Raw genomic sequence first — 56101 nt, 5'->3', positions numbered from 1 at the left:
TAGAAATGTTTGGTGGCAGGCTCTATGGCTGGGTTAAGCGGGAAAGCGTTTATCATCAGGTTTCCTCACATAATGGGTTCGTCGCCGGAAATAAAAGTTATTTCTATCATATGACCGTACGTGGTTTCTGTGATGGTATGGTGTTGATGGGCGAATCTGTTGCCTTCGATGTGAATATTGATGAATGCCGTGATAATTTACTCGTCGTAAAAAATAATGACAATGTGGTCAGTAATATTACCGGCGGCTATTGTCTTGGTGATGGTATTTTGGTGAAGGGCAGTAAAAATATTGTCACTAAAGTCACTATTGCCGGCGCCGGGATCCCCGCAAGTACCTTCGAACCAGGCTATGTTTCCGGTTCCATTATCGCAGTAGGCCAGGATCAAGAGTTAGATGGAACAACCAGTGATTGTTATGTCATTGATGTAAAATGCGGGGTGTGGGGCGGCGGCGGTGTTATCGTCGCCGGCGTAAATAATTTTTGTGAAGATATTGAAGCCGGCGACTGTTATTACCTTGAACAAACCAATGCTTCCGCGATCTTGAATGGGGCACCGGCAGTGTATACTGGCGGCAAAAAACATCGGGTCAATAATGTTACTGTGGGCCACTGTATTCGAGGGATTGAGGTACATTCCGGTTCAGAAGGTACTCTCATTGATAACATTTCCATTGCGTCATGCCGTGTTCATCCGGGGTTAAGCGCATCGGGCGTGCAGTCGGATAGCCGTGTCGGCAAAGTAACCTTTGGGCGTCTGATCGGTAATAAGGCTCTAGATATTGATATGAGCGGGCTGGCTATCGATAAAATTACGGTTAATGAATATGCCAGTGCTTTTGGCAACGGTGGAAGCCTCTGCTCCATTGCAAAACCAGTGACAATCGGCAGCTTGGTGTTTAACAGCCCGTTGGCAAACAATATTTTGCCGGTAGTGCTGATGAGTGCTAACGCCTCGATTGAAAATTTGGAGGTGAATAACAGCAAGGCCGTTTGTTTGCAAACTACAGCTGCCGTTACCCTGCTGCCGCAGAATCTGACTATTCAACAAACCTCGGATGCCATCGATTCTGCAGTTAAATTATTTGGTGAGGGAAAATCTCACGTTAAAACCTGGCGTATTAAAGGAAATGCAACGGTTCTGCCGAGTATTCGAGGAACGGACGCACAATTAACCCTCGATCACTACCCTGCGGACAGCCTGCCGTGGAACGTGAAGTATCCGGATAAGTCGAAAGTCATTATTCTCGACTCAACATTGATCTCATAATAAGACAAGCCGGGGGAACCCGGCTTGATTCGTTAATGCGCTTGCTGCGACAGGGCACGGATCACCAGAGTGACGCCCTCGACGGCGATCACTTCCACTTCGGTCCCTATCGCCAGATCTTCACTGGCCTGCGCGCGCCAACTGCTGTCGCCGATGTTAATGCGGCCCATGCCGTTGTGCATGGCTTCGGTCAGCGTTGCGCGGGTGCCGATCAACTGGCGGTTGCGCTGGTTCAGCACCTGCGAACCGCTGGTTGCCGCCGCCGGCCGCTGGCGCAGCCAGTACCACCACAGATAGGCCACGACAATGGTCAGGACGGCAAAAATCACCCCCTGCCACTCCCAGGCCAGTTGCGGCAGCAGCCAGACCATCGCGCCGACCACCACCGCCGACACGCCGCTCCACAACAGGTAACCGCTGGCGCCGAGCATCTCGGCCGCCAGCAGCAGCCCGCCGAGTGAAAGCCAGAACCAGTGCGGGTTTGCTGCAATTTGTTCGAGCATGATTACTTGCCTTTGGTGTCTTTCAACAGCTCGGCAATGCCACCGATTGAACCGAGCAGGCTGCTGGCGTCCAGCGGCATCATAATGACTTTACTGTTGTTGGCGGAACCGATCTTCTGCAATGCATCGGTGTATTTCTGCGCCACAAAATAGTTCACCGCCTGGATATTGCCGCTGGCGATAGCGTCGGAAACCAACTGAGTGGCCCGCGCCTCCGCTTCTGCGGCACGTTCACGCGCTTCCGCCTGCAAGAATGCCGATTGGCGCTCGCCCTCGGCCTTCAGGATCTGCGATTGCTTATCCCCTTCGGCGCGCAGGATGGCCGCCTGGCGCACACCTTCGGCCTCAAGGATGTCCGCACGCTTGGTACGTTCGGCTTTCATCTGGGCATTCATTGAGGCGATCAGTTCGGCCGGCGGGCGCACGTCGCGGATCTCGATACGGGTAATCTTGACGCCCCACGGGTTGGTGGCTTCGTCGACGATATGCAGCAGGCGGCTGTTGATGCTGTCGCGCTGCGACAGGATTTCGTCCAGCTCCATTGAGCCGAGCACGGTACGGAAGTTGGTCATGGTCAGGTTGACGATCGCCCGCTCAAGGTTGCTGACCTCGTAAGCGGCGCGCGCCGGATCGACCACCTGGATAAAGCACACCGCATCGATGGCCACGTTGGCGTTATCGCGCGAGATGATTTCCTGCGAAGGAATATCCAGCACCTGTTCCATCATATTGATTTTTCTGCCGATGCGATCCATAAAGGGCACAACCAGATTTAAACCGGGCATCAGCGTTTTGGTGTAGCGGCCGAAGCGTTCCACCGTCCATTGGAACCCTTGCGGTACAATTTTGACGCCGGCGAAGACGATGATCAGCGCGACGACAATCACGATGGGAATAAGGGTAAACATGGCAAACCTCCTGTCAGACATATGTAAGAAGATTTTACGCCAGAGCGGGGGGAAAGCCTAATATCCCCGTCGTTTCAGGAGATAAATCAGCATAAGGGATCGATAACATTCCAAATTGGCATGTTTCCAATAATTTTAATTCATTTCATGACGTTGTCTGCCTTGGCTAGAGTGGAACCTGTCGCTGCGCTTATCTTCGAACTTTTGTCATTTCTATTTGCGACTATGCTTTTTGAAGTGACATTTTGCGCCAAGGATCGTTATGGACTCAATCAGTGTCGATGAACTCGCCCAGAAAAAAGATCGCTGGTATCTCATCGTGGAAGAAATGCTGGCTGCGGCCGGCATTACCATCAACGGGAATAATGCATTTGATCTTCAGGTTCACAATCCGGGCTTATTTAAACGCATTCTGCAGGAAGGCTCGCTCGGGTTTGGCGAAAGCTATATGGACGGCTGGTGGGATTGCGAAAGACTGGATGCGCTGTTTACCCGCATCCTGCATTTCGGCGTTGATGAACGCCTGCCCAAAAGCCTGGCGGACATTACGCGGATCGCCTATGCGCGGCTGTTTAACCGGCAATCGCGCAAACGCGCCTGGCAGGTGGGGAAAGAGCATTACGACATCGGCAACGATCTGTTTCGTGCGATGCTCGATCCCTATATGCAATATTCCTGCGGTTACTGGAAGGACGCACAAACGCTGGAGCAGGCGCAACTGGCCAAGCTGAAAATGATCTGCGAGAAGCTGCAACTGAAACCGGGCATGTCGCTGCTGGACATCGGCTGCGGTTGGGGCGGGCTGGCGCAATATGCGGCGGAAAACTACGGCGTATCGGTGTACGGCGTGACCATTTCCGCCGAGCAGCAAAAGCTGGCGCAGGAGCGCTGCCAGGGGTTGGACGTGGAGATCCTGCTGCAGGATTACCGCGATTTGAACCGCCAGTTTGACCGCATTGTTTCCGTCGGCATGTTTGAACATGTCGGGCCGAAAAACTACGACACCTATTTCAGTGTCGCGGCGCGCAATCTGAAGCCCGATGGCCTGTTCCTGCTGCACACCATCGGCGCCAACCAAACCAATCTCCATGTCGATGCCTGGATTGATAAATACATCTTCCCCAACGGCTGTCTGCCCTCGGTGCGCCACATCGCGGAAGCCAGCGAAAAGCGTTTTGTGATGGAGGATTGGCACAATATCGGCGCCGATTACGATCGCACGCTGATGGCCTGGTACGAGAATTTCAAACGGGCGTGGCCGGCGTTGTCAGAAAATTACTCTGAGCGCTTCGAGCGGATGTTCACTTATTACCTGAATGCCTGCGCCGGCGCGTTCCGTTCACGCGATATTCAGCTGTGGCAAGTGTTGTTCAGCCCGAAAGGCGTCGAAGGTGGGGTACGGGTTTACCGCTAATATCCTCGTCATATTTCAAGCTGCCTCGGCGTTGGCTGCGTTTGCTCACCCCAGTCACTTACTTGAGTAAGCTCCTGGGGACTTACAAACTTGCCGCCTGGATGCAACTCGAACTATTTAGAGGATATTTCCTCAATTATTTACTTTGGGATAGAGGCCCAATGGATTTCCAGTTGTATCTAGGCGGCAAACGCGAGAAACCCCAGGAGCTTAGATAACTAAGTGACTGGGGTTCGAACGTGAAGCCAACAACGATGCGGCTGGAAAGACGAAGGGTATATCAGTAGAGCAGAGAGTACAGCTGACGCCGATACTTGGCGGCCAGCGCGTCACCGGTGCCCAGTGCGGCCAGAATATCCATCAGCGTCTTGCGCGCGCTGCCGTTGGCGGCAGCCAGATCTTTCTTCAAATGCCCCATCAGCAGTTCCAGCGCTTCTTCGTTGCGCCCAACCTGATGCAGTTGCAGCGCCAGTTGCACGGCCAGCTCGACGTTCTCCGGCTGCTGTTGCACCTGTTGCTGCAACAACTGGATTTCCGGCGTGTCGGCCGCCTGCTTCAGCAACTCAATTTGCGCTACCAGGCCCTGATAACGGGTATCGCGGTCCTGCAATGGGATGGTCGCCAGCACCGCCTCGGCGTCTTCGCTGCGGTTCAGCGCAATCTGGGTTTCTGCCAGTGTCAGGCCGATATCGCTGCGTTGCTGGCTGGCTTGCCAGGCGTCTTTCAACAGCGGCAGCGCTTCAGCCGCGTTGCCTTCGGCCAGCAGATCGGTTGCCTGCGCCAGTTTCAGATCTTCTGCCTTCGGCAGGAAGCGCTGCAGGAATTCGCGGATGACGTCTTCCGGCTGCGGGCCCTGGAAGCCGTCGACCGGTTGGCCGTCTTTGAACAGGTAAACCGTAGGGAGGGAGCGCAGCCCGAACTGGGCGGCGATCGCTTGTTCTACGTCGCAGTCCACTTTGGCCAATATGAACTGACCGGCATATTCCGCCGCCAGCTTATCCAGGATCGGGGTGAGCTGCAGACAGTGTTGGCTGCGATCTGACCAGAAGTAGAACAGCACCGGCAGGGACATCGATTGTTCCAGCGTTTGGTGCAGGTTTGTTTCGTTAATATCAACAACAGCTTGAGCTAGCATGTGATTCTCTCTCTGATCTTGCGGAGCCATTGGCTCTTAGATGGGGGCGGGGCGGCATTCTTCAACCCCGACGCCCAAATTAACCGTTGCTGCGCAGCAGCCAGTCCAGGCAGCGGCCGGGCAGAATGCGGCGCAATACGCTCAGCGCGTGCGCCAGCAGGGTCACCGGATAGCGCAGCCTGGCGCGCGGGTTTTCCAGCGCGTGGCGCAGCTTGGGCAAAATGGCCTCCGGCGGCAGCGTCAAGCGTTTGGCGATGCCGGGGTTATGCACCGGATTATCGCTCTGCGCCTGGTTCACGTTCTGGGTAAAGTGGGTCGAAATCGGGCCGGGTTCAATCAGGCTGACCTGAATGCCGGTGCCGTGCAGCTCCATGCGCAGCGCGTCGGACCAGGCTTCCAGCGCAAACTTGCTGGCGGCATAGGCGCCGCGTCCGGCGCTGGAGACCAGCCCCATCACCGAACTGGTTTGAATAATGCGCCCTTCGCCGTGCGGCAGCATCGCCGGCAACAGCAACTGGGTCAACTGGTGGGTGCCAAACAGGTTGGTGGAGAATTGCCGCTCCAGCTGTTGACGGGAAATGCTGCTCAGCGGGCCGTACACACCGAAACCGCCATTGTTGAACAGGCCATACAGCCGGCCGCCGGTCAGCGCGATCACCTGCGCCGCGGCGCGTTCGACGCTGTCGCTGTCGTCCAGATCCAGCTCAATGCCTTCCAGTCCCAGTTGACGCATGTTCTCCACGTCCTGCGGCTTGCGACAGGCGGCCAGCACCCGGTAGCCGCGATTACGCAGATCTTGTGCTGCAATCAGTCCTATCCCGCTGGAACAGCCAGTTATCAATACCGCTTTTTGCATAACTTTACCTAGTGTACAACCCTATTTAGTTAGACTCATGTTTTACTAGAGGTTCCAGGCGTTCCGCCATCCAGGTGGCGATAAACGGTTGGGCGTCCTTATTGGGGTGCAATCCGTCATCCTGCATCCATTCCGCTTTGATCACCACCTGTTCCATGTAGAACGGCAGCAGCGGAATGTTGAACTGCCCGGCAAGCTGCGGGTAAATCGCGCTGAAAGCCTCGGTATAGCGGCGGCCATAGTTGGGCGGAATGTGGATTTGCATCAGCAGCGGCTGCGCACCGGCTTGCTGCACCAGAGTAATGATCTGGCTGAGATCGCGTTGCACGTCCTGCGCCGGGAAACCGCGCAGGCCGTCGTTGGCGCCCAGTTCGATCAGCACCCAGCGCGGTTGGTGTTGTTTCAGCAGGGCGGGCAGGCGCGCCAGCCCTTGTGCGGCGGTGTCGCCGCTGATGCTGGCGTTCACCAACTGCGGATCGCCCGGTTTTTTCTGCCATTGGTCGGCCAGCAGCGTCGGCCAGGCCTGCGCCACCGGCAAGCGGTAACCGGCGCTTAAACTGTCGCCTAAAATCAATAAGGTATCGGCGGCGACAGCGCGTAAACTGAATAATCCCAACAGCAAAAGGAAGGGAAGATGCCAGCGGAAAACGTTCTTGAAGTTCATCATCTTAGTAAACACGTTGGTCAGGGTGAGCATCAGCTCTCCATCCTTACCGGAGTCGAGCTGGTTGTCAAACCCGCACAGACAATTGCCCTGATTGGTGAATCCGGCTCAGGCAAATCGACGCTGCTGGGGATCCTCGCCGGCTTGGACGACGGCAGTGAAGGCGACGTGCATTTGTTGGGTGAATCGCTGACCGCTCTGGACGAAGAAGGGCGCGCGGCCCTGCGTGCCAAAAACGTCGGCTTTGTATTTCAGTCATTCATGCTGGTGCCGACGCTCAACGCGCTGGAGAACGTGCAATTGCCGGCGCTGCTGCGCGGTGAGAGCGACAGGCAGAGCCGCGAGCAGGCGGTTCAGTTGCTGGAGCAGTTGGGGCTGGGCAAAAGGCTCGATCACCTGCCGGCGCAACTTTCCGGCGGCGAGCAGCAGCGGGTCGCGTTGGCGCGTGCGTTCAGCGGCCGGCCGCGGGTGCTGTTTGCCGATGAGCCTACCGGCAACCTCGATCGCCAGACCGGCGAACGCATCGCCGATTTGCTGTTCTCCCTCAACCGCGATTTTTCCACCACCCTGATCCTGGTCACTCATGACGAAACCCTGGCGGCGCGCTGCCAGCGGCGGTTGCGCCTGCGTGAAGGCAAGCTGTGGGAGGAAGCATGATCTGGCGTTGGTTTTGGCGGGAATGGCGTTCGCCGTCACTGCTGATCGTTTGGCTGGCGCTGACGCTGTCGATGGCCTGCGTGCTGGCGCTGGGCAGCATCAGCGATCGCATGGACAAGGGGCTGAGCCAGCAAAGCCGTGATTTTATCGCCGGTGACCGGGTGCTGCGCAGCGCGCGGCCAGTACCGGAAGGCTGGCTGCTGGATGCGCAACAAGAAGGGCTGAAAGTGAGCCGCCAGTTGTCGTTCACCACTATGACCTACGCCGGTGACCGGCCGCAGTTGGCGGACGTGAAGGCCACCGATCTGGCCTATCCGCTGTACGGCAAGCTGGAGACGCGCCCGGCCAACGTCAAGCTTGCTCCGGGGTCGGTGCTGGTGGCGCCGCGTTTGCTGGCGTTGCTGAATGTGAAAGTGGGGGACTCGCTGGACGTGGGCGACACCCGCCTGCGCATTGCCGGTGAAATCCTTCAGGAGCCGGACTCCGGCTTCAATCCGTTCCAGACTGCGCCGCGCATCATGATCAACCTGGCGGATGTGGATAAAACCGGGGCGGTGCAACCGGGGAGCCGCCTGAGTTACCGCTATATGTTCGCCGGCTCGCCGGAGGACATTCAGCGTTACGAAACGCGCCTGACGCCGCAGCTCCAGCCCGACCAGCGTTGGTTTGGGTTGCAGGAGTCCGGCAGCGCGCTGGGCAAATCGCTGCAACGATCGCAACAGTTCCTGCTGTTGTCGGCGCTGCTGACCCTGCTGCTGTCGATTGCCGCCGTGGCGGTGGCCATGAGCCACTATTGCCGCAGCCGTTATGATCTGATCGCGGTGCTGAAAACGCTGGGGGCCGGCCGCAGCGCCTTGCGCAAGTTGATTGTCGGCCAGTGGTTGGCGGTCATTTCGCTGGCGGCAGCGTGCGGCGGCATTATCGGCCTGGGGTTTGAAGCGGTGCTGATTCGGCTGCTGGCGCCGGTGCTGCCGGCGGAACTGCCGGCTGCCGGGGCCTGGCCGTGGTTGTGGGCGGTCGGCGCGTTGCTGATGATTTCGCTGCTGGTGGGGCTGCGGCCGTACCGGCAACTGTTGGCGACCCAACCGCTGCGGGTATTGCGCCGCGACGTGGTGGCCAACGTTTGGCCGCTGCGCTATTTCCTGCCGGTAACGGCGGTGATTGTGGTGGCGCTGCTGACGGCCTTGATGGGAGCCAGCACGCTGCTGTGGTCGATCCTCGCCGGTATTCTGGTGTTGGCGCTGTTGTTGGGGGCTATCGGCTGGGGCAGCCTGCTGTTGTTGCGCCGCATTACGCTGAAGAATCTGGCGCTGCGGCTGGCAGTCAATCGTCTGCTGCATCAGCCCTGGGTAACGGTCAGCCAACTGGCGGCGTTTTCGCTGTCGTTTATGTTGCTGGCGTTGTTGCTGGTGCTGCGTGGCGATCTGCTCGACCGCTGGCAACAGCAACTGCCGCCGGACAGCCCGAACTACTTCCTGCTGAACCTGACTGAAGCGCAGGTGCCGCAGGTGAAAACCTTCCTGCAACAGCATCAGGTCAAGCCGGAAACTTATTACCCGATTGTACGCGTGCGCCTGACCGAGATTAATCAGCAGGTGGCGACCGAGCGGGTGCATGAGGACGATCCGGGCGGTGAGGCGGTTAACCGCGAGCTGAACCTGACCTGGCTGGCGGATCTGCCGGCGCACAATCCGCTACTGGCGGGCAGTTGGCCGCCGAAGGCCGGTGAGGTGTCGATGGATCAGGGCATTGCCGGGCGGCTCAAGGTTAAGCTGGGCGACACGCTGACCTTCAGCGGCGATACCCAGTCGTTCAGCGCCAGGGTCACCAGCCTGCGGCAGGTGGACTGGGAAAGCCTGAAGCCGAACTTTTACTTCATCTTCCCGCCGGGTGCGCTGGACGGTCAACCGCAGACCTGGCTTACCAGCTTCCGCTATGACGGGGACGGCCAGATGCTGACCCAGCTCAACCGGCAATTCCCGACGCTTAGCCTGCTGGACATCGGGTCAATCCTCAAACAGGTCGGCGGGGTGCTGCAACAGGTCAGCCGCGCACTGGAGGTGATGGTGGTGCTGGTGGTGCTCTGCGGTGGCTTGTTGCTGATGGCGCAGGTGCAGGTGGGCATGCGGCAACGGCGCCAGGAACTGGTGGTGTACCGTACTCTGGGGGCCGGCAAGCGCTTGTTGCGCAGCACGCTGTGGTGCGAGTTTGCGTTGCTTGGGCTGGTGGCGGGCATCGCGGCGGCGGTGGGGGCGGAAGCGGCGCTATGGTTGCTGCAAAGCCAGGTATTCGACTTCCCGTGGGCGCCCACGCCGGTGCTGTGGTGGGCGTTGCCGTTGCTCAGTGCGCTGCTGTTGTCGCTGTGCGGCGGCTGGCTGGGCGTACGGCTGTTGCGTGGCCAGGCATTGTTCCGCAGTTACGACGGTTAAACCGCTGCAAAGTCGGCCCGGCCCCCTGTTATCGGGAGCCGGGTCGATACCTTTATTATTGAAAATCCAAAGATTTCCTTTCCAGACTCTCTGTCTAAAAAGCGCCTTTTCCCGTCTACCTTGATCCTTCGTTGCGGATGTCACTCAAGTGAAATCGATTACAAATAAATGGCTGCTATTCGAGGTTGATATTGAAGTCTGACAAGCGGTGTTTTTTAACTTGAGAGTTATAACAAACGACATAAAGTTATTTTTAAATATAATCAATGTCATATGTTTAATTTTTCACGTCGATACGTAGGGGATCCAAAATGGAAATAATGTAATCGTTTCCACTAATGTGATCTCACTCACTTACCGCCTGCGGATTGCCTCCTATCATGACGGCTAACTGATTCAACGTTATCTATTGGAGGCTGTATGAGTGTTGCCGTCAAAATTGCGTCGGCTGAGAAAAGCCAGACGAATGCCGGTATGACTTTTTTCGTCTGTTTTCTGGCTGCGTTAGCCGGGCTGCTGTTTGGTCTGGATATCGGCGTGATTGCGGGCGCTTTGCCGTTTATTGCCGACTCTTTTCACATCACCAGTTCCCAGCAGGAGTGGGTGGTCAGCTCAATGATGTTCGGCGCGGCGGTCGGCGCCGTGGGCAGCGGTTGGATGAATTTCCGCATCGGGCGCAAATACAGCCTGATGATCGGCGCGATCCTGTTCGTGGCGGGGTCGTTGTGTTCCGCAGCGGCGCCCAATGTGGACATATTGATACTCTCGCGCATTTTGCTGGGGCTGGCGGTGGGCATCGCTTCCTATACCGCACCGATTTATCTGTCTGAAATCGCGCCGGAGAAAATTCGCGGCAGCATGATCTCGATGTATCAATTGATGATCACCATCGGGATTTTGGCCGCCTACCTGTCTGATACCGCGTTCAGTTACACAGGTGCCTGGCGCTGGATGCTGGGGGTTATCACCATTCCAGCCGGCTTGCTGCTGGTTGGCGTGTTCTTCCTGCCGGACAGCCCGCGCTGGCTGGCCTCGCGCAATCGCCATGAACAGGCGCGTCAGGTGCTGGAAAAGCTGCGCGACAGCAGCGCCCAGGCGCAGCATGAACTGAACGAAATCCGTGAAAGCCTCAAGCTGAAGCAGAGTGGCTGGGCGCTGTTCAAGGATAATAAAAATTTCCGCCGCGCCGTATTCCTCGGCATTCTGTTGCAGGTTATGCAGCAGTTTACCGGCATGAACGTCACCATGTATTACGCGCCGAAGATTTTCGGCCTGGCGGGCTTTGCCAGTACCGAACAGCAGATGTGGGGAACGGTGATCGTCGGGCTGGTTAACGTGCTGGCCACCTTTATCGCCATTGGGCTGGTGGATCGCTGGGGCCGCAAACCGACGCTGATCCTCGGTTTTATCGTGATGGCAGTGGGCATGGGCGCACTGGGAACAATGATGGGTATCGGCATGAGTACGCCGGCGACGCAATATTTCGCCGTCATTATGTTGTTGATGTTTATTGTCGGTTTCGCCATGAGCGCCGGCCCGTTGATTTGGGTGCTGTGTTCGGAGATCCAACCGCTTAAGGGCCGTGATTTTGGCATCACCTGTTCCACCGCCACCAACTGGATCGCCAACATGATCGTCGGCGCGACTTTCCTGACTATGCTCAATTCGCTGGGCAGCGCCTATACCTTTTGGGTCTACGCGGCGCTCAACGTAGTGTTTATCTTTATTACGCTGGCGTTGATCCCAGAGACCAAAAATATCTCTCTGGAACATATCGAACGCAATCTGATGGCCGGCAAGCCATTACGCAACATAGGTACGCGCTAGTCGGCTGGCTGCGCGCATGAAACAGGCTTATGCATCGGGTGTTAGCGCCCGATGCTGATGAAAGGGGAGCATGATGGCGATTTTAGTGACCGGCGGCGCCGGATACATAGGTTCACATACGGTACTGGCGCTGTTGGAGCGCGGTGAAGAGGTGGTGGTGTTGGATAATTTGATCAACGCCTCCGAAGAGTCCTTACGCCGTGCAGAGCAACTGACCGGTAAAGCGGCGGTGTTCTGCCAGGGGGATGTGCGGGACGCGGAGTGCCTGAGCCGGATCTTCGCCGAGCACAAGATCGCTTCGGTGATCCATTTCGCCGGCCTGAAAGCGGTGGGAGAATCCACCCGCAAGCCGCTGGAGTACTACCAGAACAATGTAGCGGGCACGCTGGTATTGCTGGAAGCCATGCGCGACGCCGGGGTTCATCAGTTTATCTTCAGCTCTTCGGCGACGGTGTACGGCGAAGATGCGCCGGTGCCTTACCGGGAAGACATGCCGATCGGCGGCACGACCAGCCCTTACGGCACCTCCAAGTGGATGGTGGAGCAGATCCTGCAGGATTTCGCCAAAGCTGAACCGGCCTTTTCCATTGTCTCTCTGCGCTACTTCAACCCGGTGGGCGCCCATGAGTCTGGACTGATGGGGGAAGACCCCAGCGGGATCCCGAATAATCTGCTGCCTTATATTGCTCAGGTGGCCGTCGGCAAGCGGGATCACCTGAGCGTGTTCGGCGGGGACTATCCCACCAAAGATGGAACCGGCGTGCGCGATTACATTCACGTGATGGATCTGGCACAGGGTCACCTGGCGGCGATGGACCACCTAAAGCAGATCGCCGGTTTTAAAGCTTATAACCTGGGGTCCGGGGTCGGGCATTCGGTGCTGGAGATGGTGCATGCGTTTGAGAAAGCCGCCGGCGTTGCCGTGCCTTATCAGATTTTACCGCGCCGTGCCGGGGATTTGCCCGCTTTCTGGGCCGATGTCAGCCTGGCTAAACGCGAACTGGGCTGGGAAGTGCAGCGCGGGCTCGATGCAATGATGCGCGATACCTGGAACTGGCAAAGCAAAAATCCGCGGGGCTATGCCCGGTAGTTTTTCATTGGCAGTAAAAAAGGGTTCAGCTTGGCTGAACCCTTTGATTTTGTTGCGGAGTAAACCTTAAGCCAGCTTCTGTTGCGCCCAGGCCAGGCCGCTTTGGTATTCGGCCGGCAGCAGCGGTGCCAGAGCCTGCAATGCCTGTTGCAGCACGGTGGCGCTAGGATCGTTCAGGTTGAGGTGGCCGACCTTGCGGCCTTCGCGCACCTCTTTCTCATACCAGTGCAAATGCACCAACGGCAGCGCCAGCCATTGTTGATTCACGGCGGTGCCTATCAGGTTGACCATCACCGACGGCGTGCTTACCACAGGTTTCGGCAGCGGCAGGGCGAGAATGGCGCGCAGGTGCAGTTCGAACTGGCTGATGGAGGCGCCGTTCTGCGTCCAGTGACCGCTGTTGTGCACCCGTGGTGCCAGCTCGTTAATCAGCAGGCTGTCGCCAACGATAAAGCACTCCATCGCCATGACGCCGACGTAGTTCAACTCGTCGAGGATCGCCGCCAGCATCTGTTCAGCCTGCCGTTGCAGAGCGGGGGCAGGCTGCGGCAGCGCCACGCTGGTGCGCAGAATGCCTTCTTCATGCAGGTTATGGGTCAGCGGATAGAACACCGACTTGCCGTCGTGCCCACGCGCGCCCACCAGCGAAACCTCGCCGGAGAAGTTAATCCCCTGCTCGACGATGCACTCGCCGTAGGCATCCGCCGGCAGTTCCGCTTCCTGGCCCGGGCGCAAGCGCCATTGACCGCGGCCGTCGTAACCGCCAACGCGGCGTTTGACGATCGCCAGTTCACCGAGAGTGGCGAACACCTGCGGCCACTCGGCGGCATCGGCCAACAATTGCCACGGCGCGGTGGCCAGGCCGAGCTGATCGAGCAGCTGTTTTTGCGTCAGGCGGTCGGCCAGACGGGGGAAAATATCGCGATTGACGAAGCTGTTGTGGGTCGCCAGTTCACGCGTCAGCGCGGTTTCCGGCCAGCGTTCGATTTCGGCGGTGATCACGCTGTTTTGATAGGGCACCGCTTCCGGTTCGGCGTCGATGCCGACCGGGTAAACGGCGATGCCCAGCGGTTCACCGGCCTGGCGCAGCATGCGCCCCAGTTGGCCGTTGCCCAGTACGCAAACCGGCTTCATGCTTCCTCCCGCGGATCCGGGTTGTTCAGCACCTCTTCGGTCTGTGCCTGGCGCCAGTCGGCCAGACGTTGCGCCAGCGCGGTGTCGTGCAGCGCCAGAATTTGCGCCGCCAGCAGCGCGGCGTTGGCCGCACCGGCTTTGCCGATCGCCAGGGTGCCGACCGGAATGCCGCGTGGCATTTGCACGATAGAATACAGGCTGTCTACACCGCTCAGCGCGGCGCTTTGTACCGGAACACCCAGCACCGGAACCAGCGTTTTCGCCGCCAGCATACCCGGCAGGTGCGCAGCACCGCCCGCACCGGCAATGATCACGTCAAAGCCGTTGGCGCCGGCCTGTTCGGCGAAACTGAACAGCTTGTCTGGCGTGCGATGAGCGGAAACGACTTCGACATGGAACGGGACATCGAGTTGGGTCAGGATTTCGGCCGCGAACTGCATGGTGGCCCAGTCACTTTTCGATCCCATTACAATTGCGATTTTAACCCCAGCGTTGGTGGCTGAAGCGGCGTTGGCTCCCATGGGTGTAAGGCTCCTGTAAGTGTACAAACGACGGCCGGTTGCCTGCGGCGGGAGGCCGAATGAGGGCGCAGATCATACCATGAGCGCACGGCGAGGAAAACGGTTGCGTCGCCGGTTTTCACCGTCGAAAACGCGAATTTTTTCACTCGCGTGGCAAGTCAGGGGGTTAGAAAGGGAATTGGATCAGTTCGACGGCGTCGGCGCTGACTTTGATCATCGAACCTTCAGCGTGCCAGGCGCCCAGCACCACGCGGTGAGCCTTGCCGTTGCTCAATTCCAGCTCATGCACCGCCGGGCGGTGGGTGTGACCGTGGATCATCCAATGCACGTTATGGCTCAGCATCGCCTGCTCAACTGCCTGCGGGTTGACGTCCATAATGGCTTGAGATTTGCCCTGATTGCTCTGCCGGCTGCGAGCGCGCATCTTGGCGGCGATCTTCAGGCGCCAGCGAAGGGGCATGGCCAAAAACAGCTTCTGGATTAACGGATTGTGCACCTTGCGGCGGAACTGCTGGTAAGCCTGATCGTCGGTACACAGCGTGTCGCCGTGCAGGATCAGGATTTTGCGGCCGTACAGCTCCAGCACTTTTTCTTCCGGCAGCAGATGCATGCCGCTGGCGCGGGCAAAGCGCTTGCCGAGCAGGAAATCGCGGTTGCCGTGGATAAAGTAGCAAGGCACGCCGGCTTGTTGCAGCGTCTTCAGCTCGGCGGCAATCTCCGCGTGCAAGGGTTCGGGATCGTCATCGCCGATCCAGGCTTCGAACAGATCGCCAAGAATGTACAGGGCTTCGGCGTGAATCGCATCGTGCCGCAAAAAACGCAGAAAACCGGCAGTGATTGCCGGTTCCTGTGCGCATAAGTGCAGATCCGCGATGAACAGCGTGTTCATGCAGCCGCGATTACTCGCCGACGGTAACGCTGGTGACGATCACGTCTTCTACCGGAACGTCCTGGTGCATGCCGCTGCGGCCAGTTTTCACGGCTTTGATCGTGTTGACCACGTCCATGCCTTCAACCACTTCGGCAAATACGCAGTAACCCCAACCTTGCGCGTTCTCGGCGCGGAAGTTCAGGAAGTCGTTGTCAGCCACGTTGATGAAGAACTGAGCGGTAGCGGAGTGCGGATCGTTGGTACGCGCCATCGCCAGGGTGCCCACGGTGTTTTTCAGACCGTTGTTGGCTTCGTTCTTGATGGTCGCTTTGGTGTCTTTCTGGTTCATGCCAGGCTCAAAACCGCCGCCCTGAATCATGAAACCGTTGATAACACGGTGGAAGATAGTGTTGTCGTAGAAACCTGCACGGCAGTAGCTCAGGAAGTTTTCAACGGTAACCGGCGCTTTGTCAGCAAAGGTGTTGATAACGATGTCGCCGTGATTAGTGTGGAAAGTAACCATAGTTTTAGTCCTAACAAGATGAAGTGAGACGTCACGTAGAGCGAGTGAACATTCAGACCGACCTTATAACATATCTCTATTAACGAGTCAGCAGCGGCTAAACCGCGCAGGCTCTGTGGTAAATTGGGTGTTGTTATATTATAACAATTGCGGCGGCATTGATTTATACCCTGCGGCTTGCAAGATGACGGGTATATCACCGATTTGCGCAACCCGGTGCAGCAAAGCGCGGGCTTAACCTTGCATTAGATCAGGCTTCGGGTTTCAATACGTTGCTGGATGAACAGCCTAATTATCATTTTTGTTATCACGCACACCACGGAATGTCCCGATGCTAAAGATTTTTAATACCCTGAGTCGTCAAAAAGAGGAATTCAAACCCATTCATGCCGGTAAAGTGGGCATGTACGTGTGCGGGGTAACCATCTATGACCTGTGTCATATCGGCCACGGGCGTACCTTTGTCGCTTTCGACGTGGTGGCGCGTTACCTGCGTTATCTCGGCTATTCCCTGAACTATGTGCGCAATGTGACCGACGTTGACGACAAAATTATCCGCCGCGCGACGGAAAACGGCGAAAGCTGCGATCAACTGACCGCACGCATGCTGGCGGAGATGCACGCGGACTTCGATTCGCTGCTGATCGAACGCCCGGATCAAGAGCCGCGCGCCACCCAGCATATCGCCGAGATCATCGAAATCACCCAACGCCTGATCGATCGCGATCACGCCTATGTAGCCAGCAATGGCGACGTGATGTTCTCGATTGATAGCGATCCGCAATACGGCCTGCTGTCACGTCAGGATCTGGATCAGTTGCAGGCCGGCGCGCGCGTTGAGATTGACGACGTGAAGCGCAACCCGATGGACTTCGTCCTGTGGAAGATGTCCAAACCGGGCGAACCGAGCTGGCAATCGCCGTGGGGCGCAGGCCGCCCAGGCTGGCACATTGAATGTTCCGCCATGAACTGCAAGCAGCTCGGCACCCATTTCGACATCCACGGCGGCGGTTCGGATCTGATGTTCCCGCATCACGAGAACGAGATTGCCCAGTCCAGCTGCGCCCACGACGGCCCGTACGTCAACTACTGGATGCACTCCGGCATGGTGATGATCGACCGCGAGAAGATGTCAAAATCGCTGGATAACTTCTTCACTATCCGTGACGTGCTCGGCCATTACGATGCCGAGACGGTGCGTTACTTCCTGATGTCCGGCCACTATCGCAGCCAGCTGAACTACAGCGAAGAAAACCTCAAGCAGGCGCGCACTGCGCTGGAGCGTTTGTACACCGCACTGCGCGGCACCGACGCCAATGCGCAACCGGCCGGCGGCGAAGCCTTCGAAGCCCGCTTCCGCGAAGCGATGGACGACGATTTCAACACCCCGGAAGCCTACTCGGCGCTGTTCGATCTGGCGCGTGACGTTAACCGCCTGAAAGGCGAAGACATGGCGGCGGCCAACGGGCTGGCGGCGGAACTGCGCAAGCTGGCGAAGGTGCTGGGCCTGCTGCAACAGGAGCCGGAACAGTTCCTGCAAAGCGGCGCACAGGCTGACGACGGTGAAGTGGCGGAGATCGAGGCGTTAATCAAACAGCGTAACGACGCGCGCAAAGCCAAAGACTGGGCGCTGGCGGATGCCGCTCGCGATCGGTTGAACGAGATGAATATCGTGCTGGAAGACGGCCCGCAGGGGACCACCTGGCGCCGTAAGTAACAGGCGTAACCGCAAACAAAAAAGGCGCTGATTATCAGCGCCTTTTTCTATGGAGCGGGGCTTACGGCTTAACTACAACCTGGCCACCGTTAAACTCCACCACCTGATCGGCGACGATTTTGCAGCGTTTGCGCGTTTCGACTTTGCCGTTCACTTTCACCAACCCTTCGGCGATGACTTCTTTGGCGGCACCGCCGCTTTCACACCAGCCCTGGAACTTGAGCAGGTCGCACAGTTCGACGTGCGGGTGACTATCCAGATTAAAAGTTTCCATACTGCCTTACTTATTTAGGTTGAACGTCGTGATATTCCTCGCAGGCCTGCAAGGTATTTTGGATCAGTGTAGCAACGGTCATCGGGCCAACGCCACCCGGAACCGGGGTAATGTAGGCTGCACGCTCACTGGCGGCATCGAAATCCACGTCACCGACCACTTTACCACTTTCCAGACGGTTAATGCCGACATCGACCACGATCGCGCCCGGTTTGATCCAATCGCCCGGAATAAAGCCCGGTTTACCGACCGCCACCACCAGCAGATCCGCGTTTTCGATATGATGACGCAGGTTCTTGGTGAAACGGTGGGTCACGGTGGTGGTGCAACCGGCCAGCAGCAGCTCCATGCTCATCGGGCGGCCAACGATGTTGGATGCGCCAACCACCACGGCATTCAGGCCGTAAGTGTCGATGTTATAACGCTCGAGCAGGGTGACGATGCCGCGCGGGGTGCAGGGGCGCAGCTTCGGCGCGCGCTGGCACAGGCGACCGACGTTGTACGGGTGGAAACCGTCGACGTCTTTATCCGGATGGATACGTTCCAGCACTTTGACGTTATCGATGCCGGCCGGCAGCGGCAACTGCACCAGAATGCCGTCGATTTCGCCGTCGGCGTTCAGCTTGTCGATCAGTGCCAGCAGCTCGGCCTCACTGGTGGTGGCAGGCAGATCGTAAGAGCGGGAAAGGAAGCCCACTTCATCACAGGCGCGGCGCTTGCTGGCGACGTAAATCTGTGACGCCGGGTTCACGCCAACCAGCACGACTGCCAGGCCCGGGGCGCGTTTTCCGGCCGCCAGACGTTGTTTAACTTGCTCAGCCACTTCGTTTCTAACCTGCTGCGCAATCGTTTTACCATCAATAATCTTTGCTGCCATCAGTGAGGAAATCCATCAATTAAGAAAAGCGGGGGATGGCGCTATTTTGTCAGAAGCTGAGCGCGCTGTCAGGCGTTGAATCGCGATCGTCGGCGTTTGCCGGTGGGGATTTACGTTTTTTTTATGCCAACGGAATGATCCTCTACGCCTTTTTTACCGGCTGCTGCGTAAGCTGGCATTATTCATACTGCGGTACGGGAGTAAATATCATGATGGTCATCGCCCGGTTGCACTCATTGCACCACCCGATTGATAGCCAACCGAAACACGTCGGTGAAACGGTGTTCGACTCTTCTTTGCACCCGGCGGATGTGGCGCAGCTGATTGCGTTGCACCAACTCGCCGTACACAAGGCTCAGCCTTCATGGAGAGCGCGGCTGCACGCGTTGTACCGGAGGATGCGAGCATGAGAAAACTCGTGTGCATAGGTTTTATGCTGCTGGCGTGGATGCCCTTGGGCCACGCCTCGTTAAATGCTGCACCGGTCAGCGCAGCGCTCAGCCAACAGCTAACGGCGGCCTGCAACCTGCTGACGGCGCAACACGCCGACTGGGGGAATATCAACGCGGTGGTGCGTTCGGCCCGCGTTTGCCTGCAACGCCCGGCAGGGCAGGAGCAATCCGAACGCCTTCCCGCCACAGCCGATCGTGGCCTGGCCCAGCGCAGCAGCAGCCTGCTGCCGGATCTCACCCAAGATAAATGAAGGCGTTGGCCCAATGGGCGGCACGGGTGATGGGCGAAAAATCGCCATAAAGCACGGCAGCCGCCGTAACGTCATGAAAAGGCATTGACTCAGTGACCTCTGACCGTATAATCCCAACCCGCAACCCCCGGTTGCCGCATCCCAATGCGCCCTTAGCTCAGTTGGATAGAGCAACGGCCTTCTAAGCCGTAGGTCACAGGTTCGAGCCCTGTAGGGCGTACCATTTTCACTTCTCCCAACGTCTACTAAAGTCCACTCATCCTCAGTAATCCTAGTGCTCCCCAAGAATCTCGCTCTACCAATGTCTCCTAACGTCTATTGAAATCTACACTCAAGTGGGGGTACATTTGGGGGTATTCCCAGGTTCAATAAAGTGAGATACCCCCAGATGAAGCTCAATGCCCGGCAAGTCGATACTGCCAAGCCGAAGGATAAGCCTTACAAGCTCTCTGATGGCGGTGGCCTCTATTTATTGGTTAACCCTACCGGTGCCCGCTATTGGCGCTTGAAATACCGTGTTGCTGGCAAAGAGAAGCTTTTAGCCGTGGGGGTATACCCAGACGTATCTCTCGCTGATGCCAGGGCCAAACGAGATGAAGCGAAACGTCTCCTGGCCGCTGGTGGAGATCCGGGGGAAGAAAAGAAAACCGAGAGACAGGCAAAGAAGGTTAGCGTTGAAAACACCTTCGAAGCGCTGGCCAGAGAATGGCATGCCTATAAAGAGCCTAACTGGTCCAAAGGTTATGCCGAAGACCTGATGGAGTCTTTCGAGAAAGATATCTTCCCTTACATCGGCAGACGGCCAGTCGCTGATATTAAACCTCTCGAAGTTCTGGAGGCGCTACGCAAATTAGAAAAGCGCGGCGTTCTCGATAAGATGCGCAAGATCCGGCAGGCCTGCAGTCAGACTTTCCGCTATGCCATCGTTACCGGAAGAGCGGAGAATAACCCTGCCAGCGAATTAGCCGGTGCGCTGGCTATCCAGAAGCATAAACACTATCCCCACCTGGTCGCCTCAGAGTTCCCTGAGTTTCTACAGAGCCTCAATGATTACACCGGTAGTTCTGTCACCAAAATAGCGACACTCTTACTTCTGCTAACAGGCGTACGCACGATTGAACTCCGTGCTGCTGAGTGGGCTGAGTTCGATTTGGATAAAGGGCTCTGGGAAGTGCCTAAAAGCAGAATGAAAATGCGTAGACCGCACTTGGTGCCGCTTTCAGAGCAGGTTCTGGCGCTTCTCCACCAGCTTCAAGAAATAACTGGTCGCTTCAAATTAGTCTTCCCAGGGAGGAACGACAGCACCAAGCCAATGAGCGAAGCAAGTATTAACCAGGTGATAAAACGTATTGGCTACCACGGACGTGCCACCGGTCACGGCTTCCGCCACACGATGAGCACTATTTTGCATGAGCAGGGTTATAACACCGCTTGGATTGAAACTCAGCTGGCGCACGTTGATAAAAACTCTATCCGCGGCACCTACAACCATGCTCAGTATTTGGATGGCCGCCGGGACATGCTCCAGTGGTATGCCGACTATATGGATAGCCTGGAACGTGGCGATAATGTGGTTCACGGCACATTCGGTAAGAGTGCGTAACTGTACAAATAGACAGTGCCTATGGACGGTAGTAGACTTTGGTATACAGTAAAAGAATAAGGCTATGTCTAGGCTGATCCCCGAAACCCCGTACACCTCTACGGGCTGACATAGCCCACTAATTTAGAGGGCGTGAGGTGGCGTATGATCCGCAGTAAATTATTAAAAGTAAAAAAGTGGGTTGATTTAAATGAAGCTGCCATGAGGTTGTCAATCGCGCTTGATGAACCGGTTAATGCTTTAGACTTAATGGAACTAGCTCTGGATGACGAGTTGGTTTTATCTGTAAAACTACCTTTTGATAAAAAATATGTAGCAAAGAAAATGTGGAGAAAATACATCCCGATGGGTGAAAAGTTAAGGAAGTCTTTTCAATTTGAGAGTTTTTTTTCAGGAGGCAGAGAAAATAAAGAGGATGAGGATTATATAAAAAAAGAAAATGAATACTTGATGAGTAAGTATATCGATTTTTTGGAGATAAACGCCAATAGCGAGTTATCAGAAGAACAGAAAACGTTTGATTTTTACTGTAATTCTATAAAATCGGCTGAGTGGGAGTATGGTGAGGTTGATTATTTGGAAGGGAGTATTTATGAGCTATCAATGTTAGGCTCTGAGCATATTGATGTAATGTGGTTGATCCGGCAGAACAAAGAAATGGAAATGGATGAACTTACGAACCTTGATGGGGTTATTCTAAGGGATAGTGATGGGGAGTTTTATAACCTACAAGAAAAATTTGATGAGGATTATATTAACAGTCGAAAAGATAAAGAAGATGAGAGTTTTTTCCATCAAAGTAAGGCACTTAAACGGTTTAGATTGAACCCTCGCCATTATTTTCCTGCAGGAGGGCTACCAGCTGGATGCGAACTCGGAATGTCGCCAGCCAATATGTCAAAGTTTGAAGCGAAGTTATCTGATAGCGATAGTAACACCCATATTTCTGAGAGCCAACTTTTGGTGGTGATGGGAGCAGTCCTCAATGAGATAACTACATCAGGAGCTAAAAAGTGGACTCAGGGTGATCTTGCCGCCCGTATCGGTGATAAAAAGATTTTAAACCTTGGTGAAAGAGTGGTTAACGGTATTTTTTCTTGTGCAAATAAAACTATAAAATCAATGGGTTAATATTGCATGCAAAACTTTAGACTTTGCATGCAATGACTATTTCGCTCTTTCATAATTATATTTCCCCTGAATCTAGAGATGTCCATTAATGGTTACAAACAGAAACAGGGGGCTACATGTCGAAAACTCTTATTAGAATGCCTGAAACAATGCGCCGTACAGGGTACGGCAAAGCATGGCTATACAAACTCATCGCACAAGGGCGCTTCCCAAAACCAGTAAAAATTGGATCTCGTTCCATTGCCTTCATCGAAAGTGAGGTAGATGCCTGGATTAATCAGCGTATCGCTGAATCTCGCGGGGAGGCTGCGTAATGGAAATGAAAAACCGCCCAGGTCAGCAGGCGGCTAGTCAGAAGGTTGGCACCTCTGATAATAGCGCCATACCTACCATCAAGCTGGCACCGAAGAAGCACCGCGCCCGTGTATACATGCTGAAAACTGGCGTTAATGGCTGGACAGAAAATGACATTCTCAAGTATTGCCGCCTCTCATCTGGCCGCAACTACGCAAGTGAGCTGGAGCGCAGTCTTGATATTCAACTGGAGCGTATCGATGAGAAGAACCCGGACGGCATCGGCAGCCATTTCCGATATCGCTTTGTGAGCTGTGCTGACGTTCTGCGCGTGATCCAGTTGGTCAACCATAACGCCGCTGCTGGTGGCTATCACGGCCTATCCCAGAGCGACATAGCCAACATCCTGACCTTGTACCCGGACGCCTTCACCGCCGCCTAACGGAGCCTGACAATATGACTATGAAAAATACGGCCAACACTGGCCGGGGCCAAACTCACCCCAAAGAAAGTCACGGTGATATTAACAGTAATGACTTTGCCGCCTTGGTGCCGGTTATTTCCGGTCAGATCGGCGGGCGTGAAAGCAATATTGTTAGCGCCAAGGCATTGCATAAATCGCTGGGAGTGGGGCGTGTCTTTTCCAGCTGGTTTAATGCGCGAGTGGAAGAATACGACTTCAAAAGCGCGGTTGATTACGTTGAGTCTGATACACCCATTTCGGTGTTTCAAAGTTCAAATATCGATCAAGTAATGTCAGCGCGAGTGCAAACATCTCGAGGCGGCGACAGACGCAGCAAAGATTACGCTATCACTCTGAGCATGGCTAAAGAGCTGGCGATGGTTGAGCGTAACGACCAGGGCCGCGCCATTCGCCGTTACTTCATCCAGTGTGAGGAGAAGTTATACCGCAGCGTTCCAGAGATAGCCGCACGTTTACGCCACCAGCTTAAGACACGTATTGGGGCTGCCAATATGTTTAAAGCGATGTGTACAGCCTTAGAGGCTGCCCGCGCCGAACAGGGTAAGCAAACCTCTCAGAATCACTACACCAACGAAAGCAACATGATTGCCCGTATCGTCCTAGGAGGCATTACTGCCAAGCAGTGGGCGTTGGCTAACGATATAGATGGTGATCCTCGGGACAAAATGAGTGCCGAACAGCTAGAACACTTCTTCTACCTGGAAACTACCAACATCACTCTGATTGATATGGGTATGGACTACGATCCGCGTAAAACTGAACTGATGCGCCTATCACTACGTTGGTTAACCAAGCGCTTGGGGAGCGAAAATGATGACAAATGATGATGTTCTCAGCGCTATGAACCTCACAAAACCTGACATTGGGAAATATATTGCTGGCACTGCAGGAGGTTTTTCGGCGGTCATTTCGTTAGTTGAATTGAGTTTCGCGACCAGTACACGTGCAGAGTTTTCGGAGGCCATAAAAAAGGGCAGCAATGTGAATGCTGCTCGTTGGAAGTGTGGGCGGGCAAATTACTCTTTAGGCTTCTTTCGCTGTTCGTTCTTGAGCTTACGCCCACATGCATCTAGTACCCAAGAGGAGAAACTAGCGCCAGGGTTTTCTTCTTTCTCGCGTTCTACGCTGGCCTCTATGTCAGCGATAAGTTCATGCGGGAAGCGTATAGCCTTTTTGTCTGACTTGTTATTGGTGTTTCCTGTAGCCATTGCTAGTGCTCATATTTTTGTTTGTGGTGGTAGCACACCATACAACAAAAAAAGACATAGTAAAACTCTTGACGTGGGAGCACACCAAAATGTAAGGTGGGTGCACACCTTATCCACAGGTAAGGCACAAGAAATACATAAAATAACGAAGCCCGGCAGTGCGTCAACACTAACCGGGCCTCTTACTACCAACGATAGAGAAAGTATCGAGGCAGCTATGTTAAATCATACCACACACCCGCAAGGGCGGAATACGCACACCCAAACGCAGCCAGCATTTACCTATGTTTTCGTGGCCATTCGCCGCACCTCCCCACAACTTAAGCACGAACAACGTCGCGTTACCGCTTGCACTGAACGTGAGGCCCGCAAAATTCTTGTACGTGATTTCATCCTCGTGCTGGCTAGCCGCATTGCGGCGCAGGTGGTGAGCCATGGCTGATATCACTTTAGAACAGGCGAAGGAGAGCGCTTCTGTAAAGGACATTACCAATTTTGGCTTAAAGAATGCGGCTGAGAGTTCTCTTGGTTTTTCACGTTCAGCACATGAAGTCCTTTTCCTATGGCTGGAAAATCTTCCTCGCAGTGAAGAGGGGGAACGTAGTGCCAGGCTGGTAAACGCAGTCCTCACGCTTATTGAGGCGTCAGTATCTGAGCTGGAAGAAGAACTCTATGGCAAGCAGCTTGTGAATTTGGAGGAGCAATAATGAGAAACGCTCCGAACCTCAAGCACATTCCAGTGGATGCCTTTACTGAGGTGGTCATCTTCGCAGGCTCAGATGCGTGGATCCATGCCAAGCATTGGAAGGCGGGGAATCCAGCTCGTGATACGACTCCTCCTGTTGTTCTGTCTGATAAGGAGCTGTCTTCCCTCGGCTCTATCCGTATCGTTGATGAAGGGCGTCGCTTTGTGCGTGTCTATCGTGCAGGGAGGCTAAGTGAGCTGCAGGTTACGGCCATTGCGACATGTTTGGCATTAGCCGGCGTGACTCAGGCGCATCTCTATTCCGAAAGCTATGAACTACTGGAGGATTGGACGAATCAACTTCCTCGACTTAAAGCAGAGGCTGAGCGTGGAGAAGGGGTTGCCGTACAGCTAAAAGTGATTAACGGAGGTAACGATGCCTACAAGGATGAAGACCCGTTAAAACCCCGTGTAGTCAGCCGAGAAGATGGCGTGTTCTACGTCACCTCGAAGGTAGATAACGACAGCGGTAAAATCACCAGTAACGAACGTTGGTTATGCTCGCCATTGGATGTGGTTGGCATAGGCCGTGATGATAAAGACCAATACATGATCCTCCACTGGCTGGCTCAGGGTTCTGAGACTGAAACGACCCAAGCTATTCCCCTGGCTGATATTGGTGAGCGTGAGGGCTGGAGAGCCCTCAAAGCTGGTGGCGTAAACGTCGTTACTACGGGTTCACTACGCGCCATCCTGGCTGACTGGCTACAGCGTAGTGGCTCTCGAGAGGTTTGGCGTGTAGCGCATGCGACTGGTTGGCAGTGCGGGGCATACATCATGCCAGATGGCGAAATCATCGGCGTACCGACAATGCCAGTGCTATTCAATGGCCGAAGTTCAGCCGCTGCGGGTTATACCATCAAAGGTTCTGCAGATAGCTGGCGTAATAACGTGGCTAGCCTGGCTTTTGGCAATTACTCCATGATGACGAGTATCGCAGCCTCACTGGCCGCCCCGCTTATTGGTTTGTCTGGTACCGATGGGTTTGGCATCCATTTCTACGAGCAGTCGAGTGCCGGGAAAACCACTACTGCCAACGTAGCTAGTAGCCTCTACGGTAATCCGGATTTACTCCGCCTGACCTGGTACGGAACTGCTCTTGGTTTAGCCAATGAAGCTGCGGCTCACAATGATGCGTTGATGCCACTGGATGAGGTCGGACAGGGCGCAGATCCTGCAGGTGTGGCTCAGTCAGCCTATGCCCTGTTTAACGGTGTAGGGAAGCTCCAGGGAGCCAAAGAAGGCGGTAACCGTGATTTGAAACGCTGGCGCACGGTGGCGATCAGTACCGGTGAAATGGATATGGAGACTTTCATTGCGTCTGCAGGGCGGCGGATCAAAGCTGGCCAGTTGGTACGCTTGCTGAATATTCCATTAAGCAAGGCCGTACGCTTCCATGGATACCACACTGGCAAACAACATGCCGATGCGCTCAAAGATGCCTATCAGAGCCACTACGGAGCGGTAGGGCGCGAATGGATTAAATATCTGGCCAACCACCAGCAAGAAGCCATCGAAGCTGTAAGGGCTGCTGAGGAGCGCTGGCGGTTATTAGTCCCAAGTGATTATGGTGAGCAAGTTCATCGTGTAGCGGCGAGGTTCGCCGTACTTGAGGCAGCTTTGATCTTTGGGCACGTTATCACTGGATGGGATGACAAGACTTGCCAGGATGCTATCCAGTACAGCTTTAACGCGTGGGTGAAGGAATTCGGCACGGGTAACAAGGAGCATCAACAAATCGTTGATCAGGCGGAGGCGTTCTTGAACGCCTTTGGCATGAGTCGGTTTGCACCGCTGCCTTATGATCCCCAGAGTTTGATGATTCGCGATATGGCTGGCTACAGGGAGCGGGGTAAACACGACACAGATAAGATGGTGTTCCATACCTTCAAATCTGCGTTTGAGAAGGAGATTGCGGCCGGGTTCAATGCGAAGCACTTTGCCAAGGTTTTACTGGAGTCCGGCATGCTCACACCGCCAAGCAGTGGCCGTGGTTACCAGAGGAAGTCTCCAAGAGTGAATGGTCAACAGGTTAACGTCTATGTTCTGCACTACATGCCCGAGGAGAAACAAGCAAAAGAGTAATATCTCACGTACATAGTAAGTGTGTTGGTTCAGTCAGTTCAGTTGGTTCAATATATAAAATCTGTTGTTTTATAAGAGATTTATTTTCCGTATTGAACCAACGTTGAACCAACAAATGTCGATTTTGAACCAACGTTTTCATGATTCCCTCCCTCAGATTATGATTTTGACCTCTGTTTCTATCGTTTTTTTCTGGTGAGATCCCGCCTGATTTGACAACTAATCACTGTTGAGAGGTGGATATGAAAGCTGAAGAAATGTTAACGAGTAAAGATGTGCGTTCGTTGCTGAAAATATCACCGGCATCATTACATCGCTTACGCCATCGGGATGTAAACCCGTTTCCAGACCCAGACTTTTACGGTCCGGGCGCTGAAAACAAGTGGTTTACTTCGAAGGTGGCTAAGTGGCAGCTGGCAGAGAGTCAGCGAGCAAAAATCAAGCCAGCCGAACATTTGCACGAAAGTACTAAGCGATTTTCCCGTCGATCCGCTTGAGATCAAAGGCATCTAAGAGTCTCTTCATCTCTATAGTTCGGGTGATGGAAGGGGGGGGCTATTCACGGAGGTAGCCAGGAGCCTACAAAGAGGTTGTGGAGTTCTTTGAGCAGATAGTAATAATAGATGAATATTGAATCATATAACTTGATTAATATTAGCTAACTATATGATGAAGCCTGTGTTCTAGCGGGCTTCTCTATGTAATTGATCAAATGGCGAGTAATTTGGTATAGCTATAAGTGTAGCGGCCCGCAATCAGCACATATTTTGGCTCACAATAACTGCAAATACACATCGTCATATCGCTAGCACTTTTCCTTCGCATAACTCAGTTGTGCGAGGCGGCGGTCAGGGGAAACCCATAGGGCTAGTTTAAATAGGCAGAATAACAAACTATGCACTACACTTATTTTGCTTTTTATATTTTCTTCCTATAGACAAGTGTTTAAATCTAAAAGAGGCCTATCATGATTGATGCAGATAAATCTCAACCTACAGGTGATAAAAATATAGGGTATCCACAAATATGTATACGTACAAACCGAACAGCGGAACGTACAGATATGAAGCCGATAATAGAAGAAGCTATGTCTATAGGTAAAAAATACCCATGGAGTGAAAAGTACACAATTATTAGAGAGATTTTTAAAGCCCTTGGGAGTGAATTTGGTAACGGGGAATTTGGTCACGCCTGGATTATCTATTTTAATAGCGCTACTCCTGGAGATAATACTTCATATGCTTTTCATGAAAATCATGGATTTGTAAAAAACTCAGAGCACGGAAATACAAATGACTCAGCAAATCGAAAGTACCACCTTCAACGTTGTGTAAAGGTGGATGGCAGTTCAATTACCCCTCAATTAATAGAAGAGAAAATAATTCAAAAATTAATAGATGAAAGCAATAACTTGTCAAGACTGATGAAAATCACAGATCATGATTTACCGAAAGGAGTATATACGCCGATAACAAATTGCTCCTGGTTTGCAGGTAATTTATGGAATGATATTATGATGTTATCATATGAGCAGTCCATTGAAAATGATGTTAATATAAATGAGTTGGCTGATAAAATGGGACTTCCATTTATAAAAAACATTAGAGGGATTGGTGATCCCGGCATGCTTGCTGAAAGCATCGAAAAAGGTTTGAATATATTAAAAGTATAATCACGTATTAGTGATTGTTGAGGGTTGAAAACATAGCAGTGTATAGCTGAAGATTTGTTTAAAATAAGTAAACCCAAATCAGATAATCCGATGAGACAGTTTTTTCTGTCTCATTTTGGTTGTTTTTATCCTAACTTTTTTTCGGGATTTCATCGCAAATCTAATGCTGTAAACCCTTGAGCCCTGAGGCACGTTCTAACCCGCCGCGTACTCCATGTATAATTGCCCCAGTATCCATAATACGGTCATAAAGTTTTACGGCCAATGGCGACTCTAGACTTTTGAGGGCCGGGTATAAAGCTTCGCGCCATGCCTTACGTATGAAATCTATGTGGATACATGCCACATTGGCGTTATGAACGTACATCTGGAAATCAAACTTTGGGGTCATAGCTACTTTAGATTCCAGCTTGCTGATAAATGCTCCATTAATCACTTTGGCCAACAGATAATCTACAGCTTCAGCATTCTGACGCTCGGTTAGCTCGTTGAGATTCTTAGTACCAAAATGGCGATGAATCAGTTTGTATACCGATTGGTACGGCAGCCCATATTTACTCATTATGCGGTTCACAGCTTTTTGTAGTGGGGTAAGTTCTTCTGTAGTGTTTGACTGAATTTTATTTAACTCCCAACGCTCACATAGGAATTCGCTACATTCATACTGATACTGGACTACCCGGGCTCTGATTTTAGGTTTTACTCTGCCGGGGTAAATTGTTTGCATCCAATCAGCCAACTGATTGAGAGAAAGGCAAATTAATGGTGTCGGTTTATTGTCGCCAGGAGGCTGAATGGAAAATATCTTGATGTGAGAACCAAGCCGACCTTTTAGTTTTGTACGCACCCCCTGCCAATTCATTCCCATACCGTCCACGATAGGCTTCATCGGAACGTATGGCTTCCCTTGGTGTTTGACGATATAGAGAGTCGAGCCGTGGAATGGAACGCTTATCACTGAATGAGCCATGGTAAAACCTCCGTTGTGAATATCTCCTTTTAGCCTGGATAGGATTAGCTTCACGTACCCAAGCGAGCACAATACTGAATCCGATAGCTCATGAAGTGAACGAATTTTAAAAGGAAGATGTTCAAAAAGTGATCTCGATCTCTTTTTGACACTGAATATGTCGATGTCCCTGTCATCTAGGCAGTTGCTTCTATATCCACCAGCAATCTCGATCGTTACGATCGAAAAATATCATTTCAAAAAATGCAATATAAATTGTAATCATCCCAATATATGAAATAATAATTGCTGTATAAATAATCAGTAAGGTGGTGGCTGTGACAACTAAAAATAATATGAAGCCAGTACTACTCAGTACCGAGCAGATAGCGATCCTACGTGAAATCCAAGAGCGGGAACGGAAGAGCTCGCCACTTGGGTTGGCTCCAAGCATCCATGCCATAGCCCGTGAGCTGATGAACAAGGCGCTGGTTCTGGAGGCTAGTTAATGGCGACCATTATCGACGCTTTAGTCGTCACGCTTGGGCTTGATGCTTCTGAGTTTAAGAAGGGGCAAGAGCAGGCTCGGGAAAGTCTTGATAAGACCAAAAAGGACGCAGACAAAACCGGTAAGGATATGGAGATTGCCGGTAAACGTGCTGCCAACTTCTTCGGTTCTATCCGTAATGAAATCTTGGCTCTTGCAGGCGTTGCGTTAACTGCTCAGGGAGTGAAAAACTTCATTACCGGCACAGCAGATTCGCTCAGCAAGCTCGGTTATGCATCCCAGACCTTAGGGATGAGTTCGAAAGAACTGGATGGTTGGCAGAAATCGTTTTCCCGCTTTGGTGCCTCGGCAGAACAGGTTCGTGGCTCAATGCTGAGTCTGCAGAACGATCTGGCATTGTTCCGCAACAAAGGCCAGCTGAGCGAAGGGTTGGTCAGTCTGACAGGGCGTCTTGGCATCAACTTGCAGAATGCCAAGGGAGAGTTCAAAAACGTCCAGGACATCTACCTGGAGCTGGCGGAGCGTTTTAAAAACATGGATGCGGCAACACGCACCATGTATGGCCGTGATATCGGTTTATCCCCAGAAATGGTGAACATGCTGTCGCAAGGCGGTCAGTCTGTTTCTCAGCAGGTAAAGCATTACACCAACCTTTCCAACGCTACTGAAGAGTCGACGAAGAAAACGCAAAAGTACGAGCAGCAGCTGGCTGACTTGGCTGCGCGTTTTGATGCGACTAAGCAGAAAATCCTCATCGGTTTAATGCCTGTACTGGAATCCCTGAACAAGCTGTTGGGGAAATTTAGCGACTGGGTTAACGCACACCAGGCGGAGATCACCACGTTCTTTAATGAGCTTGAAAAAGATATCGAGAAAGCCGTCGAGGCTGTGGGCGGATGGGGCAACGCGATAAAAATTCTGATTGGCTTCTCTCTGGCCAGTTGGGCGTCAGGGCTCATTTCTAGCATCGTGGGTGTTGGTGTGGCGCTGACGGGGATGGTGAACAGTATTGCCCTCAGGGCTGGTGGCGGGATTATCGGTAAAGCTGGGGTTGCTGGCGCGGCAGCTTACCTAAGCGAACCTTACATTGATAAAGCCATGAATGCGGCCTTTGGTAAGAATCAGTGGTTCCAGAATGTCCGTACGGCAAAAGACTGGGGGGAGTTCTGGGATTCTCTTAACGGTGAAAATCATCTTTCTAAAGATGCCCAGGGTAACTGGCAGCGTCTTCCAGACAAAGCATTGCCGCGCGGTGTGCGTAATAACAACCCGGGTAATCTCAATTATGCAAAGCAGCGTGGAGCTACGAAAGAAGAGGGCCCGAATGGTCGGTTTGCTGTATTCCAGTCGATGACGGAAGGGGTTGCCGCGCTCTATCGCCAACTCATGATGTATTTCCAGCGTGGCACGGACACCATTGACGAGATCGTCAGAAAGTATGCGCCGGAGGGTGACAACAATAACGTTGCTGCCTATATCCAGTCACTTGTTAAAGCCACCGGCAAGGGAGCTAACGAATTACTGAGCTCTGACGACATGACCACAATCTTTAGCCTCATGAAGGGCATCATCAACCATGAGAATGGGAAGGGGTATGTCAGTGACAATGATATCGCCGGCGGTATTCAGTTAGGCGCTGGCGCAGCCTGGGGTGGTACTAATACGCGAGGTTTGGGCAATGTTCAAACCGAAACCAATATCGGCAATCTGAATATCTACACGCAGGCTACAGACGCCCAAGGGATTGTTAACGATGCGCGTCGGGAGCTGGGTAAGAACTCACTTATTGGCGCGATGAACGGGGGGCAGTCATGAGTGATCAGGAAAGCTTTCAGGGGGAGTTGAGTGTCGAAGACATGGCTACTGAAGAGAACGTGCTCTTTGCCATGATGCGACGTTTCATCGGCCAGAAGTGCTTCTCTGGGCTGGTAGTTGTGGAGTCCATTACCGTGCCAGACGCCCTGTCGCCTGTCGGTATGGTGACAGTTAAACCGATGGTTCATCAGGTCCAAGCGGATGGGGCAGTGATGCCTCATAACAAAATCTACAACCTTCCATATTTTCGCCTGCAGGGTGGAGTTAATGCCGTGGTGATTGATCCGGTTGTCGGTGATATCGGCGTGGCGATATTCGCCGATCGAGATATCTCGGTTGTGAAAGAAACTCGTCAATCTGGTGCGCCTGGTTCAAAGCGCCGTAATCACTTCTCTGATGGGCTGTATGTTGGCGGCTTCCTCAATGGTACGCCGTCTCAATACCTATGGTTCAAAAATGGGGGGATCGTCATTCACTCTCCATCAAAAGTCACCATTGAGGCTCCTGAGGTCGAGCTGGTGGGCAATTTAAGTGTGAGTGGTGATATTACCGCTATTGGCGAAGTGACGGGTAATGGGATCCCACTGTCTGACCATGAACATGGTGGTGTGGAGTCTGGTGGTTCTAATACTGGGAAGCCGGTGGCTTAAGAGGAATGGTAATGAACACATACTCTGAAAAGCTGATCACCGTCGAGTTTAAACTCTATAACCAGAAGGAGCCGGTTCGTCTTTCTGATTATCGTTGTGCCCTGTCAATGAGTAATGCTGGCGGTAGGAGTCAAAGCCAAATCGACCTTTCTATTTTCAACGTTAACCAGGATCTGACTCAGATGATAGTCGGTCAGGGGTTCAGTACGCCACGGATTACCAATGCTGTTGTTTCTGTATTAGCGGGGGCAGCGAACGAGCAAACTCAGATTTACCAAGGGACAATTTACGATGCCTTTGTCGATTACAACCAGATGCCAGACGTGCCTTTACGCATCAAATCCACCAGCACTTATTTTTACCGGGTCAAGCCTGCGGCTCCCAACAGCTATATCAACGGTGTTGACGTTGCTGAGGTGATCAAGGGGCTGGCTAAGGCATGTAACTACACATTCGTGAATCATGGGGTAAGTGTGATTTTGAAGGATATGTACCTGTGTGGTAGCGCCATCGAGCAGATTATGGATTGCGTCGATGCCGCTGATATCGGCTGTACCATCCATAACGGGGTGGTAGAGATATCCAGGAAAGGTGACTTTCTCAGTGATGTCGTAACCGAGATCTCTCCAGAGACAGGTCTTATTGGATACCCCACGGTAACTAATTCGGGAGTGTTGGTGAACATGGTGTTCAGCCCAAAATTGCGTCGATTGAATCGCGTCAATATTAAGAGCGGTAACAAGGCTGCCAACGGTCTTTTCTCCATCAGAACGATGGAACATAACATTTCAACTAAAACGCCTGGGGGGGCATGGTTAACATCCATGCTCGTCTTCCCTGTCGGCGAGCAGAGGAGCTAAGAACCTTATGGCCATATCGTTAAACGAAACAACGTTACTCAACGCTATCAATGGTGGCGGGCTTCTATCCGTTATTAACAGCTCCGTATCCCCGAGTTATGGCATCTACTACAGCCCGTTGACGAAGACTAAAGGCAAGGCAAGTTCTTATGCTCTGGAGCCAACCAGTTTTATCAACGTCTCACGCGTGAAAGAAGCGTCCATAACGACGGCTCCGCTTGAGAAAGGGGATTATGAGAGCTACAACAAGGTCCAACGGCCTGCTGAGATTAATGCCATTGTTGTGTTTGAAGGTTGGACGGGGTTCAGTGGTTCAGTCCCCAACCTCACCAATTTCACTACCGGCAGCCGGACTGAGTTTTTAGCGACTTTGGATAAGATGATATCCAGCACTGAAATCTATGACATAGAGACTCCGGATACCACTTACGAGAGCTACGACTTGTCGCGATACGACTACAAGGTCAACTCTCACGATGGCATTACGCTATTGACAGTGAACTTGGTTTTTCAGGCTGTTCAGGTCACTGCGAAGTCAAATAAGGTTGATCCGAGTCAGGATACCAAATCCCCCAATCTCATTACGCAGGATGGTGGCCGCGCAGGGACGTCAGATGCCACTCTCGATGAAGTGAACGCGGCAATTGCCTCTATCAAGAAGCAAATCCCGGCAGCGGCCACCAAGGTTGCGACAACTGTCGAGAAAGCTGTATTGGGGCAGGGCGGTAAAGCTCAGTTAGATGCTGCGGTGAAAGAGTTGGTGGGGTTATTACAATGAAAAAGCCACTTTTCGTATTCATGTTAACTCTCCCTGCCTTGGCTTATGCCGGGCCGGTTGAAATTCAGCAGGATTGCATGTCGCATGCGCGGGCATTCCACATCATTGCTAACACTGCGGCAGGTTTTTACCCCAATAAGGAAATGTCAGAGCAGCAATTGTTGCCCTATGCGCCAGAGACTAACCCACCTGAAGCGGGTAAACGCTTTGCTCAAAGCGTTATTGACCGAGTCTACAAGGATAAGAATTTCCGCCGCCTTTTCAGAGATACAGGTGACGTTGATTTCATCATGCCTTACTACAGGAATTGCCTGGAAGAGCCAGAGAACTACCTGAGCGATTACAACAGCGTCAAATAGACAACAATAAAGCTGATTACGGAGAGACGACAACATGGCACGCAAAGAATTGTTCTACACCATTAGTGGTACGAAGGGGCGCGATGAAGGCAAGGTGTTCTATATCCAGGAGATGACTTCCTCTCAGGGCGAGTGGTGGGCTGTCCGGGTGTTTATGGGTATGTCAAAAAGTGGTTTTGAGGTGCCTGATAATCTGAAGGATATGGGGCTGGTGGGGTTAGCCACATTTGGTTTCTCTCTACTATCCAAAATGAACCCAGAGGATGCCAAGCCGCTGATGGAAGAATTGATGTCCTGTATTCAGTATGTACCAGACCCGAGTAACAGGAAGGTGGCACGTCCGCTCATTGAGTCGGATATCGAAGAAGTGGCCACGCGTCTGAAGCTCAAAGCTGAAACGCTGAAGTTGCATGTCGATTTTTTTTTAGCAGACGCCGCTTAGACATTCCGCCAATGATGAATGATGGTCCGTCTGGTTTGATTGAGTGTGTTAACGTCCCCAAGACGATCAGCGCCATCCTTGAGCACAAACTCAAGCTCGCCACAAAGCACGAACTCGACACCATCTACGGTACGGAGGACCTGTGGGATTTCCTGGAGTTGATTACCGTGCATAACTACAACCAGAGGGTGATCAGCAAGGCACAATCCTCCGGGATCTAACTGAAGGCTGGCAGGGGGAATGGTTCTGTCTGGAGCCTACCTCATGAGATGTTGATAAAAGTTAACGTTGGTGGACTTTTCATGAGTGATAAAGCAGCGACTGAAGCACCGGAGTGGTCCGAGCTAAAAGAGGCAGAATTTCAGGAATGGGCAGATCGCGGTTATCGCTATCCACCGCCACCAGCGTGCCAATTTCCCGAAGAATTGGCAGAGCAGACGTGTGGTGCAAAAACTCGAGCAGGTACCCCCTGCAAGATGCGCTCTATATACGCTAATGGACGATGTAAGCTCCATGGCGGTCTGTCTACTGGCGCAAAGACTGTCGATGGTAAGGCGAGGCAGTTAGAGGGCTTCTATCGTTGGTTAGAAGCTAAGAAAGCGAAAGGTGGCACACCATGCTAGACCATAAAACTATAGAGCAGACCATTGCCCTTTTGGCCAAAGAGAACGGCGTCAACCTGGATAGGAAGGATATGCTGGAGATACGCACAAGGGTTGCTATGACATTGGCAGCGAAGGAGCGGTATCGGCAGAGGATGAACTCACCGACATATCAATGGAGGAAGTTAGACCCTCGTCGGTGACTGGCTTAGTAGTGTGGTATTCGTATTGATAGGTAAAAACGTTCAACACATCCTTTAGGTGAGTAAGTAGTGAGGGAACAACTACATATAGTGGTTTGGTGTCGATGTGTAGCTAACCACACAAACTCTATCGTGACAGGTCACGTTGACATAGAAACTGCATAGTGTAGATTTAGCAGCAACTGAGCCCGATCCCCTGTTTCTCCATAGCCTCACGGCTTGTGAGCCTCACGGTCGGGCCTTCTATTTTCTAAGCCTAGATAACCCAACATCGACTATGATGATAGCCGCAAAGCCTCATAAGGAATATGAAGAGCAATTACATCTCTTGTTAAGCCGAGGAATGCTAATTGCTGATCATGAAAGAGCTATAAGGAAGTTAACGCAAGTTGGCTATTATAGGCTGTCAGGTTTTTGGTATACGTCGAGAGTAATTGTTACTGGTAATGATGGTCTTTCATATCGAACAGATCAGTTTTTGGCTGGAACTACTTTTGAACACTCATACGACCTTTACTTGTTTGATAAGAAACTTCGGTTATTGATGCTCGATGCGTTGGAGCGTATAGAAATCCACGTAAGGTCAGTTATCGCGCATGAAGTGGGGCGAAGAGACCCACTTGCCTATCGAAATGCTGCTTATATTAATCCTCGTTTTACCTCAGGACACGCAAGTAGGTTTGACGAGTGGTGTGAGAAGCAAGAGAAAAAAATTCGAGATAGCCGTGATGAATGTATCCTTTGGCATCGAAATCAAGGCAAAGAAATTCCGTTTTGGGTCGCTGTAGAGACATGGGATTTTGGTCAAATGTCAAAATATTACTCGATGCTCAACGGAGGTCTACAAAGCAAGGTTATCCGTAGATTCGGTTTGGACAATAAACAAACTTTTGCAAAGTGGCTAAATGGGTTAAACCTATTACGAAATCGGTGCGCCCATCATGCGCGAATTTGGAACCGGAAATACATACCACTAGCGGTGCCACAAACCGACTATTTCAACTCGTTAAAGCTGGAAGACTTTGAGAAAGAACGGTTATACGGCTTAATCTGTGTTATTTGGTATTTGGTAAAGCGTATTGGCCCGAGTTCCAACTGGCTTAGACAATTGGCTGAGCATATTGATAGTAAGCCTAACATGCCTGGATGCGCATACCACGCAATGGGGATTCGCGGAACAGCGTTCCCTCGTGATAAGTTTGGCCCTGATTTGGGTCTTCTAGACGCCGTTAATGAGCCACTGAGTGACTCATCGGATGGGCAATTTAGTTGAGTCGCCTCTCACAATCTTTAAATTAAAGCCCTGTATTTGCCTTTAGTAGGTGATCACCCTGGCGCTTCTAGGCGTTGTAAATGTCCTTATCCCACGCCTTGCTCCCCTTGGTCTGATACCCGGCATCGACCAGCCAAGCCGACTTATCGCCACCTGACGCCGCCACAGTCTGATTAAAGGCATTCTGTAAATCTGCCGGAACCCGGAACGCTACTAAGTTGGATTTGCTCACACTCGCACCTTGATAGCCAGTTGGTAGCCATACAGTGTACTAATGTATAACGCCGTTATACATGGCTTGTGACTGAATTTAAGGACACGCTAGAGAGTGATGGCTCCTTCCCTGGCCGGTTGAGTTTCGCGACCAGTACGCGTAAGACGAGATGATTGGCACTGAACCAACACAAAAAAATTAATAATGCACGGGCTCTGGGTCTTACACTCATTGCCTTATGGCAGTCACGTATTAGATGCGCACTCAAAAGTACGCAGATCGGTACGCACGGAAAGCATACCTTTTGGCGGTTCGCACTAAAGTTCGCAGTGCTGGTTCGTACTGAAAACTTGGTTTCCAACCGTGAGGTATCCACGCAGGTATCCGCCGAAAACAGGGTTTCAGTGTGGCAACCGTGAACCGCTAAATTTTGGACTGCTTAAGACAGAATGAACACCAAGCGAAGCGACATCAACAACTCCCAACCCGTGCTCCGCTTGGCTCCGAGTGATTTTGAGAGCGTCATAAACGATTAAGCCCGTCTTAAATAAATTGGCCCTATTAGCTTTATTTGGATTGTCATCCTGCGGCCAGAATTCAACCTGATTACTTTTATTATGTTTGTCGTGGTGGCGGCTAATGGCGCGCTATTGGTAGTGCTAAACCCTTCTACACCTTGTCTTTGGTCAGCTTTATAGGACCACCCAAAGGCGGAGCATGTAAAACAAAAATTGGCCAGATGGTGCGCTCCTACAGGCTTGTAACCAGTCCGCAGCGGTTACCATTAATGGTTACTTAGACACAGATCGGCGTTTCGTGGAATGGTACGCAGCGAAGTACGCACTAACACGCTCTTTCTAAAATACTTACCCCATGAGTAGAGCAGGATTACGGCAAGGCTTTTGGCAGAGTGCAAAAATGCACGGCGATAAGGTTTCGGTAAGGGGATGGTACATGCTAAAGGTTCTACCATCGTCACTGGTACTAACCGGGCTAAGAAGTTGATATGGATGAGATGCAAATAATTCAATTAGTGCCAAACAAGTGGGTTGCAGAGTGCTTGATAATCACTATTACTGGGGTACGCCCGGGTATGATTTGCTGCTCCGAGGAGCACAAAACGAAGTTGAGTGTTGCGACAGATACCTTTGCCAGTAAGCTAGATACACTGAGAGGAAAGTAGGGTCTTCATTACGTCACGGTAAATTTTTACGTGACCAATTACTAAGCCTCTTGCAGGCTTGGTGTACGTAAAATGCGCAATCGGTTTTTACCCCCTCAAAGCGTCTCCTTTCTTTTTAGGTTTACCCACCAGATAGCCATAGATTATGGAGCAGAGAGGGCATTCCGCTTTCCCTATATAAAGTGTGGCGATCCATATGAATCGTATCCAAGCATTGGTTGAAGACAAACAATTCCTGACGATGGCCGGCAGTTTGACAGCTATGACCGCTGCTGATGGAATCGATGGGGCAAAATTCCTGTTTGCCGCATTAGCGTTAGGGTTCGTCCTCGTGGTCAGGCATTCTAGGTGAAAGCAAAAAAACACCGCTGGCTGTAGCCCAACAAAAAGCCCGCATAGCGGGCTTAGTCTTCACTTTCTTCTTTCCCTTTTGACTTTCCAAGGTAGAAGCCACCTACGCCGCCAATAATTAGAGGGACGATATACTTCATTAGCTCTATAACAATATCTTTTGCATTATTTTTAATTGCAAAGCCAATGAAAATCAGTATTGCTATGAATGCAAAAAGAAAACCACCAACACGGATCATGATGTTGGTGGTTTCATTCTTCCCAAGGGCCGTTTGGACGTTTTCCTGCGCTTCAATTGATCTTAGCGCAAGGCGCTCATTTGACTCAATTTCCTTTATCTTAACATCTTGCTCGCCCTTGCGAACCTCGATATCAAGTCTTTGATTGTCAATTATCTTTTCAACAATTTCTGATTGTTGTTTACGATCCGGCGTTGGGTTGATATCTTTCATTTCTGGCCTATCGGTCATGACTATCCTTTGATGACCTCATAGCGCGGATGCTTAAATTTAACCGCAAAATCACCAAAACCTTTACCGCCTATTACTGGGGGTTCGAATTTTATCGACTCGATCGAATCTCTGTCATTTTTGGTGATGAGCAACAAAGTGTTGGCATCAACAATTTTTACAGCATCAACCCGCGCAGTCTCTAGCAGCATGCCTTGTCTGTACCGCCGGTAGGTTTTTACTTTCTTCCACATGGCAACCTCCTTCTAACTCAACAAAAAGTTGAATTACCACTTAGGTAATGATTGACCAAATTTGAGCAATACGTCAAGAATTATTGTGAAGAGGAGTGATGCGCAGTGACTTTGCGTGATGTGTAGTGATGCGCCGGCAGAGCACCGGCGCGGTATGGGTTACAACTTACCGATCGCGTGGTCGATGTAGCGTGCATGGGTCTGGAATTGGCCAACTCAAAGTTGAGTCGGCCTCGATACAACTGCGTGGGATGGCCCCAAACTTGGACGCATCTTCAATTCAACGCACGATGCTGGCAACGTTATGACTATTGTTTGCCATCTCTTCAACCAGCGCGGCGATCTGCAGGTTGTGCTCATCACTGAGTAGGGCCGGGACTACCTCTTCCCATGGCTTATATTGCTATCACTTTGACACCGGGCGCGTCTTGCGTTGCCTAACATCTGGCATGTTTACTGGCTGCTTTCCAGTGCCATTCTCTTGGCGGGAATCAAGCCAAACCTCTACTTCATCGCTATTCCACGCTACGCGACTCTCTGTGATGGCAAATCGTTTAGGAAATTCTCCGGCCTTCTCCAGAGCGTTGATGGTTGACCAACTCAATGGCACCATTGCCAGGAGTTGTTGTTTCCCAATTGCTGCTTTCATTGTGCTATCTCCGTACTTGCGGTTAATTCTGCAGTGGTATAGACAGCGGCAAGTTACAGTCCTCTGACGGATTGACGAGCCTTGGTGAGATTGCCTGAGTAAAAAAGCTGCATGGGCAATGAACCAACATTTTCATCGACTGAACCAACATTTTTTCGTGTGTGTTGGTTCAGTCAAACCCAGGCGTGGTAAGGGCTAGATGCCAGTGAACCAACTGAACCAACTGAACTGACACATTTTCTGTATATATACACGTTTCGTGAGTTGGGCTACGCCTCATCTTCGATGATTTTGGCATTCTGAGCTGGATCTCTTCGATGAAAAATGCGACAGGTATAGACGCTCCAAGAAGCCCCACGTGATGAGTTTCAATAGGAGCAACGCATTATTCCTACCACTAATGAATTGGGAGCTAGATATGGATGAGAACTGCATATTTCAACTTGTACCAAACAAATGGGTTTCAGAGCAGTTACTGATGGCCTTGAGTGGCATGAGCAAGCACATGATCCAGCACGCAAGGCGCACCACATGGCTGGAGGGCCGGGAGTACCGACATGTTGCGCCAGACCTCAACCCAAAGATGAACAGCCCCATCATGTACAACCGCGAAGCGGTAGATAATTGGGTTGAGAAACAAAGACCGGCGATCCGCCGACGTATTACTAAGTAGCAGTAAGAAACGAAAAGTAAGTTAGCACGCCAATTTATTTGGGTGTTTTCTGAGCGTAAACCAGGTACGCAAAAACATATGGGGGTATATTTGGGGGTATGTATTGATAGTGAACTTAAAAATATCAATACAAAATAGTATATTACCTATTTTTATCGACTCCTGTAGGGCCATTAAGTTTCAATGACTTATGCAATTTTCAAGCCTGCCTGATTTCCTCCTTGTGTCGTATTTGTGTCGTTATCATTCAAAAGCACGTCAATTTTCCGGGCATGTTCAGTTAGGTGGTTAGGTGCCAAATGGGCGTACCTGCGGACCATTTCTATTGATTCCCATCCACCTATTTCCTGTAACGCTGAAAGTGGTACTCCTGCTTGAATCAACCAGCTTGCCTTGGTGTGGCGAAGGTCATGAAATCGAAAGTTGGTTATACCCGCTCACCGCTTGCCTGTATTCCATGCCGGGTTATCGTCAACGCGCATTTTCCTGACGGTTGGCGTCATGCCACCGCCAGGACGTTTGCGTTCCGTCATATGCACAAACACATACATGCTGGCGCTTTCAAACCTCACTGCAAATCTGTGCTGGACAGGTGGCGACGCTAAACCAATGGCGTGAAAAAGTAATGCGGAACAATTAAGAATGATATGTGTCTAATTCGCAGTTTTCATAAATGAGGTAATCGTATGAAGGGACTCATATTTTCTTGTCTGATTTTACCGATGCAAGCGCTGGCAGGAATATCACCTTCTTTTCAAACTTCTCCCATTGGGCTAAGTGAGCCCACAGAAACCGTAGTCTTGGTTCCCAAGGAGAACAAGGAACTCTTCTCAGGCTCGGGCTCTGAGGGGTATTACTGCTATTACGATGGTAAAGCATTCTCTCTTGGTTCAATTCTAAAAGACAAGGCATGCAAACTTGTTGGTATTAAGACTGATAAGCCGCTTCTAAAAATGGCTATCCCTCAATGGACCAGTGATGGTGAGGCTCAGAGTAATAAGTAACAGAACGTGGCGAGGCAACCCCGCGAGGTGTGGCTGATACAACGAAGAAGATTTGTTGCCAATGAATAGTGTTGTCGTAAAAATGAACGATTCACGGGCATTGAAATCGAGTAAAAAATGAAAAGAATAATGTTGGGGTTATCGGCCGTTATTTGATCGGGGCGCCGTCTTGGCTGCATCGATAAACAATCTGGAAAATAGGCTGATAGCCCAGAAAACGTTGATGCTCAGTACGGAGAGGCCAGCTATACACATGGATGTTCATCCGTCGAAAGCGAACGCCTGGTGAAAGCTGATTGAGCATGAGATGGGAGTGGGGCCCCTTGCGGGGCCCCTCCAGGTTAAAGCCTTGATTCAGCCTCGACGGCGGAGTGTTCCGTGCGGAACATCTTGGCGCGAACGGTTTTGCGATAATCGCCGGGCGAAACGCTGGAGATGCGTTTGAACTGGCGGTTAAAGTGCGCAATATCCTGGTAACCCACCAGACCGGCAATTTCTTGAATACTCAAATTGGTCGTTTGTAACATATTGATTGCGGACTCAATCCGAGCTTTCAATAGATATTGCAAGGGTGAAATATCGGTCGCATTTTTAAAGCGGCGGTTAAAGTTGCGCAAACTCATGCCTACCATATCGGCGAGTTTCTGCATCGGTAAATCTGTCATGCAATTATCTTTTATCCAGGTTTGGATCTGGATTATATCCTCATCGGGATGAGGCTTATTTTCTTCTCTGTAACACTGGCGTTCAAAGTGGCTACGGATCTCGTGGAAGAAGGTACGTTGCGTATGGTTTGCCACTTTTTTCCCGTAGATGGTCTCAATAAAATGAATCGTGAGATCGGAAAGGGCCTTAACGCTGGCAGCACAGAAAATATTCTCGGACTGGGTGATGAAGTATTTTGTTTTTAAATTCACCTCGGGATAATCATGTGCAAACTGTTCGAAATAGTGCCAGTGGGTGGTTGCCGGTTGAGCATCCAAGAGTCGGGCTTCGGCCAAAAAGCAGCACCCCGTCCCGACGGCGGCTATCCGCGTGCCTTTTGCCGCCTGCATTGTCAGCCACCGGGTGATGGCCGTGTTCTGTCTTACTATAGGGCGCGGATTGCGCCAGATGGCGGGCAGATAGATGATGTCGTAATCGGCATCGTCTTCCAGTACGTCATCGGCAATCAGGCTAAAACCGCTGTGTGTAGGTATGGGATTTTTATTAATACTGATCGTACTAATATTGAGGATATTTTCGGGTCTGCATAAGGTAAGTGTGTATTTATCTTGATTTTTCTGATTGTTTCTTTGTTCCGCGAAATAACTGCTTGCTGCTGATTTCCACATTTCTATCGGTAGGCTGAGGCCTGAACTCAGCATGTGTTCACACAATACAAATCCTATCTTTGTATTTCTCATTTTCCGGTAAATACCTGATTTATTATTTGGTTATTGCTTTTCACACCTGTCTTGGCCAAAAAAGTCTGCATTTTGGCCGGATTTTCATAATAGCTTTTGCCCACGCTTTGTAAACTGATATCTGTAAATTATCTAAAGTAAGTGAAGGCATAACGATGCCGCAGAAAGGCTAGGATACTCTATGGTCAAGTTACCTGTCATAACCGCCTTCGGTGGCTACGGGCCCGCAGGTCGGAGCTCTTCGCACCACGCGTTTCGTCGCATGGTCATAGACTCTTTGCCGGAAGAACAGCAGCAAGAAACGCTATTATCATTAGCAGTACTGATGGGATTGCTTAAATATCAGGATGACGGCTACCTTAACGCGGAAGGGAATATACGCTCAGCTGCACAGGCAGCGGCTGAAATAAAAGAAGCCGTGTTGCAAGGCACGCTGATCAGAAAGATCGCCAAAGAGTATTTTGACGTCGATGCCGTGGCCAGCCATGCCAAATTGAATATGGCTGCGGGCGCGGAAGCCTTGAGTTTTGATCTACCCAGCCGGCAGGTGCCCCAGCCTCTGCCGCAGGGGTGGCGGGCTGAGCCGCTTCCGGACGATCGGGTGCGCATTACCGTTCGCGGTGAAATGGACTGCAAAATTGATGTCACGCTGCGCACTGAAGCGCAGGCCGCCGGGCAATTGCCGCAGGGGTTCAGGCCGGGTGACCACTACAGCTCGCAGTTTCATCCCCGTGCGTTGCAGATGGCGATCGTCGCGGCTTCAGATGCCATTAATGCTCTGGGGATCCCGTGGCGTGAAATCCGGGCGCTGATTGCGCCAGACCAGCTAGGGGTGTATTCCGGCAATATTCTGGGGCAGCTCGACGACCAGGGGTTTGGCGGTATGCTGCAATCGCGGCTGAAGGGCAACCGCGTCAGCGCCAAACAGTGCCCGTTGGGCCTGAACAGCATGTGCGCCGATTTTTTGAATGCCTATGTACTGGGCAGTGTGGGGCACACCAGCGCTACCTTGGGCGCCTGCGCCACCTTTCTCTATAACCTGAATGCCGCAGTAGAAGATATCAAGGCGGGCAGAATCCGCGTGGCCATCGTAGGGAGCGCGGAGGCGCCGATCACCTCGGAAGTGATCGAGGGCTTTGATGCGATGGGGGCGCTGGCGACGGAGAGCAAGCTCAAACGTATCGATGAAACCGAAACGGCAGACTGGCGCAACAGCAGCCGCCCGTTCGGCAACAGCTGCGGTTTCGTGATTGCCGAGTCCAGCCAATATATTGTGCTGATGGATGATGAGCTGGCGTTGCAGTTGGGGGCGGAGATTCACGGTTCGGTGAGCGATGTTTTCATTAACGCCGACGGTTATAAACGTTCTATCGCCTCACCGGGGCCGGGCAATTACATCACCATGGCGAAGGCCGTAGCCTCTGCCGTCACGATGGCCGGGTTGGCATGCGTTCAGAAAGGCTCTTTTATTCAGGCGCACGGTTCCAGCACGCCAAAAAACTGCGTGTCCGAAGCCGAGATCTTTGACCGGGTCGCCGAAGCCTTTTCCATTAACGCCTGGCCCGTCACGGCGGTGAAATCTTATCTGGGGCACTCATTGGGGCCGGCGAGCGGCGATCAGTTGATTAGCTGCCTGGGCACCTTTAAGTACGGTATCTTGCCGGGAATAAAGAGCGTGGAGCAGATATCGCCGCAGGTGAATGATGCTCGCTTGCTGATCCCAACCCAGGATCGGCCTTTGTCTGCCGACCAGGCGCAGATCGCTTTTATCAACTCGAAAGGGTTTGGCGGAAACAATGCCACCGGCGTGGTCTACTCACCGCAACTGACGGCGCAGTGGTTGCGCAAGCGGCATGGTGAACAGGCCTTTGCCGACTACCGGCAGCGCAGGCGGCAGGTAGAACAACAGGTGGCGGCTTATGATGCGGCGGCATCGCGCGGTGAATTGAACGTTATCTATCTTTTTGGGCAGCATGGCATGAATGAGGATGAGGTTAAGATCGACATGAACGGCATCACGATGCCGGGATTTGAACAACCGATTCATTATTCCAAAGTTAAACAATTTACAGATTTTTAATTATACGGATTTATAACTTTGTAGTGTTGAAGTTATTCAGAAAACTATTTTTTATTTATAAGGGTGCTTGCGATTCCGCAAGCACCTTATCTGTGTGGCGATAATAATCAGGAGAAGTAAAGTGGTTAATCTCAGTGAGATGCTGATTGCCTTTGGTTGGGGCGGTATTGTTGTGGGTATTATGATGGGCGGCTTAATGGGGATGTATGCTTTTAAGGGGCCTTTTCGGGCGCCTAAAGGGCATGAGAATTACACCGATTTAAACCGCAGGATGTTGAGATTGGCGCATATCGCTTTTATTATGCTGCCATTAATATCAATGCTTTATGGCATGAGCATTGACACCTTACAGGTTCCGTACGTTTACAAGTATTATGCGGCGATATGCATGGTCATTCTTTCCGTGGGTATTCCTGTATTGCTGATTGCCGCCTGTTTTTACTTACCCTTCAAATATATTCAGGTTATTCCTTTTAGCTGTGGGATGTTTGCCTTGGTTGTTATGGCCGTAGGCAAGGTATCCGCCTTGTAATCTTCTATCAACCGTAGTTTTTATATTGAGATCCTAATAATGGAAACGTTACTGAGTGCACGCCAACTCGGCAGAGACGCTATTGCTGCAACGGTAGAAAAGAATAACTATCAACGTAATCACAAATTTGCAAAGAGATTAATTGATCGCGTTGAATCTCATCCGTTGATGAGAAACCCTATCTTGTCAAAAATGAATAGCGGTGAATTTGACCTCAACCAGATGAAAGTCTTCCATCTGGAGTTTTATCATGCTTTCGCCCAGGTCTTTACCGATGCGGTGATCGAAGCGCTGAGCTCGGCAAAACAGTTGGAAGGCCGCCTGGGCGCCCGGGCAAAAATGGCCGCGCGTTTCCTGCTGCAGATCAACCTGCTGGACGAATTGGGTTTCCACCCGGGGACCGGCAGTGACGGCAGTTATAACGGCCAGCCTGCATTGGCGCACTATGTGCAATTCTTCAATACCATTGAACAGCTGGGTATGAGTGAGGACGAGGTGAAAGCCTGGTTGCCGATGTCCAGCTCCGTGGCTTGCCGCGCAACCTTTGAAAACGCCTACGGCGATTACCCGCAGCTGGTAGCGCTGCTGGCCGTTGCGGAAACGGTGTTCCATGATTTTGCGACGCCTTGGGCAAAGAGCGTGGACGTGGCGACCGACATCGACGTTTCCCGCGGTTATCACAGCATTCACGTAGAAACGGAAACCGGCGAGTCGATTGAAGACGGCCACTCTGAAGATGCCTGGATTTTATTCTGCCAGGCGATAACGGAAGATCGTTTCGAGGAAATGGTACAACATGTGGATCTGTGGCTGAAGGTATGGAATGACTTCTGCAACGATCTGCTTGCCGGCCGCGCCGCAAAATAATTTCAGGCTAATTTAACTTTTCATATTTTATATTGAGAATAAAGAGCTAATCATTATGCCGTCTCATCAGTTGTTTAACAGGGGATTTAATTCCTTCAACCAACTATTGCCCGAACTTGCTGTTCAACATACCGACAAGACGGCATTTGAATTTTTGCGAAGTGCCAAAGAAATAAACAACCAAAGTTACAGACAATTGCATCAGCGCGCCGCATCTCTGGCCAGCGCACTTCAGCAATACGGTCATCGGGGCGACAGGGTTATTTTACTTTACCCCGACGGCGAAGATTTTATTGGCGCTTTTTTCGGGTGTCTTTATGCCGGCATGATTGCCGTGCCTGTCCCTATGCCGGCCAAGGCCTCAGGCAGCGCGTGGGAGCGCTTTATTGGGGTTTTACGCAATGCGCAAACGGAATTTATCGTCACCACAGGGAAAGGCGCTGAAACCTTAACATCGCTCGGTTTACCGCTGGCGCCGCTAATTTTTACCTTTGATCAACTGCCCGCAGTGGCATTGCCGGCGGGGTATCGCCTTCAGCATCTCGATAGCCATTTTTCAGGGGCGTTTAACCCTGCGCCGGTGAGCGACGACGATGTGGCTTTTTTGCAATACACCTCGGGTTCAACCGGTACGCCAAAAGGGGTCATGGTCACTCATGGCAACCTGTGGGCCAACTCTCAAGCCATCCATCGTTATTTCGGTCACCACAATGAAAGCCGCGGCATGATATGGCTGCCGCATTTCCATGATATGGGGCTTATTGGCGGCTTGCTCCAGCCGGTATTCGGGGCATTCCCCTGCCGGGTGATGTCGCCGATGATGCTGATGAAAAACCCGCTTAACTGGTTAAAGCAGGTGTCAGAGTTCCGTGCGACGACGTCGGGTGGCCCTAATTTCGCCTACGACCTCTGCGTGCGCAAAATCAGCCCGCAGCAGGCCGAAGGACTGGATCTCTCCAACTGGGATGTGGCGTTTTGCGGTGCGGAGCCTATCCGCCCAGCTACGTTGCGCCAGTTCAGTGAACACTTTGCTCCGGCCGGTTTCCGGGGGCAGGCGTTTTTACCCTGCTATGGCATGGCGGAAACCACGCTGATCGTTACCGGCAGGGAGAAAGGCCAGGGGATGGCGGTCGCCGAAGAAAAATCGGGGGATGTCGTCAACTGTGGCGAGGCGCTGCCCGGCACCGATGTCCGCATTGTCGATCCCGAGACGCTACAACCGCTTGCGGCCGGGCAAACCGGCGAGATTTGGTTACGTGGGCCCAGCATTGCGGCCGGTTATTGGAATAACGCGGCGGCGACGGAGGCCAACTTCCAGGCGCGCATCGAGCCTGATCCGGCGCATTGGTTACGCAGCGGCGATTTGGGGTTCCTGCAAGCGGGGGCGCTGTACGTCACCGGACGTGTGAAAGAACTTCTGATCGTCAATGGGCAAAACCATTACCCGACGGATATCGAGGAAACGATCAGGGGAGCAGATATTTTGCTGGCAGACGCAACCGTTTGCGTCTTCGCCGCCGAGATTGCCCAAACTGAACAGGCGGTGGCCTTGCTGGAGATCCCGGAACGTCTCAAAGAGACCCTGGATACCGCAGCGTTGAACCGGCGTTTGAATGCCGCGGTGGCCGAGCGGCATGGCATAACCCTGGGGGAATGGGTATGGGTCGGCCGCCGGGCCATTCCACGCACCACCAGCGGCAAATTGCAACGTACCCGCGCCAGAGAAATGTACCGGCAAAATGAACTGGCGGTGCAATGGCGTAGCCGGGCCGAGCAACCGCAAACCGCCCAGGTTGACGATGTTGCCTCATACAGCGTGCCTGCCCTGGCCGCGCTTATCGCCGGTATCATCGGCACTGCGGTCAACGGCGCTGTCGGTGAAGAACAGTGGGATGAGGCTTTTACCGCCTTTGGCCTGAGCTCGTTACAGGCGGTTGGCGTGATCGGCGAGTTAGAGCAACATTTGGGGCGTGAGCTGTCGCCGGCGCTGATTTACGATTATCCGACGATCAATAAGCTGGCTGCGGGTCTGTTGCAACCCGTTGCGCGACCAGAAGCCGCCAGGACGGCCGTGGCCAGCCAGGATATCGCCGTGATTGGCATCGGGGTTGAACTGCCAGGCCACAGTGGCGTGCAGGCGCTGTGGGCGATGTTGCAGCAGGGGCAAAGCACCACGGGTGAAATACCCGCTCACCGTTGGGCCGGCTCTGCACTCGGCGGTTTTAACCGCAAGGGCAGTTTCTTTGACCGCGTGAGCGATTTTGACGCCGGTTACTTTGGCATTTCGCCGCGCGAGGCGGAGTATATCGATCCGCAACATCGCCTGCTGTTGGAAACCGTGCAACAGGCGCTGACCGATGCGGGGTTACAGGCTTCTGCGCTGCGGGGCAGCGACACCGCGGTGTTTATCGGCATCAGCGCCAGTGATTATGCCCTGGTCTCGGGCGACCGGGTTTCCGCGTATAGCGGGCTGGGCAATGCACACAGCATTGCCGCCAACCGCATATCTTATCTTTATGATTTTAAAGGGCCAAGCGTCGCCATTGATACGGCCTGCTCCTCTTCGCTGGTGGCCATCGACGGGGCCATGCAAAGCCTGCGCTCGGGGCGCAGTTCGCTGGCTATTGCCGGCGGCGTGAATCTGGCGTTGACGCCGCATTTGCAAAAGGTCTTCACCGAGGCGCAGATGCTGGCGCCGGACGGCCAGTGCAAAACCTTTGACGCGCGCGCCGATGGCTATGTGCGTGGCGAGGGGTGCGGCATCGTGGTGTTGAAACCCCTGGCGCAGGCATTGGCCGATGGCGATCGGGTTTATGCCACCTTGGTTGCCAGCGCTATCAATCAGGATGGCCGCAGCAACGGCATCACGGCGCCTAACGGGCCATCGCAGCAGGCGGTGATCGCGCGGGCGCTGGCCGAGGCGGGCATCGACAGCAATCACATCGACTATGTGGAAGCGCATGGCACCGGGACGGCGCTGGGTGACCTGATTGAGTATCAGGCGCTGGAAGCGGTGTTTGCCGAGCGGAGCCAACCGGAACCGGTTCAGGTGGGATCCGTCAAGACCAATATTGGCCATCTCGAAGCCGCCGCCGGCGTGCTTGGGGTGGTGAAGACCGCGTTGATGCTGCATAGCCAACAGCGCGTGCCTCATTTGAATTTCCAACAGAAAAATCCGCATATCGCCGCCATTAGCCACCGGGTGGCGGTGGCGGGCAGTCACCCTTGCGCCTGGGAGTCTGCGGCGGGCCAACGTTATGCCGGTGTCAGCAGTTTTGGCTTCGGCGGGACGAACAGCCACGTGATACTGCGTGATTGTCCACAGGCCGCGAAGCGCGATGAGGCGGCCCAGCCGCTGACGCTGCTGCTGGTGGCCTCGCACGAAGAGCAGGGTTTCAACGCGCAGCGTGACGGCATTTATAGCACCTTGCAAATGCAGCACGACGTTGACGTCCCGGCATGGTGTCGCCTGGTCAATACCCGTTATGACCACCCGCGCTATCGTGGGTTTGCCTATGGCGCCAATCGCCGGCAATTGGCAGAAAACCTGGCGCAACTTACCGCGAATAAAGTGGAGAAACCGCGCCCGCAGGTCTGGCTCTTCCCAGGGCAGGGAACGCAGCAAATCGGCATGGGGGCGGCTTTATACCAGCATCTGCCGCACTACCGCACGTGCTTCGATAGCCTGGCTGAGCGGGTTCAGGAAGAGTATCAAATCGATATTCGGCAAGCGCTGCATGCGCAGGACGACAGTTGGCAGCATTGCGCCAAAACCTGCCAGTTGGCCCTGTTTGCCTGCAGCTATGCCACGGCGGATAGCTTGTTGCAGTTCGGGCTACGCCCGGCGGCGGTGATTGGCCATAGCCTGGGCGAGTATTGCGCTGCGGTTGTCGCCGGCCAGATTTCGCTGGAGCAGGGGTTGGCGATGGTTCATCAGCGCGCACACCTGATGGACAGCCTGGAGCAGCGGGGCGCGATGGCGGTGGTGTTCAGCGGCGAAAATGAGGTCCGCCGCGGTATCGCCCCCTGGGCCGATGATATCGACATTGCCGCGTTCAATACGCCGACGCTGACCACCATCACCGGCAGTTCGCCGGCGATTGATGCCTGCTTGCAGGCGATTTCAGCGCAAGGCGGCCATGCCCGCCGGATCAAAACCACCAACGCATTCCATTCTCACCTGATGGATCCCATCTTGCCGGCGTATCGCCTTTGGTTGACGCAGCATATTGATTTCGCAGAGGGGAATATCCCTTTCTACAGCAATCTGGACGCGCTGCCGCGCCGGCATACCGATGCCGACTACTGGAGCCAACAAATCCGGCAACCCGTTCATTTCCTGCAAGGCATACAGGCGCTGCAGGAGGAAGGGAAATATACCTTTGTGGATCTGAGCGCCGACAGTTCGCTGGGCAAGTTTGTCGCCGCCACCGATCGCAGCCAACCGATTTTGGCGGCCGCCGATCATCGCCATGAATACCAATCACTGCTGACGCTGCTGGGTTCGTTGTGGCAGCAAGGGCATGACATCGACTGGTCCAGGCTGTATCGCACAACAAGTCGTGAAGCCTTGATGCTGCCGGCCATTCAATTTTGTCGGAAAACTTATTGGCTGGCCGATGAAACGCCAACGCTGCCGCCATCTTCACATGAGGACGCTATGTCAAAACAACATCAATTACACGCCGAAATCAAAGCGATCATTGCCGGGTATTTGGGGGCATCGCCCGAAGCTCTGGATGATGATCTGCCCTTCCTGGAAATGGGGGCCGACTCGCTGGTCTTGCTGGATGCGATCAATACCATCAAGGATCGCTATGGCGTGGTGATCCCGCTGAGATCGCTGTTTGAAGAGTTGAATACGCTGGATGCGGTGATCCATTACGTTGTGGAACGTGCGCAAGTGGCGGAGCCCGTCGCGGTGGCCGGTGAAAGCCGGGTTGTGGCGGCAATGCCGCAAGCCGACGCTTCGGTGATACCTGTGTCGGCCCCTCAGCTCGAACCGGAATGGGGAATACCGGCAACGGCTCCGGCTGAGTTGCAAGGCGTGATTGCGCGGCAATTAGAGGTCATGTCGCAACAGCTGCGCCTGTTAAGCGGCGGCCATGCTCAACCGCTTTCCGCGCCCGCGCTGCCTTCGGTACCGGCAAGCGCACCGGTAGCCGCCCTTCCTGCACCGGCAGTGGCGAGTAACGCACCGGTTACCGCTGCACCGGCCAAAGCCGGCGCACACACTAGCTGGTTTAAAAAGGAAACCAGGAAGACGTCATTAGGGGCCGAGCGCGATAAACACATACAGCAATTGACGCAGCAGTTTGTCAGCAAAACCCCGGGTTCCAAGCACAATGCGCAGCAGTACCGCGCCGTGCTGGCGGATAACCGGGCATCGGCGGGTTTCCGTTTATCCACCAAGGAAATGCTGTATCCCCTGGTGGGCGTGCGTTCACAAGGCTCCCGTATTTGGGATGCCGACGGTAACGAGTACATTGATTTCACCATGGGGTTTGGTGCCAACCTGTTGGGCCATGCGCCTGAGTGCGTGCAGCAGGCCGTTGCCGCACAGCTGGCGCAAGGCATGCAAATCGGGCCGCAGAGCCCGCTGGCCGGTGAGGTTGCAACATTGATTGCAGAGCTGACGGGCCAGCACCGCGTGGCGTTTTGTAACTCCGGTTCTGAAGCCGTCATGAGCGCGGTACGCCTGGCGCGTGCCGTAACGGGCAAGAACAAAGTGGCGCTGTTCAGCGGCTCTTATCACGGCGTTTTCGATGGCATCCTGGGGCGTCAGCAGGGGGGCGAAACCCCGGAGCGGGCAGTGCCGATTGCCGCAGGGACGACGGCGTCCCTGGTCGAGGATCTGCTGGTGCTCGACTACGGCAGCGAAGAGAGCCTGGCGTTGATTGCCCAGTATGCCGATCAACTGGCCGCGGTCATTGTGGAGCCGATTCAAAGCCGCTACCCCGATCATCAGCCGCGCGACTACTTGCATGCGCTGCGTAAGCTGACGGCCGAGCGCAATATCGCCTTGATGTTCGATGAAGTGATTACCGGTTTCCGCCTGGCAGCCGGCGGCGCGCAGGCGTATTACGGTGTCCAGGCCGATATTGCCACCTACGGCAAGATTGTCGGCGGCGGCATGCCGATTGGCGTCATTGCGGGGTCTGCGCGCTTTATGGACAGCATCGACGGCGGTTTCTGGCAATACGGCGATGAATCCTGGCCGCAATCCGAACTGATTTTCTTTGCCGGGACCTTCTCCAAACACCCTCTGACCATGGCGGCCAGCAAAGCGGTGCTCGACTATATCAAGAGCCACCCCGGGCTCTATGACGACATCAACCAAAAGACGCATTACCTCGCGCAGACGCTCAACACCTGGTTTGTCACGACGGGTACGCCGATCGAGATCGTCTCGGCGGGCAGTTTGTTCCGTTTCAAATTCAGCGGTAACTACGACATTTTGTTCCATCACCTGATGCTGCGCGGCATCTTCATTTGGGAAGGCCGCAACTGCTTCGTGTCCACCGCGCACTCTTCGCAAGATATAGAGCACTTTATCGCGGCGGTAAAAGAGAGCGTTAATGCCATGCGCGTTGACGGTTTCTTCGGTGATGCCGGTTTGCACCCCGATACGCCTTACCCGGCCGCCGACAGCCAGCAGCGCTTTATGCTGCTGGCCGCCAAAGACGAAAGCGGGCTGTGCGCGGGCAACATCGGCTGCGTGGTTGAAACGGCGCGGGAAATCGAGGGTTCACTTCTGGCCGAAGCCTGGGCGCTGCTGAGCGAACGTCATGAGTCCTTGCGTATGCAGTTCAATGATGCGGGGGAGTTGCGGGTGGTTCCGGGTGGGAGCAGCGTCGATTTTATTGAAGAACGCAGCGAGTCGACAGAGGTTGCCGCACGGCTGGCCGAGTTTGCCGCCAAACCCTTCGCCTTGACGGCAGCGCCGCTGGCGCGTGTCTTGTTGCTGAGCCAGCCCGGCCAAATAGCCCTGGCGTTGACGGCGCACCATACGGTGGCGGATGGCTGGTCATTTATGGTGATGCTGCGTGAACTGCTGCATATCTACGATGCGCTGGCGGCAGGGTTTAGCCCTGAGCTGTCGGCGGCGCCAAGTTATTTGCGTTTTATGCGTGCGGAAAAGACCGCCAATGATATAGAGGTTGCTCAACGGCTGGCCGCTATCCCCGCGCGTCGTTTCGATCCCGCCAGTGCGCTGCCGGTGGTCCTGCAGGCCGCGCCGTATCAAGGCCAGCGTTTGAAGCAAGGGCTGGCTTACCCGAACTTGTCGGCCCAACTGCGTAAAGTGGCCGCCGAACTGCGCACGACCCGCTTTGTGATGCTGAACGCCCTGTTTGTACTGACGCTCGAGAAGTTTGTCGGCCACTCGGTGTTGCCTGTCGCGGTGCCGAATGCCGGGCGTGACTTCGAGAACAGCGAAGGGTTGGTCGGCCAATGCGTCAGCCTGATGCCGTTGTGTTTCAACAGCGCCGCGAGCGCTTCGTTGCCTGAGTTTGTGGCCAAGGTGCATCAGGCCATTCTGGCGCAGCGTGACGCGCCGGCATTGCCGTCCCGCTGTTTCCATGGCGAGCAAGCGCCACTGCCTCTGCTTGCCACGTTCAATGTTGAGCCGTCCGTTCCGTTGGCGGAAATGCGCCAGTGGCAGGCCAGCCTGTCGATGCTGCCGGTCAACGCGGTCGAGTTCCCCTTGATGATCAACGTGGTGGAAATGGCCGATGAGCTGTCGATTGAGTTGGATTATCAGGCGCGTTATTTCACCGAACAAACCGCCTCAGCGCTGCTGGAGCCGTATCTGGCTGCGATTGCGGTTCTGGCAGAGCAAGGCGTGAGCGCCGTAAATCAGCAGTTTTATTCACAGGTTGCCGTGGAAGCATGATGAAAAAGTTGATGGGGATAGCGCTGGCCATCGCTGTGCTGGCGTATGTAATCAATCTGCTGTTTGACGCCGGCGTGTTCTACCGCGTTCAGGATATCAACCTGCAGCAATGCCAAAAAATACCGGGGATCAGCGGGGCGGAGGATATTGCGCCGCTAAAGGAGGGGGGCGCACTGCTCAGCAGCCTGAATCGCCACGATAACGCGCCGGGGGCGCTCTATTACTTCCAACAGGGGCAAGCGCCCCTGCGTTTACCCGGCGACTATCCGGCTGAGTTTTACCCGCACGGTATCGATGTGTGGCAAAAGGGCGCAGAGACGTGGGTTTACGCCGTGAGCCACGGCTCTCGTGGGGATCGCATTGAGACGTTCCGTTTTGAGCGGGCGGCGATGCGGCTGATTTATCAGCCTGAGCTGTCGCGCAGCGTCGGCAAGAATATCAACGACATCAGCGTCATTGATAAATCCCGTTGGCTGTTGACGCGTGACCACGCCTTTTCCGGCATGTTGGGGCGCGTTGAAGACTATCTGCGGCTGCCACTCTCGCTGGTCTTGCTGGTAGACGACGCGGGGGAGCATACGTTGCTTGATGGGCTGCATTTTGCCAACGGCATTTACTACAACCCGCAACGGGGGCGGCTGTACGTGGCGGAAACCACCAACGGCACTGTGAGCAGTTGGGCATGGCGGCCGGGCGAGGCGTCACCCGTCTTGCTGGGGAGGTTCACCGGGTTGCACGGTGTCGACAATATCATGCCTGACGGGGATGGGCTGCTGGTGGCCGCGCATCCGCAACTGTTAAAGCTGGCCGCATTTCAAAAGGATGCGCAAGCGCGTTCGCCGTCGCTGGTCTGGCAACTGTCGCTGGGCACACAGGGTGCGGTTGAACGTTCGCAGATTTATTACCAGAGCCATGGCCAGGCGCTGGCGGCGATCAGCGTGGCGGCGCCGCTCGGCGGGCGGATCCTGATGGGCAGCGTATTTGACGATGGCCTGCTGACGTGCGGAGAGCAATAACATGCTGAAGAGATGGTTCTCGCGCCGCAGCACCTTTCAGGGGGCGCTGGAGGGGAAAACCTTCACCTTGGCTGCGGGGGAAACGGTGCTGGAAAGCGCGCTGAAAGCCGGCGTGGCGTTGCCTTATAACTGCCAGGTGGGGTCTTGCAAATCCTGCCTGTGCCGGGTGGTCAGCGGTAAAGTGCGTTCGCTGGTGGATCTCGGCTATTTGCTCAGTGCCGAAGATATTGCGGCCGGCCATGTGTTGGCCTGCCAGTGCCTGCCCCAGTCTGATTTAACCCTGATGCCAGCTGCGGTAGCGACAAACTGGGTGCCGGCTCAGATAAAACAGGCGACTCCTCTCTCAAGCAGGGTGTGGCGGATCACCCTGTCGCCTGAGCAGGCTATGCCTTTCCTGCCCGGGCAATTTTTGCAGCTTTGCCACCAACCGGGCACGGATGTCCGCAGTTACTCGGTGAGTTGGCCCAGTAACGCGCGGGAGATTGTCGTGGATA

Annotated in this window: 55 protein-coding genes, 1 tRNA gene and 1 pseudogene (2 of these 57 only partly in view); 39 read left to right on the top strand and 18 right to left on the bottom strand. The window is 53.2% G+C overall.

What is annotated here, in order from left to right; translation table 11 throughout:
- A protein-coding gene (locus ACUTSW_RS10420; protein WP_445584337.1) for a hypothetical protein crosses the window boundary here: on the top strand, positions 1-1271 show its 3' portion. It extends 499 nt beyond the left edge of the window; the window shows 1271 of its 1770 coding nt (coding positions 500-1770); its start codon lies beyond the left edge, outside the window; it ends in the stop codon at positions 1269-1271.
- A gap of 32 nt (positions 1272-1303) precedes the next feature.
- Here the strand turns inward: ACUTSW_RS10420 and ACUTSW_RS10415 are convergent, their stop codons facing one another.
- Complete coding sequence (locus ACUTSW_RS10415) at positions 1304-1774, bottom strand: NfeD family protein (RefSeq protein ID WP_062869883.1); 471 nt, start codon at positions 1772-1774, stop codon at positions 1304-1306.
- A 2-nt stretch (positions 1775-1776) separates the two neighbouring features.
- Complete coding sequence (locus ACUTSW_RS10410) at positions 1777-2682, bottom strand: SPFH domain-containing protein (protein WP_004949405.1); 906 nt, start codon at positions 2680-2682, stop codon at positions 1777-1779.
- Positions 2683-2944: 262 nt separating this feature from the next.
- Here ACUTSW_RS10410 and cfa point away from each other — a divergent pair, with 262 nt between their 5' ends.
- Positions 2945-4096: a cyclopropane fatty acyl phospholipid synthase gene (gene cfa, locus ACUTSW_RS10405; RefSeq protein WP_122289258.1), complete on the top strand. Its 1152-nt coding sequence runs from the start codon at positions 2945-2947 to the stop codon at positions 4094-4096.
- 280 nt (positions 4097-4376) lie between these two features.
- Here cfa and ACUTSW_RS10400 read toward each other — a convergent pair whose 3' ends face one another.
- From ACUTSW_RS10400 to tesA, 3 genes are all read right to left on the bottom strand, one after another.
- Complete coding sequence (locus ACUTSW_RS10400) at positions 4377-5231, bottom strand: thioredoxin family protein (RefSeq protein ID WP_063197992.1); 855 nt, start codon at positions 5229-5231, stop codon at positions 4377-4379.
- Positions 5232-5310: 79 nt separating this feature from the next.
- Complete coding sequence (locus tag ACUTSW_RS10395) at positions 5311-6087, bottom strand: SDR family oxidoreductase (protein WP_004949412.1); 777 nt, start codon at positions 6085-6087, stop codon at positions 5311-5313.
- 25 nt (positions 6088-6112) lie between these two features.
- Positions 6113-6751, bottom strand: a complete 639-nt coding sequence (gene tesA / locus ACUTSW_RS10390; protein WP_162136580.1) for a multifunctional acyl-CoA thioesterase I/protease I/lysophospholipase L1 — start codon at positions 6749-6751, stop codon at positions 6113-6115.
- Between tesA and ybbA the strand changes: the two genes are divergently transcribed.
- From ybbA to galE, 4 genes are all read left to right on the top strand, one after another.
- Positions 6722-7408 (top strand): putative ABC transporter ATP-binding protein YbbA, encoded by a 687-nt coding sequence (ybbA, locus tag ACUTSW_RS10385; protein WP_004949414.1) that lies wholly within the window; start codon positions 6722-6724, stop codon positions 7406-7408. The two genes, tesA and ybbA, sit on opposite strands and share 30 nt — an antisense overlap.
- A complete protein-coding gene (gene ybbP / locus ACUTSW_RS10380) occupies positions 7405-9837 on the top strand; it encodes a putative ABC transporter permease subunit YbbP (RefSeq protein WP_445584336.1) in 2433 nt (810 codons plus the stop codon). Before ybbA ends, ybbP begins: the two co-directional genes overlap by 4 nt.
- A 420-nt stretch (positions 9838-10257) precedes the next feature.
- Positions 10258-11664 carry a sugar porter family MFS transporter gene (locus ACUTSW_RS10375; RefSeq protein WP_020438578.1) on the top strand — a complete coding sequence of 469 codons (1407 nt, stop codon included), beginning with the start codon at positions 10258-10260 and terminating at the stop codon, positions 11662-11664.
- A gap of 73 nt (positions 11665-11737) precedes the next feature.
- Entirely contained in the window at positions 11738-12754 is a 1017-nt protein-coding gene (gene galE, locus ACUTSW_RS10370; protein WP_445584467.1) for a UDP-glucose 4-epimerase GalE, read from the top strand.
- A gap of 66 nt (positions 12755-12820) precedes the next feature.
- Here the strand turns inward: galE and purK are convergent, their stop codons facing one another.
- The 4 genes from purK to ppiB all read right to left on the bottom strand — a co-directional run bounded on the left by purK (position 12821) and on the right by ppiB (position 15803).
- Positions 12821-13888, bottom strand: coding sequence for a 5-(carboxyamino)imidazole ribonucleotide synthase (purK, locus tag ACUTSW_RS10365; protein ID WP_445584335.1), 1068 nt, complete (start codon positions 13886-13888; stop codon positions 12821-12823).
- On the bottom strand, positions 13885-14409 hold the full coding sequence (gene purE / locus ACUTSW_RS10360) for a 5-(carboxyamino)imidazole ribonucleotide mutase (RefSeq protein WP_004949420.1): 525 nt from the start codon (positions 14407-14409) through the stop codon (positions 13885-13887). Before purE ends, purK begins: the two co-directional genes overlap by 4 nt.
- Before the next feature lie 166 nt (positions 14410-14575).
- The gene (gene lpxH, locus ACUTSW_RS10355; RefSeq protein WP_006324005.1) at positions 14576-15298 is read right to left on the bottom strand and encodes a UDP-2,3-diacylglucosamine diphosphatase; all 723 of its coding nucleotides are present in this window, start codon (positions 15296-15298) and stop codon (positions 14576-14578) included.
- Positions 15299-15308: 10 nt separating this feature from the next.
- Positions 15309-15803, bottom strand: coding sequence for a peptidylprolyl isomerase B (ppiB, locus tag ACUTSW_RS10350; RefSeq protein ID WP_006324006.1), 495 nt, complete (start codon positions 15801-15803; stop codon positions 15309-15311).
- A gap of 331 nt (positions 15804-16134) precedes the next feature.
- Between ppiB and cysS the strand changes: the two genes are divergently transcribed.
- Positions 16135-17520, top strand: a complete 1386-nt coding sequence (gene cysS / locus ACUTSW_RS10345; protein WP_006324011.1) for a cysteine--tRNA ligase — start codon at positions 16135-16137, stop codon at positions 17518-17520.
- A gap of 61 nt (positions 17521-17581) precedes the next feature.
- Here cysS and ybcJ read toward each other — a convergent pair whose 3' ends face one another.
- Positions 17582-17794, bottom strand: a complete 213-nt coding sequence (ybcJ, locus tag ACUTSW_RS10340; protein WP_004949428.1) for a ribosome-associated protein YbcJ — start codon at positions 17792-17794, stop codon at positions 17582-17584.
- A gap of 10 nt (positions 17795-17804) precedes the next feature.
- Entirely contained in the window at positions 17805-18671 is an 867-nt protein-coding gene (gene folD, locus ACUTSW_RS10335; protein ID WP_006324012.1) for a bifunctional methylenetetrahydrofolate dehydrogenase/methenyltetrahydrofolate cyclohydrolase FolD, read from the bottom strand.
- A 209-nt stretch (positions 18672-18880) separates the two neighbouring features.
- Between folD and ACUTSW_RS10330 the strand changes: the two genes are divergently transcribed.
- The 13 genes from ACUTSW_RS10330 to ACUTSW_RS10270 all read left to right on the top strand — a co-directional run bounded on the left by ACUTSW_RS10330 (position 18881) and on the right by ACUTSW_RS10270 (position 28596).
- Positions 18881-19081, top strand: a complete 201-nt coding sequence (locus ACUTSW_RS10330) for a hypothetical protein (RefSeq protein ID WP_037430385.1) — start codon at positions 18881-18883, stop codon at positions 19079-19081.
- The gene (locus ACUTSW_RS10325) at positions 19078-19374 is read left to right on the top strand and encodes a hypothetical protein (RefSeq protein ID WP_037430361.1); all 297 of its coding nucleotides are present in this window, start codon (positions 19078-19080) and stop codon (positions 19372-19374) included. Before ACUTSW_RS10330 ends, ACUTSW_RS10325 begins: the two co-directional genes overlap by 4 nt.
- A gap of 146 nt (positions 19375-19520) precedes the next feature.
- A tRNA-Arg gene (locus ACUTSW_RS10320) sits at positions 19521-19597 on the top strand.
- Between the two features lie 165 nt (positions 19598-19762).
- Positions 19763-20977 (top strand): tyrosine-type recombinase/integrase, encoded by a 1215-nt coding sequence (locus ACUTSW_RS10315; RefSeq protein WP_445584334.1) that lies wholly within the window; start codon positions 19763-19765, stop codon positions 20975-20977.
- A 144-nt stretch (positions 20978-21121) separates the two neighbouring features.
- Positions 21122-22108, top strand: coding sequence for a hypothetical protein (locus ACUTSW_RS10310; protein WP_445584333.1), 987 nt, complete (start codon positions 21122-21124; stop codon positions 22106-22108).
- A 116-nt stretch (positions 22109-22224) separates the two neighbouring features.
- Positions 22225-22422, top strand: a complete 198-nt coding sequence (locus ACUTSW_RS10305; RefSeq protein WP_261095611.1) for a helix-turn-helix transcriptional regulator — start codon at positions 22225-22227, stop codon at positions 22420-22422.
- The gene (locus ACUTSW_RS10300) at positions 22422-22844 is read left to right on the top strand and encodes a hypothetical protein (protein ID WP_445584332.1); all 423 of its coding nucleotides are present in this window, start codon (positions 22422-22424) and stop codon (positions 22842-22844) included. The genes ACUTSW_RS10305 and ACUTSW_RS10300 overlap by 1 nt, the downstream gene beginning before the upstream one ends.
- A gap of 14 nt (positions 22845-22858) precedes the next feature.
- Entirely contained in the window at positions 22859-23710 is an 852-nt protein-coding gene (locus ACUTSW_RS10295; protein WP_445584331.1) for an antA/AntB antirepressor family protein, read from the top strand.
- A complete protein-coding gene (locus ACUTSW_RS10290) occupies positions 23697-24536 on the top strand; it encodes a host cell division inhibitor Icd-like protein (protein ID WP_445584330.1) in 840 nt (279 codons plus the stop codon). The genes ACUTSW_RS10295 and ACUTSW_RS10290 overlap by 14 nt, the downstream gene beginning before the upstream one ends.
- Entirely contained in the window at positions 24529-24801 is a 273-nt protein-coding gene (locus ACUTSW_RS10285; RefSeq protein WP_445584329.1) for a hypothetical protein, read from the top strand. Before ACUTSW_RS10290 ends, ACUTSW_RS10285 begins: the two co-directional genes overlap by 8 nt.
- Positions 24801-26924 (top strand): DUF927 domain-containing protein, encoded by a 2124-nt coding sequence (locus tag ACUTSW_RS10280; RefSeq protein ID WP_445584328.1) that lies wholly within the window; start codon positions 24801-24803, stop codon positions 26922-26924. Before ACUTSW_RS10285 ends, ACUTSW_RS10280 begins: the two co-directional genes overlap by 1 nt.
- 242 nt (positions 26925-27166) lie before the next feature.
- The gene (xis, locus tag ACUTSW_RS10275; RefSeq protein WP_197928277.1) at positions 27167-27421 is read left to right on the top strand and encodes an excisionase Xis; all 255 of its coding nucleotides are present in this window, start codon (positions 27167-27169) and stop codon (positions 27419-27421) included.
- 470 nt (positions 27422-27891) lie between these two features.
- Positions 27892-28596: a hypothetical protein gene (locus ACUTSW_RS10270; RefSeq protein ID WP_445584327.1), complete on the top strand. Its 705-nt coding sequence runs from the start codon at positions 27892-27894 to the stop codon at positions 28594-28596.
- A gap of 160 nt (positions 28597-28756) precedes the next feature.
- On the opposite strand, the gene ACUTSW_RS10265 is transcribed toward ACUTSW_RS10270, so the two are convergent.
- On the bottom strand, positions 28757-29566 hold the full coding sequence (locus ACUTSW_RS10265; RefSeq protein WP_445584326.1) for a phage antirepressor N-terminal domain-containing protein: 810 nt from the start codon (positions 29564-29566) through the stop codon (positions 28757-28759).
- 487 nt (positions 29567-30053) lie between these two features.
- Here ACUTSW_RS10265 and ACUTSW_RS10260 point away from each other — a divergent pair, with 487 nt between their 5' ends.
- The 10 genes from ACUTSW_RS10260 to ACUTSW_RS10215 all read left to right on the top strand — a co-directional run bounded on the left by ACUTSW_RS10260 (position 30054) and on the right by ACUTSW_RS10215 (position 37035).
- Positions 30054-31868, top strand: a complete 1815-nt coding sequence (locus ACUTSW_RS10260) for a hypothetical protein (RefSeq protein WP_445584325.1) — start codon at positions 30054-30056, stop codon at positions 31866-31868.
- The gene (locus ACUTSW_RS10255; RefSeq protein ID WP_445584324.1) at positions 31865-32518 is read left to right on the top strand and encodes an oxidoreductase; all 654 of its coding nucleotides are present in this window, start codon (positions 31865-31867) and stop codon (positions 32516-32518) included. The genes ACUTSW_RS10260 and ACUTSW_RS10255 overlap by 4 nt, the downstream gene beginning before the upstream one ends.
- 11 nt (positions 32519-32529) lie before the next feature.
- The gene (locus ACUTSW_RS10250; RefSeq protein WP_261434764.1) at positions 32530-33378 is read left to right on the top strand and encodes a baseplate hub protein; all 849 of its coding nucleotides are present in this window, start codon (positions 32530-32532) and stop codon (positions 33376-33378) included.
- 7 nt (positions 33379-33385) lie between these two features.
- Positions 33386-34156 (top strand): phage baseplate protein, encoded by a 771-nt coding sequence (locus tag ACUTSW_RS10245; protein WP_445584323.1) that lies wholly within the window; start codon positions 33386-33388, stop codon positions 34154-34156.
- Entirely contained in the window at positions 34153-34515 is a 363-nt protein-coding gene (locus ACUTSW_RS10240; RefSeq protein WP_445584322.1) for a hypothetical protein, read from the top strand. Before ACUTSW_RS10245 ends, ACUTSW_RS10240 begins: the two co-directional genes overlap by 4 nt.
- A 34-nt stretch (positions 34516-34549) precedes the next feature.
- The gene (locus tag ACUTSW_RS10235; RefSeq protein WP_445584321.1) at positions 34550-34957 is read left to right on the top strand and encodes a hypothetical protein; all 408 of its coding nucleotides are present in this window, start codon (positions 34550-34552) and stop codon (positions 34955-34957) included.
- 11 nt (positions 34958-34968) lie between these two features.
- Positions 34969-35178 carry a transglycosylase gene (locus tag ACUTSW_RS10230; RefSeq protein ID WP_445584320.1) on the top strand — a complete coding sequence of 70 codons (210 nt, stop codon included), beginning with the start codon at positions 34969-34971 and terminating at the stop codon, positions 35176-35178.
- A gap of 48 nt (positions 35179-35226) precedes the next feature.
- Positions 35227-35580 carry an HGGxSTG domain-containing protein gene (locus ACUTSW_RS10225; RefSeq protein WP_445584319.1) on the top strand — a complete coding sequence of 118 codons (354 nt, stop codon included), beginning with the start codon at positions 35227-35229 and terminating at the stop codon, positions 35578-35580.
- Complete coding sequence (locus tag ACUTSW_RS10220; protein ID WP_445584318.1) at positions 35574-35762, top strand: hypothetical protein; 189 nt, start codon at positions 35574-35576, stop codon at positions 35760-35762. The genes ACUTSW_RS10225 and ACUTSW_RS10220 overlap by 7 nt, the downstream gene beginning before the upstream one ends.
- Before the next feature lie 280 nt (positions 35763-36042).
- On the top strand, positions 36043-37035 hold the full coding sequence (locus tag ACUTSW_RS10215; RefSeq protein WP_445584466.1) for an Abi family protein: 993 nt from the start codon (positions 36043-36045) through the stop codon (positions 37033-37035).
- A gap of 67 nt (positions 37036-37102) precedes the next feature.
- Here the strand turns inward: ACUTSW_RS10215 and ACUTSW_RS10210 are convergent, their stop codons facing one another.
- A complete protein-coding gene (locus ACUTSW_RS10210) occupies positions 37103-37267 on the bottom strand; it encodes a hypothetical protein (RefSeq protein ID WP_445584317.1) in 165 nt (54 codons plus the stop codon).
- Positions 37268-38628: 1361 nt separating this feature from the next.
- Between ACUTSW_RS10210 and ACUTSW_RS10205 the strand changes: the two genes are divergently transcribed.
- Complete coding sequence (locus ACUTSW_RS10205) at positions 38629-38784, top strand: hypothetical protein (protein WP_445584316.1); 156 nt, start codon at positions 38629-38631, stop codon at positions 38782-38784.
- Positions 38785-38836: 52 nt separating this feature from the next.
- Here ACUTSW_RS10205 and ACUTSW_RS10200 read toward each other — a convergent pair whose 3' ends face one another.
- The 3 genes from ACUTSW_RS10200 to ACUTSW_RS10190 all read right to left on the bottom strand — a co-directional run bounded on the left by ACUTSW_RS10200 (position 38837) and on the right by ACUTSW_RS10190 (position 40135).
- On the bottom strand, positions 38837-39253 hold the full coding sequence (locus tag ACUTSW_RS10200) for a hypothetical protein (protein ID WP_445584315.1): 417 nt from the start codon (positions 39251-39253) through the stop codon (positions 38837-38839).
- Positions 39254-39255: 2 nt separating this feature from the next.
- Complete coding sequence (locus ACUTSW_RS10195; RefSeq protein ID WP_445584314.1) at positions 39256-39486, bottom strand: hypothetical protein; 231 nt, start codon at positions 39484-39486, stop codon at positions 39256-39258.
- 406 nt (positions 39487-39892) lie between these two features.
- Positions 39893-40135 carry a helix-turn-helix transcriptional regulator gene (locus ACUTSW_RS10190; protein ID WP_445584313.1) on the bottom strand — a complete coding sequence of 81 codons (243 nt, stop codon included), beginning with the start codon at positions 40133-40135 and terminating at the stop codon, positions 39893-39895.
- A gap of 418 nt (positions 40136-40553) precedes the next feature.
- On the opposite strand from ACUTSW_RS10190, the gene ACUTSW_RS10185 reads away from it, so the two are divergent.
- The gene (locus tag ACUTSW_RS10185; RefSeq protein WP_445584312.1) at positions 40554-40808 is read left to right on the top strand and encodes an excisionase family protein; all 255 of its coding nucleotides are present in this window, start codon (positions 40554-40556) and stop codon (positions 40806-40808) included.
- A gap of 188 nt (positions 40809-40996) precedes the next feature.
- On the opposite strand, the pseudogene ACUTSW_RS10180 reads toward ACUTSW_RS10185, so the two are convergent.
- A pseudogene (locus ACUTSW_RS10180) lies at positions 40997-41362 on the bottom strand (tyrosine-type recombinase/integrase); the annotation flags it as partial.
- A 132-nt stretch (positions 41363-41494) separates the two neighbouring features.
- Here ACUTSW_RS10180 and ACUTSW_RS10175 point away from each other — a divergent pair.
- Positions 41495-41812: a hypothetical protein gene (locus tag ACUTSW_RS10175; RefSeq protein WP_445584311.1), complete on the top strand. Its 318-nt coding sequence runs from the start codon at positions 41495-41497 to the stop codon at positions 41810-41812.
- A gap of 341 nt (positions 41813-42153) precedes the next feature.
- Here ACUTSW_RS10175 and ACUTSW_RS10170 read toward each other — a convergent pair whose 3' ends face one another.
- A complete protein-coding gene (locus ACUTSW_RS10170) occupies positions 42154-43179 on the bottom strand; it encodes a GlxA family transcriptional regulator (protein WP_445584310.1) in 1026 nt (341 codons plus the stop codon).
- 220 nt (positions 43180-43399) lie between these two features.
- On the opposite strand from ACUTSW_RS10170, the gene ACUTSW_RS10165 reads away from it, so the two are divergent.
- From ACUTSW_RS10165 to ACUTSW_RS10140, 6 genes are all read left to right on the top strand, one after another.
- Positions 43400-45298, top strand: coding sequence for a beta-ketoacyl synthase (locus ACUTSW_RS10165; RefSeq protein WP_445584309.1), 1899 nt, complete (start codon positions 43400-43402; stop codon positions 45296-45298).
- Positions 45299-45419: 121 nt separating this feature from the next.
- Positions 45420-45830, top strand: a complete 411-nt coding sequence (locus ACUTSW_RS10160) for a membrane protein (protein ID WP_006324029.1) — start codon at positions 45420-45422, stop codon at positions 45828-45830.
- 192 nt (positions 45831-46022) lie between these two features.
- Positions 46023-46697 (top strand): hypothetical protein, encoded by a 675-nt coding sequence (locus ACUTSW_RS10155; RefSeq protein ID WP_238560247.1) that lies wholly within the window; start codon positions 46023-46025, stop codon positions 46695-46697.
- A gap of 55 nt (positions 46698-46752) precedes the next feature.
- Positions 46753-54591 (top strand): aminotransferase class III-fold pyridoxal phosphate-dependent enzyme, encoded by a 7839-nt coding sequence (locus ACUTSW_RS10150; RefSeq protein ID WP_445584308.1) that lies wholly within the window; start codon positions 46753-46755, stop codon positions 54589-54591.
- The gene (locus ACUTSW_RS10145) at positions 54588-55607 is read left to right on the top strand and encodes an arylesterase (protein ID WP_445584307.1); all 1020 of its coding nucleotides are present in this window, start codon (positions 54588-54590) and stop codon (positions 55605-55607) included. The genes ACUTSW_RS10150 and ACUTSW_RS10145 overlap by 4 nt, the downstream gene beginning before the upstream one ends.
- Before the next feature lies 1 nt (position 55608).
- Positions 55609-56101, top strand: the start of a protein-coding gene (locus ACUTSW_RS10140) for a 2Fe-2S iron-sulfur cluster-binding protein (protein ID WP_445584306.1). 578 nt of this gene lie beyond the right edge of the window; only the first 493 of its 1071 coding nucleotides appear in the window; its start codon is at positions 55609-55611; its stop codon lies beyond the right edge, outside the window.

It is taken from the genome of Serratia sp. TSA_198.1 (genome assembly GCF_052686505.1).
Note: the sequence above shows the minus strand (reverse complement) of the source record. Positions and strands in the feature narration are given on the sequence as shown.

Excerpts from the sequence above, each read along its gene's own strand:
- ACUTSW_RS10165 (WP_445584309.1), top strand. The coding sequence starts at position 43,400 with ATGGTCAAGTTACCTGTCATAACCGCCTTCGGTGGCTACGGGCCCGCA.
- purE (WP_004949420.1), bottom strand. The coding sequence starts at position 14,409 with ATGGGAGCCAACGCCGCTTCAGCCACCAACGCTGGGGTTAAAATCGCA.
- ACUTSW_RS10205 (WP_445584316.1), top strand. The coding sequence starts at position 38,629 with ATGAATCGTATCCAAGCATTGGTTGAAGACAAACAATTCCTGACGATG.
- galE (WP_445584467.1), top strand. The coding sequence starts at position 11,738 with ATGGCGATTTTAGTGACCGGCGGCGCCGGATACATAGGTTCACATACG.
- ACUTSW_RS10410 (WP_004949405.1), bottom strand. The coding sequence starts at position 2,682 with ATGTTTACCCTTATTCCCATCGTGATTGTCGTCGCGCTGATCATCGTC.
- ybbA (WP_004949414.1), top strand. The coding sequence starts at position 6,722 with ATGCCAGCGGAAAACGTTCTTGAAGTTCATCATCTTAGTAAACACGTT.
- ppiB (WP_006324006.1), bottom strand. The coding sequence starts at position 15,803 with ATGGTTACTTTCCACACTAATCACGGCGACATCGTTATCAACACCTTT.
- ybbP (WP_445584336.1), top strand. The coding sequence starts at position 7,405 with ATGATCTGGCGTTGGTTTTGGCGGGAATGGCGTTCGCCGTCACTGCTG.
- ACUTSW_RS10295 (WP_445584331.1), top strand. The coding sequence starts at position 22,859 with ATGACTATGAAAAATACGGCCAACACTGGCCGGGGCCAAACTCACCCC.
- ACUTSW_RS10225 (WP_445584319.1), top strand. The coding sequence starts at position 35,227 with ATGTTGATAAAAGTTAACGTTGGTGGACTTTTCATGAGTGATAAAGCA.
- ACUTSW_RS10310 (WP_445584333.1), top strand. The coding sequence starts at position 21,122 with ATGATCCGCAGTAAATTATTAAAAGTAAAAAAGTGGGTTGATTTAAAT.
- ACUTSW_RS10290 (WP_445584330.1), top strand. The coding sequence starts at position 23,697 with ATGATGACAAATGATGATGTTCTCAGCGCTATGAACCTCACAAAACCT.
- ACUTSW_RS10175 (WP_445584311.1), top strand. The coding sequence starts at position 41,495 with ATGAAGGGACTCATATTTTCTTGTCTGATTTTACCGATGCAAGCGCTG.
- ACUTSW_RS10145 (WP_445584307.1), top strand. The coding sequence starts at position 54,588 with ATGATGAAAAAGTTGATGGGGATAGCGCTGGCCATCGCTGTGCTGGCG.
- ACUTSW_RS10300 (WP_445584332.1), top strand. The coding sequence starts at position 22,422 with ATGGAAATGAAAAACCGCCCAGGTCAGCAGGCGGCTAGTCAGAAGGTT.
- ACUTSW_RS10375 (WP_020438578.1), top strand. The coding sequence starts at position 10,258 with ATGAGTGTTGCCGTCAAAATTGCGTCGGCTGAGAAAAGCCAGACGAAT.
- lpxH (WP_006324005.1), bottom strand. The coding sequence starts at position 15,298 with ATGAACACGCTGTTCATCGCGGATCTGCACTTATGCGCACAGGAACCG.
- cfa (WP_122289258.1), top strand. The coding sequence starts at position 2,945 with ATGGACTCAATCAGTGTCGATGAACTCGCCCAGAAAAAAGATCGCTGG.
- ACUTSW_RS10245 (WP_445584323.1), top strand. The coding sequence starts at position 33,386 with ATGGCCATATCGTTAAACGAAACAACGTTACTCAACGCTATCAATGGT.
- ACUTSW_RS10330 (WP_037430385.1), top strand. The coding sequence starts at position 18,881 with ATGATGGTCATCGCCCGGTTGCACTCATTGCACCACCCGATTGATAGC.
- ACUTSW_RS10260 (WP_445584325.1), top strand. The coding sequence starts at position 30,054 with ATGGCGACCATTATCGACGCTTTAGTCGTCACGCTTGGGCTTGATGCT.
- ybcJ (WP_004949428.1), bottom strand. The coding sequence starts at position 17,794 with ATGGAAACTTTTAATCTGGATAGTCACCCGCACGTCGAACTGTGCGAC.
- tesA (WP_162136580.1), bottom strand. The coding sequence starts at position 6,751 with ATGAACTTCAAGAACGTTTTCCGCTGGCATCTTCCCTTCCTTTTGCTG.
- ACUTSW_RS10235 (WP_445584321.1), top strand. The coding sequence starts at position 34,550 with ATGGCACGCAAAGAATTGTTCTACACCATTAGTGGTACGAAGGGGCGC.
- ACUTSW_RS10240 (WP_445584322.1), top strand. The coding sequence starts at position 34,153 with ATGAAAAAGCCACTTTTCGTATTCATGTTAACTCTCCCTGCCTTGGCT.
- ACUTSW_RS10325 (WP_037430361.1), top strand. The coding sequence starts at position 19,078 with ATGAGAAAACTCGTGTGCATAGGTTTTATGCTGCTGGCGTGGATGCCC.
- ACUTSW_RS10285 (WP_445584329.1), top strand. The coding sequence starts at position 24,529 with ATGGCTGATATCACTTTAGAACAGGCGAAGGAGAGCGCTTCTGTAAAG.
- ACUTSW_RS10395 (WP_004949412.1), bottom strand. The coding sequence starts at position 6,087 with ATGCAAAAAGCGGTATTGATAACTGGCTGTTCCAGCGGGATAGGACTG.
- ACUTSW_RS10265 (WP_445584326.1), bottom strand. The coding sequence starts at position 29,566 with ATGGCTCATTCAGTGATAAGCGTTCCATTCCACGGCTCGACTCTCTAT.
- ACUTSW_RS10200 (WP_445584315.1), bottom strand. The coding sequence starts at position 39,253 with ATGACCGATAGGCCAGAAATGAAAGATATCAACCCAACGCCGGATCGT.
- ACUTSW_RS10280 (WP_445584328.1), top strand. The coding sequence starts at position 24,801 with ATGAGAAACGCTCCGAACCTCAAGCACATTCCAGTGGATGCCTTTACT.
- ACUTSW_RS10415 (WP_062869883.1), bottom strand. The coding sequence starts at position 1,774 with ATGCTCGAACAAATTGCAGCAAACCCGCACTGGTTCTGGCTTTCACTC.
- ACUTSW_RS10170 (WP_445584310.1), bottom strand. The coding sequence starts at position 43,179 with ATGCTGAGTTCAGGCCTCAGCCTACCGATAGAAATGTGGAAATCAGCA.
- ACUTSW_RS10150 (WP_445584308.1), top strand. The coding sequence starts at position 46,753 with ATGCCGTCTCATCAGTTGTTTAACAGGGGATTTAATTCCTTCAACCAA.
- ACUTSW_RS10220 (WP_445584318.1), top strand. The coding sequence starts at position 35,574 with ATGCTAGACCATAAAACTATAGAGCAGACCATTGCCCTTTTGGCCAAA.
- ACUTSW_RS10230 (WP_445584320.1), top strand. The coding sequence starts at position 34,969 with ATGATGAATGATGGTCCGTCTGGTTTGATTGAGTGTGTTAACGTCCCC.
- ACUTSW_RS10190 (WP_445584313.1), bottom strand. The coding sequence starts at position 40,135 with ATGAAAGCAGCAATTGGGAAACAACAACTCCTGGCAATGGTGCCATTG.
- ACUTSW_RS10250 (WP_261434764.1), top strand. The coding sequence starts at position 32,530 with ATGAACACATACTCTGAAAAGCTGATCACCGTCGAGTTTAAACTCTAT.
- xis (WP_197928277.1), top strand. The coding sequence starts at position 27,167 with ATGAAAGCTGAAGAAATGTTAACGAGTAAAGATGTGCGTTCGTTGCTG.
- ACUTSW_RS10305 (WP_261095611.1), top strand. The coding sequence starts at position 22,225 with ATGTCGAAAACTCTTATTAGAATGCCTGAAACAATGCGCCGTACAGGG.
- cysS (WP_006324011.1), top strand. The coding sequence starts at position 16,135 with ATGCTAAAGATTTTTAATACCCTGAGTCGTCAAAAAGAGGAATTCAAA.
- ACUTSW_RS10255 (WP_445584324.1), top strand. The coding sequence starts at position 31,865 with ATGAGTGATCAGGAAAGCTTTCAGGGGGAGTTGAGTGTCGAAGACATG.
- purK (WP_445584335.1), bottom strand. The coding sequence starts at position 13,888 with ATGAAGCCGGTTTGCGTACTGGGCAACGGCCAACTGGGGCGCATGCTG.
- ACUTSW_RS10215 (WP_445584466.1), top strand. The coding sequence starts at position 36,043 with ATGATAGCCGCAAAGCCTCATAAGGAATATGAAGAGCAATTACATCTC.
- folD (WP_006324012.1), bottom strand. The coding sequence starts at position 18,671 with ATGGCAGCAAAGATTATTGATGGTAAAACGATTGCGCAGCAGGTTAGA.
- ACUTSW_RS10400 (WP_063197992.1), bottom strand. The coding sequence starts at position 5,231 with ATGCTAGCTCAAGCTGTTGTTGATATTAACGAAACAAACCTGCACCAA.
- ACUTSW_RS10270 (WP_445584327.1), top strand. The coding sequence starts at position 27,892 with ATGATTGATGCAGATAAATCTCAACCTACAGGTGATAAAAATATAGGG.
- ACUTSW_RS10315 (WP_445584334.1), top strand. The coding sequence starts at position 19,763 with ATGAAGCTCAATGCCCGGCAAGTCGATACTGCCAAGCCGAAGGATAAG.
- ACUTSW_RS10155 (WP_238560247.1), top strand. The coding sequence starts at position 46,023 with ATGAATAGCGGTGAATTTGACCTCAACCAGATGAAAGTCTTCCATCTG.
- ACUTSW_RS10195 (WP_445584314.1), bottom strand. The coding sequence starts at position 39,486 with ATGTGGAAGAAAGTAAAAACCTACCGGCGGTACAGACAAGGCATGCTG.
- ACUTSW_RS10185 (WP_445584312.1), top strand. The coding sequence starts at position 40,554 with ATGGATGAGAACTGCATATTTCAACTTGTACCAAACAAATGGGTTTCA.